Origin of the sequence: Nocardiopsis synnemataformans, from assembly GCF_965343085.1 — a bacterium.
In the GTDB taxonomy this organism is placed as follows: Bacteria; Actinomycetota; Actinomycetes; order Streptosporangiales; family Streptosporangiaceae; genus Nocardiopsis; species Nocardiopsis alborubida.
Genome location: NZ_CBDRFA010000050.1, coordinates 1 through 57,671 on the forward strand (window position 1 = coordinate 1; position 57,671 = coordinate 57,671).

Below are 57,671 nucleotides of genomic sequence, written 5' to 3' on the forward strand. Positions count from 1 at the left end.
TAAGAGGCTGGCCGGGGAGCCGACGCGGGGGGAGAGCCGTCCGCGTCAGACGGATACACCGGATTCACCAGCTGGTCCATGTAGGCCTTGATGGCGGCCATGTTCGCGGAATCGACGTTGACCGCGGGGAAGTTGCTCTCGTCCACACGGAACACCGGGGCACTGCTGCCCCCGAAGGTGGGGAAGTTGGCGGGCAGGTCCACGTCGACGTCCGTCGCGCCGCCGGACCCGCTGTCACCGCCGCGACCGCCCATGCCGTCCACGATGGCCATGCCGCGCCAGGCCATCAGCGGCACGCCGACCACCGCGCCCACGCCGGTGGCGGACAGCGCGGCACCGAGGGCGGTGACGCCGATGTTGAGCACGGCGGTGCCGATCACGTAGCCGGGCCGCTCGCCCCACTCCTCCCAGGGCACCACCGAGTGGGCCAGGTCCTTCCACGCCGAGCCGACGGTGTCCCAGCCCGACCAGCCGTAGCTGTCGGACTCGGCGTCGTACATGCCCACCAGCGAGGCCACGGACTGGATGTTGCTCTCGTGGTACTCGTACAGGGCGTCGCCCCAGGACATGTTGAACCAGCCCTCGGAGCTGTGCATGCCCAGCATCGCGCCGGTGCCCTCGACCGCCCCGACGCCGAAGTCCCACACGGCGTCCCAGCCGTCGACCAACCAGCTCTCGTCGACGGCGGCCCCGCCCATGCCCCACTCGGTGGCCAGGTCCGCCAGGTCCTCCTCGTAGCCGTGGTAGAACACGTCGGGATCGAGGGCGCCGTCCCCGGAGGGCGTCTTCTCGAACGGGGTGCGGTCCGGGACGAACCGGTTGATGGCGTTGGCGCAGGCGAGCTCGGCGTCCGCGTAGTCCTCGATGATGCGGGTGCCCTCGTCGATGAGGCGCTGGTTCTCCTCCACGTCGGGGTGCTCGCCGATCCCGAAGAAACCGGGCACGCCCTCGGCCTTGCGCCAGTCCTCGCCCTTGGCGTCGATGCGGGCCCGGAACTCGAAGGCCTCGGCGCTCAGGCTGGACCAGCGGGACTTGATGTCGCGCAGGTCGGCGGCGAAGGTCTCCAGCGCGCTCGCGGCGTGGCCGAGGTCGGTCGAGACCGTGTCGCCGTCAGCGGCCACCGGGTCGAGCACGGAGTGGAGCTGTTCCGCCTCGGGGGCGTTGTAGTGGGACCTCAGCCCGCCCCAGGCGGACTGGATGTCGTTTCCGGTGTCGCCGACCGACTCCCCCGCGCTGCGCAGGTCGGAGGCCAGAGTCTCGATGTAGTCGGGGGAGGGGGTGGGGACGGGGAAGGTCGCGGGGCTGACCTTGTCATCACTGCCGGTGAGCATCTCGGTCTGTTCGCCGATGGTCAGCGGCGCGCTCGGGGCGATGTCGGGGGTAAGCACGTGGGAGGACTCCGGGGGAGAGGTGACCGGAGGAGGGGGAGGAGAGGGGCGGTCGGGGTCAGACGAGTTCGGCGTTCCCGCCCGGAGCGGGCGGCGGGGGTGGGTCGGGGACCACACCGGCGTTGCGCTGCGCCTCCAGCGCCATCTCCTCGTTGCCCGTGACGTAGGCGGTGGTCGCCTCGCTGGTCTGTGTGACGGCGTTGCCGGTCAGGGAGAGCATGTCGCCCATGAGCCCGAAGTAGTGCTCGGCGAACTCGCCCAGGGCGACCCCGATGGGGGCGCTGTTGATGTGGGTGCTGAGGGTGGTGACGCGTTCCTCGATCGTCGTCATGTCACCGAACAGGCCCTCTGCCCCGCCCTCCTCGCCGAGGTGGGAGAGGGTGTTGACGAGCACGGCGCCGATCTCCGGGGGGTTGATGTCCCAGGCGGTCACGGGGATTCCTCCTGCCGCTGTTCACGGGGCTCCTCGGGGGTGGGACGGGAGCGGAAGGCCTCGGGGCGGAAGGACCCGGTCTCGTTGCCGGAGCCGGAGCCGGAGCCGACGACGGGCTCGGACTCGGCACGGAGCGCCTCGACGGTGTGGAGCATCTGGTTCAGGGCCGAGCGGACCCGGGTGAGGTCGGTATGGGCGCGCAGACGCATGTACTCCGAGGACCGCTGGATCCTGAGCCCCGGGGGCGGGTACGGGTGCGGTGCCGACGGTCCCCCTTCCTGCCCGGGAACCCGCGCCGGGGGCCGCTTCTGCGGTGGGAGTGCTTCCTCGTCCTGGTCAAGGCGCACGATGTCGAATTTCACCGGTCGTTCTCCCCTCTCCGTCGTCTCCCGCGGCCTCCGTACGGACGCGCTCACCACACGGTGTGTACCGACGTACGGAACGTAGGCAATGGTTCCATTGTGGAGTGGTTCACCGACATCCGCCGAGGCGGGTGTGGACGCCCGTCGGGGCGGGGACGTCGACGCGCCACGGAAACGAGGCCAGTTCGGGAGCGGTGCGAGCGGGGCACGGACGTTCCGAAACCGTCCGGATGCGTGCGGTGTCCCGCGTGTGCCTGGCCGGATGCGGCCAGATCCGGCGCACCCGATCGGTGCTCCACGCCCGGACGGCGGGTCCGAGACGCCCCGCACGGCGGGTGGTGGATGGCGGATGGTGAGGATCTCGGCGGACCGCGCGGTCGTCCGGGTGCGAACGGGGCCGCCCGTCCCTCCGGCCGGTATCGCGCAGGCGGGTGGCGGCCGGAACGCGGACCCCCGGAAGGAGACCCCGGAACTCCTCGCACGGCGTTGTCCGCCCTTTGCGAAAAAGGAGATCCGGCCGGTCCTGGAGGGCGGGGACACGGCCGGATCTCCGCTTCACGGACCCGGAGGTCGGCTCATACGGGCTGGCTCGCCGCGGTGGCGTCGTGGACAGGCGCCGACCCGCTGGCCGACATCCTCTTCGGGGTCCTTGGGGGAGTGTGTTGGGCTGGAAACGGCAGAAGGTGAGGGGCCCGGTCCTGGAGGCGCGCAGGTGGGCGCGCAACCTCCGGAAGGCGAACGCGGTGGATCCCTTTTTCTTTTCCCTTTTCCTTGCTCTGCCTGTGCTTTGGTTTTGCCCGGACGTGCGCACCTCGAAACGCCCACTGCTGATTTCGATGTTCGTTTCTCTGTGGCGTTCTTGTTGTGTCCCGATGGGAATTGATGTGTTTTTTTGGCGCGAAAGGAGAAGATGAGGAGATATGCGGATCAGGTGATGTTTTCGGGAGGGTCGCGGTCATGTGACCCGCTTGGTGGTGCTTCGTCGCGCCCGGTGCCCATCCCGCCCCCGTCCTGACATATCCCGCACCCGCCCCGTCCCGCGCCTGGCCCGCACCTCACCCGGGCCCGCTTCCACCCGTGACCACCCCACCCCCACCCCCACCCCGCGACCGCGCTCGCCTCCTCCCATCACCCGGACACACGGGCCCGGGCATGCGAAAGGGGGCGGAGCCGCTCGGCTCCGCCCCCTCGTGCGCCGCGGGTCAGGGGGCGCCGCTCTGGTTCCCGGGGTCACGGGTCACCTGGTCCGGTTGCTCGTCCGGGTCGTCCGGGTCGCCCGGTGTGTCGGCCGACCGGTGCGTCGGCCGCACGGCCTGCCGCTCATCCGGCGTGCTGGTCGCCCGGCGCCTGCCGGTCGTGCCGCTCCCGCCTGGCGTGCTCCGCCTCCGCGTCCATCTCCTGGGCGCGGATCTGGTTCCTGTGGTACTCGTCCTGCTTCACGCTGGGCAGGATGCCCTCGTGCCGCAGGACGGGCTCCTCACCCTGCGCGGGCTCCCTGGGATCCACGGCCTGCGTCTCGTCCCTGGGCTCCGGCTCGGTTTCCCCGACGGGCCTCACGGTCGCCTCGTGCGCCGTGTACGCCGTCCGGCCATCCCTCGGTGTCCGGCTGCTCAGGGTGGAGGCGCGCCCCACGCTCCGCAGCAGGGTGATGATCGCGACGCCCGTGACCAGGTTGATCACGGCCGTGCTGACCTGGCTCGACGTGTCCACGGGTTCGCTGAACGGGGCGACTGCGGCGATCGCCGTGATCAGCCCCAGGATCCACCCGAAGAACTTCATCGCCCGCGGGGCGCTGAGCAGCAGCATGTGCATCAGCCCCGTGGCCAACAGCGCCGCCACGGCGGCCATCAGCGCGTAGACCACCGTGCTCGCGTCGCCCAGGTTCCCCGCGTCCTCCGGTGCGAGCACCGGAACCCCGAACACCCCCCGGAAGACCAGGGCGCCCGCGAAGATCACCAGCGCGGCCACGACGGCGGTGGCCATCCCTCCGTACCACAGCCTCGTGGTGTTGACGGGTCGTTCGCTACCTATCTCGGTCATGCCAGTACCCCCAGATACTGTGCCTCTGGGCCGATCCCCTACCCCGCATCCGTCCATGTACTACGAGTGACCGAGAAAACCCGCGTCGTGCCTGGTCACGCGGGATGCCCTGGGGCGCCGGGAAAAACGGTCACGACCTCCCGGGCGTGTCCGACCCCTCGCCGGGCGTGTTCCGGCGTCGCTCCGCTCCGGTCCCGCGCACGTGGAACACTGGAGTACATGTCTCACTTCGCGCACGCTCGCGTCGACCTCGACGCGATCTCCCACAACGCGCGGGTGCTCCGCGAGTTCGCAGGGGGCACCCCGCTCATGGGTGTGGTCAAGGCCGACGGCTACGGGCACGGCATGCTCCCGTCCGCCCGCGCCCTGATCGCGGGCGGCGCGACCTGGCTGGGCACGGCCTTCATCGGCGAGGCCCTCGAACTGCGCCGCGCCGGACTGACCCTGCCCGTCCTGGCCTGGATCATCCCGCCCGGCGAGCCGGTCGCGGAGGCCGTCGAGGCCGACATCGACCTCGGGGTGAGCGACCGCGCGGTCCTGGACACCGTGATCGCCGAGGCCCGCCGCATCGGCCGCACCGCCCGTGTGCAGCTCAAGGCCGACACCGGCCTCAACCGCGGCGGCGCGGGTCCCGCCGACTGGGACTCCCTGACCGAGGCCGCCGCCCGCGCCGAGGACGAGGGGCACCTGCGCGTCACCGGCGTGTGGTCCCACTTCGCCCGCGCCGACGAGCCGGGCCACCCCTCCGTCGCGCGCCAGCTCTCCCGCTTCCACGAGGCCCTGGAGACCGCGGACAAGGTCGGCCTAGCCCCCGAGGTCCGGCACATCGCCAACTCGGCCGCGCTGCTCACCCTCCCCGAGGCCCGCTTCGACCTCGTCCGCGGCGGGATCGCCGGTTACGGTTTGTCCCCGATCCCCGGCCTCACGGGGACCGGGCTGCGGCCCGCGATGACGCTGCGCTCCCGGCTCGCCCTCACCAAGCGCGTCCCCGAGGGCAGCGGCGTCTCCTACGGCCACCGCTACGTGACCGACAGGGAGACCACCCTGGCCCTGGTACCGCTGGGCTACGCCGACGGGGTCCCCCGCGCCGCCACCAACCGGGGGCCCGTCCTCCTGGGCGGACGCCGCCGCGTCATCGCGGGAACAGTCTGCATGGACCAGTTCGTCGTGGACGTCGGCGACGACGCCGTGGAGGCCGGTGAGTACGCGGTACTCTTCGGGAACCCGGACGACCACCCGGACACCCCGACCGCCGAGGACTGGGCCGAGACCCTGGACACGATCCCGTACGAGATCGTCACCCGGGTGGGGCCCCGGGTCCCGCGCGAGTACGTCGGCGGGCAGGTCCGAGCCGCGGCGGCGGGAGTCTGACCGGTCACCGCGATCCGGTCACAGACCTCCTCCATCCGGCCTAACCTGGGTGAAGGGGGTGCGCTCCGGCGGCCCCGCCCGCACACGCCCTGACCCGGCGCGCCGCGATCCACCATCCACACCAGATCACGAGCAGCGAATCTGATGACAGACGCGACAGCAACCACTCCAGGTGCGGCCACCGTCCGCGAGGTCACCGCGGCCACCGACGACGCCATGCGCACCCTCGGCCGCGACCTTGCCGCCCTCGCCCGACCCGGCGACCTGCTGATCCTGTCCGGGCCGCTCGGCGCGGGAAAGACCACCCTCACCCAGGGCCTGGGCGAGGGCCTGGGCGTGCGCGGATCGGTCACCTCCCCGACCTTCGTCATCTCCCGGATCCACCCCTCCCTGACCGGAGGCCCCGACCTCGTCCACGTGGACGCCTACCGGCTCGGCGGACCCGACGAGATCGACGACATCGACCTGGACATGACCCTCCCCGACTCCGTCACCGTGGTGGAGTGGGGCGAGGGCGTGGCCGAGGGGCTCTCCGACGACCGGTTGGAGATCCGCATCCAACGCCACCCCGACGACACCCGCTCCGTCCACCTGCGCGCCGTCGGCGCCCGGTGGACCGGCGCCGACCTGCCCGGCACCGCCGCCGGGCGCGGATAGGCGGTCACCCGTGCTTCTCCTGGCCTTCGACACCGCCACCCCGGCGGTCACCGCCGCCATCGGCGAGACCGGCGCCGACGGCTCCTTCACGCTGCGCGCCAGCGCGAGCTCCGTGGACGCCCGCCGCCACGGCGAACTGCTCGGCCCCACGATCGCGCGGCTCACCGAGGAGGCCGGGATCGTCCTGGCCGACCTCGACCACGTCGCCGTCGGCGTCGGCCCCGGGCCCTACACCGGACTGCGGGTCGGACTGGCCACCGCGCACGCCCTGGCCGACGCCCTCGGCGTTCCCTGCCACGGCGTCACCACCCTGGACGCGCTGGCCTTCGCCACCGGGCGGTCCGAGCCCTTCGTCGCGATGACCGACGCCCGCCGCAAGGAGGTGTTCTGGGCCCGCTACGACGACCGCCTCACCCGCGTGGGCGAGGTGCGCGTCGACCGCCCCGCCGAGGTGGACACCGGCGGGCTCGCGCTGGTCGGTGACGGCGCCCGCATGTACGCCGACGTGCTCGGCGCCGGTTCCGCCGCGCTGGACCCCCTGCACCCGGACGCCGCCGCCATGGCGGAGCTGGCCCTGCTGCGCCTGGGCCGCGGCGAGGAACTGCCCGCGCCCAGCCCGCTCTACCTGCGCCGTCCGGACGCGGTGGAGCCCGGTGCCCCGAAGAAGGTGCGCCAGTGGGTGAAGTGACGCCGACGCCGGGCCTGACCGGCGTGAGCCTGCGCGCGATGACCCCCGACGACGTTCCGGCCGTCATGGACCTCGAACGCGCCCTGTTCCCCCTCGACGCCTGGAGCGAGGGCATGCTCAAGGACGAACTGGCCGAGCCCACGCGCCACTACCTGGTCGCCGTGTCCGGGGACGCCGTCGTCGGCTACGCCGGGCTGCGCGCCGTCCCGCCCGAGGGCGACGTGCAGACCATGGCCGTGTCCGAGCAGGTCTGGGGCCGGGGCGTGGGCAGCTCGCTGCTCACCGAACTCCTCACCGAGGCCGGGCGGCGCGGCGTCACCCACATGTTCCTGGAGGTGCGCTCGGACAACCCGCGCGCCCAGAGGCTCTACGGCCGGTTCGGCTTCGTGCAGATCGGTGTGCGGCGCGGCTACTACAACGGGGCGGACGCGCTCGTCATGCGGCGCGTCGCCGAGGAGGGGAACCATGAGTGACCTGCCGCTGGTCATGGGGATCGAGACGTCCTGCGACGAGACCGGCGTCGCCCTGGTGCGCGGCTGCGAGCTGCTCGGCGACGCCGTGGCCTCCAGCGTGGACCAGCACGTCCGGTTCGGCGGCGTGGTGCCCGAGGTGGCCAGCCGCGCGCACCTGGAGGCGATGACCCCGACCGTGCACCGGGCGCTGGAGCAGGCCGGGGCCAAGCTGTCGGACGTGGACGCCGTCGCCGTCACCGCCGGTCCGGGCCTGGCGGGCGCCCTGCTCGTGGGCGTGTCCGCGGCCAAGGCGTACGCGATGGCCCTGGGCAAGCCGCTCTACGGCGTGAACCACCTGGTGGGCCACGTGGCCGTGGACCAGTTGGAGCACGGCCCGCTGCCCAAGCCCTCGATCGCCCTGCTGGTGTCGGGCGGCCACACCTCGCTGCTGCTGGTCAACGACCTGGCCACCGAGGTGGTCTCGCTCGGCGACACCGTGGACGACGCCGCCGGTGAGGCCTACGACAAGGTGGCGCGCCTGCTCGACCTGCCCTACCCGGGCGGTCCGCCCATCGACAAGGCGGCGCAGCGGGGCAACCCCAAGGCGATCCGCTTCCCGCGCGGCAAGTGGGGCGACGGCACCCACGACTTCTCGTTCTCGGGCCTGAAGACCGCCGTGGCCCGCCACGTGGAGGACACCGACCGCCGGGGCGAGCCCCTGGTGGTCGCCGACATCGCCGCCGCCTTCCAGGAGTCGGTGGTGGACGTGCTCACCCGCAAGGCCGTGGACGCCTGCGTGGAGCACGGCGTGAGCACGCTGGTCATCAGCGGCGGCGTGGCGGCGAACTCGGCGCTGCGCGCGCTGGCCGAGCAGCGCTGCCGGGAGGCGGGCGTCGAACTGCGCGTCCCGCGCCCGCGCCTGTGCACCGACAACGGCGCGATGATCGCCGCCCTGGGCGCCGAGGTCGTGGCGGCGGGCCTGCCCGCGTCCGCCCTGGACCTGGCCACGGACACGTCCCTGCCGGTGAGCTCCCCGCTGGCGATGTAGCCCACGCGGGACCGCCCCGGCCCGGAACCGGTCCGGGCCGGGGCGGTCCCGCCGGTGTCCCTCATCCGGCCAGCGCCAGGCCCGCGCTGATGGCGGCGGCGATCAGGAACGCGATGGACCCCATGAGGGTCTCCATCACGGTCCAGCTCTTGAGGGTGGTCTTGATGTCGATGTCGAGGTAGCGGTTCATCAGCCAGAAGCCGGAGTCGTTGACGTGCGAGAGCACCGTCCCGCCCGCCGCGATCGCGATGACCACGAGCGCGATCTCGGGCTGCGACATCCCGGCCTCCGCGATGAGCGGGGCCACGATCGGGGCGGTGGTGACGATCGCGACCGTCTTCGACCCCAGGGCCACGCGCATGATCGTGGCGATGATGAACGCCAGGACGATGGCGGGCAGGGCCGTGGCGGACAGGATCCCCGCCACGGCCTCGCCCGCGCCCGTCGCCTCCAGGACCTCGCCGAAGACCCCGCCCGCGCCGGTGACGAGCAGGACCAGGGCGGTCGGGCCCAGCGACGCGGAGGCGGCCTTCTCCACCCGCTCGCGCGTCATGCCCCCGCGCAGGCCCAGCAGCCAGAAGGACAGCAGGGTGGCGATCGTCAGCGCGGTGACGGGGTTGCCGACGAAGAGCAGGGCCTCCAGCACGGGCCCCTCGGGGAGCACCAGCGGGGAGAAGGTGTTGAGCAGGATGAGGGCCACCGGCAGGATGACCACGGCCAGGGTCAGCGACAGCGGGGGCGCGTTCTCGGGGACCTCGCTCAGCTCGTCGCCCTCCTCCTGGAAGGAGGCGGGGACGGGGACGAAGTTGCGGTCGCCCAGCCACTTGCCGAACACGTAGGCGCCCAGGTACCAGGCGGGCAGGCCGCAGACCAGGCCCATGAAGGCGATCCAGCCCAGGTGCCCGCCGAGCAGCTCGGCCGCGGCCACGGGACCGGGGTGGGGCGGCAGGACCGCGTGCATGATGGCCAGGCCGCCCGCCGCGGGCAGCGCGACGCTGATCAGCGACCGGCCCGACCGGGCGGCGACCGCGTACAGCAGCGGGACCATGATGATGAAGCCCACGTCGAAGAAGACGGGGATGCCCAGGAGCAGCGCGGTCAGCCCCATGGCGAGCGGGGCGCGGCCCTCACCGAAGAGGGTGAGCAGGCGCTGTGACAGGAGTTGGGCGGCGCCCGTCTCCTGCATCATGCGGCCCAGCATCGCGCCGAGCGCGACGATGATGGCGATGCCGCCGAGGGTGTCGCCCATCCCGGCTTCGAGCAGCCCCGGAATGCCGCTGAGGGGCAGGCCGGCGGCGAACGCGACGGCCGCGCTCACCAGGAGCAGCGCGATGAAGGCGTGCAGTTTGGCCCGCAGGACCAGCACGAGCAGCAGGACCACGCCGAGGGCGACGGTGAGGATGAGGGCCCACGGCGGGAGGGACCAGGCCGTGGCGGGGGCTTCGCTCGCGGAGAGGAACGCCCCGGAGGCGGAGGGGTGGGTGGTGGAGAGCATGGGAGACCTTGTCTCGGGAGGTGCGGGCGCTCCGACGCGGCGGGACGCCCGGGGGGCCGCGGCACCGGAGGGGGGATCCGGTGGCGGAGGTGGTTCCTGGAGCTGGTTGACGCTCCGGGGAACCCGGGGAGAGCTACCGGCGCGGCAGACGGGCGGCGAGGTCGAGCCCGGCGGCGAGGAGCCGCTCGGCCTCCGCCAGGTGGGCGGGCTCGGGCGCGGACAGCGGGGCTCGGACCGGGCCGACGTCGGCGCCGATCACCGACGCACGCGTTCGGGCGACCGCCTTGACCAGGGACACCGAGTACCCGGGGCCCTGGTCGCGCAGGCGGACCCAGGGGATGAAGAAGCCGTCGAGCAGCGCGTCGGTTCCCGCCGTGTCGCCCGCGCGGAGGGCGTGGAAGAAGGCGGTGGCGATCTCGGGCGCGAAGGCGTGCACGGCCGACGAGTAGGAGGAGACACCGATCGCGGCGTAGGAGCGCGCCTGGAGTTCGGCGGTCGGGGTGCCGTTGAAGAAGAGGAGCTCCTCGGGGGCGGCCCTGACCAGGCGCTGCATGCGGTCGAGGTCGCCGATGCCGTCCTTGAAGCCGATGACGCCGGGGATCCGCGCGATCTCGGCGAGGGTCTCGGGCTCGTAGACGGCCTGGGCGCGCTGGTACACGATGACCGGCAGGCCCGCCGCCTCCGCCACCGACCGGGTGTGCGCCACCAGACCGGCCTGGGTGCCGCCGATCAGGTAGGGCGGCAGCAGCAGGAGGGCGTCGGCCCCCGCCTCGCGGGCGACGCGGGCGAACTCCACGGCCAGTGGGGTGCCGTGGCCCGTACCGGCGACCACGGGCACGGCGCCGTCGGCGCGCCGGACGGCGGCGGCCACCGCGGCCCCGAACTCGTCGAGGCCGAGGCTGAAGAACTCGCCGGTCCCGCAACCCACGAAGACCGCGCCCGGCCCCGCGGCCAGCTGGTGCTCCAGGTGCGCCTCGAAGGCCTTGGGCGCGAAGGAGCCGTCCTCGGCGAACGGGGTGAGGGGGAAGGAGAGCACCGATCGGCGCATGCCTTCGGCGAGTCTCCCGGGGAGTTCGGGATCGGTCCCGACGTCACTCATATCGTCTCCATACGTAGATGGCATCTTCGTCTGTAGCCGAAGGTTATTTTGGGGGACACATCACGTCAACCTGGGACGCGGAGCACAAAAGGTGATGAAGCGGGCAACACTCCTGACAACACGGCGGGTGGCGCCGCGGGAGCGGGCGTGAGGGAGGGCAGGGGCGCAGGCGGCGGGAACTCCTGTGACGGAAGGGTTTCGCCACGTGTTCCGTGGCGCGCGGGACGGTGTCCGGGCGAACGGCGTTCTACACTGAGGACCCCGAGGCGGACGTCCTCGCTCGCCCCCGGCGGGCCGTCCCCGGCCGGGGGCCGACCCGGCCCGCACGCAGCAGGAAGGAGGCGGTCGAGTGTCGGCCGCGGAAGGTCACGGCGGTGTCCGAGAGGTCAAGTCGGCGGCGCGCACCGTCGAACTCCTGGAGATCCTGGCGCGCTACCGGGACCCGGTCACCCTGCGCACCCTCTCGGAGGAGATGGGCATCCCCCGCAGCAGCCTGTACGCGCTGGTGCAGACGCTCGTGAACCGCGGTTGGGTGCGGTCCGACCCCACCGGGGCCCTCTACGCGCTGGGCATCCGCGCGCTCTTCACCGGGACCGGCTACATCGACTCCGACGCCCGCGTGGCCCAGGCGCGCGGCCACCTGGACTCCCTCGCCGAGAAGCTGGGGGAGACGGTCCACCTCGCCCGGCTCGACGGCGGCGACGTCGTCTACCTGGCCACCCAGGAGTCACGCCACTACCTGCGGCCCTTCAGCCGGGTGGGCCGACGGCTGCCCGCGCACAGCACCGCCCTGGGCAAGGCCCTGCTGGCCGAGCGCGAGGACGGGCAGGTGCGCGACCTGCTGCCCGCGAAGCTGGAGGCGCTCACCGCCGAGACGATCACCGACGTGGACGCGCTCCTTGAGGACCTCGCGCGCATCCGCGAGCGGGGCTACTCCACGGACGACGGGGAGAACGTCGTGGGCCTGCGGTGCGTGGCGGTGTCCCTGCGCTACGACAATCCGGCCGTGGACGCCCTGAGCTGCTCGGTCCCGACCCCCCGGTACACCGAGGACGTGGCCGAGGCCGTGCTGGAGGCGCTGATGGAGGCGCGGGCGATCCTGGAGCGCTCCTGGCCCCCGGGTCCGGGCCTGGGGTGAGGTTTGTGGGGGTGGGAAGCCGCGGCCTCCCACCCCCACACGTGGTCGTGGTGCCCGGCCTCAGCCGAAGAGGTCCTCGGGACTGTTCACCTTGGCGGCCTTGCTGGCCCAGCCTTCGAGGGTGTCGAGGTCGTCACAGGATTCGATCCGCTGGCGGATCTCGTCGGAGACCTCGAAGCCCCGGGAGGAGAGGAAGAGGATCACGCTGCGCGCAACGCCCTCCTCGCGGCCCTCCTCGCGGCCCTCCTCGCGGCCAATGTCGACGTACTCGCGGGCGAAGTCGCTCTGCCAGTTGTAGGTTCCCACGGACATCAGGTCCTCCAGGTATTTCCGGGCCTCGTCGGAGCGCCCGGCCAGTACGTAGTCATAGTAGAACGCGCGGTGGTCGGAGGACACGGCGTTCAGTGCCTCCATCACCGCGTCCAGCGTGCGCAGGTCGTGGTCACCATGCGCCTTGGCCGACAGCACCGCCAATTCGGGCATACTCCGCGCCTGCTCCGGGTCAGCGACCACCGGAGTGTTGGACGGCCCCACCACGAGAGGCGTGAGGTGGTCGCCCGGATACCCGGTGTGGATCGGACCGGTGTAGTACCGGGCGAGTGCGTCGGTGGGACACAGCGCCAGCAGCACTGTCGGGCACTTGACCTGGGCCCGGACGGTCGCGTGGTACACCGGCCAGGTCCAGAACTTGTCCTGTTCCTGCTTGTGCTGGCGCTCCACGACCACGGCCAGGACCTTCTTGGTGCCGTTGCGCAGCACCACGGCGCCATCGCTGGTGTAGACGCGCGGTTTGCTGTCGGTGCACTCGGAGGAGGTCATCGAGGCCTCGGTGTACTCGGGCAGTTCGAAGCCGACGGCGTCACGGAGCAGGGGGATGACCACCTCCGGTGCGTTCCGAATGATCTTCAGGGGTATCTCGTGTTCTTCGCTGGGCACGGCGTTCCTTGTCGTTGTCGTAGGGGCGAGGAAGAGGTCACGCGGGTGTGGCCTGGCGCTGCTGGTCTCGCCAGGTGCGGACGAGGGAGGTGAGTTCAGCCCACTCGGAGAACTGGGCGCGGGCGGGCTTGGCGGGTCGGACGACGCCGAAGCGGGGCGCGGGTTCGCCGAACAGGTGACCGTCGGGATCGTTCTTCCACTGCTGGAGCAGGGCGGCGGCGCGTTCCTGGACGAGGGCGAACGCGCGCCGGACCTCGTCCGTCTCGGAAGCGGTTTCGGGTCGGCGGGGCGCGGGGACCCGGATCGTGGACGCGCGTGCGCGCAGACGTTCGTGGGCGGCGAAGTAGGGGCGCACCAGGGCGATGTCCTCGGCCGGAACGGTCTCGCGGGAAGGTGCCAGGCGGGGCGCGGGCGCGGAGACGGGGAGGGGTGCGGGCGCGTAGCGGCGGACGCGGGTGGAGCGGCGACGGCGGCGACCGGCCACCGTGGAGTGGCGTCCGCAGGGAGCGGAGAAGAAGGCGATCAGCGGGCCGAGGGCACGGTTGAGAAGGGCAGCGCTAAACTGGCGCATGCTGGCAGTTCCTTGTGGTTAAAGGGGTTGAAGTTGCTGGCCAAGGCCCCGGGCGGTAGTTGACCGTCGCGGGGTCATTCGTGCTTTCAGTTGTGTGTTCGGGAAAAGGTTAAGGCATCGTGGGAGTGCTTGGCGAAGCTACGGCGAAGTAATGTGCGGGTCACATTCACAGCTCGGCCGTTGCGGCAGATCAGGGGCCTCGCGAGAACCTTTCTCGCCAAAAAGACAAAAGGTTCTATCCGGGCATGGAACGCAAAAAGGCCCCCGTCCCAGAAACGCGGGACGGGGGCCGTTGCGATGCGGTCAGCGGTCGCCCTTGACGGAGGCGAGGAAGCCGGACCATGCGGGGCTCCCGAAGGCGAGGTGGCCGTGGTCGCGGTGCTGGGTGTCGCGGACCAGGGTGCGCTCGGAGCCCTCGGCGACCTCCACGCAGTTCTGGTGCGAGCCACCGCTGTAGCTGCTCTTGTGCCACTGGACGTCACTCATGGCGGAAATCCCTCAATCGTCTCTTCGACCAGCCGCAGCGACTGGCTCGGTGGCATCGCTGCTGCCTGGAGGCGGTGGAACCTCAGTTTGAACTCTCCCACGGCGTCGGGATCGTGGACGAACTGGCCCTTGTAGGCCGACTCCACGTACACGAGTTCCCGTTCCGGCGGGGGATCAAGGACCGTGAACGGTCCGACCAGCCCTGAGTGCAGAGGCTCCTCTGTGATCTGCAAGGTTATCCGCTCGCGCGCGGCGAGAGCGTGGATGTGCTTCAGCTGTTCGCGCATGATGGGTCCGTGATCGATGGGTTCGGTGAGGACCGCGCGGCCGATCACCACCATCATCACCGGGGTGTCCGCGCTCTGGAAGCGCTCACCCCGGGCGATCCTTTCCCGCACGCTCGCCTCGGTCTTGGCCTGTGGCTCCCATGGCGTGACCGCCCGCATGACGGCCGTGGCGTAGTCGGCGGTCTGGAGCAGCGAGGGGACCAGGAAGGGGTGGAACTCCAGGATGGAGGCCGCCTTCTTCTCCAGGTCCTCCATCTGGCCCAGCCAGGGGAATCTGCCCTCCTTGACGAGCTCGTCCCACAGCCGTTCCAGTTCGCCGCCGGTCTCCAGCGCCTCGTCCAGTGACTCCAGCACCTCGCGGGTCGGAGTGGTCCGGCCGCGTTCGAGGTTGGACACCGCCGTGCCCTTCACCCCCAGGGCGCGGCCCAGCCTCTCCTGGGTCATCCCGAGGTCCTCGCGTCGCTGCGCGGCGACGCTGCCCCAGCGTTCCTTGATGTCGGTGCTCACCTTCGGCATGCCTGATATTCGCACATCAGAAATGGACAAAAGGGTACTACCCTGCTTTTCCTTCATGCGATGGAGTTTCGCAGGAACTCCATCCGCGCGAATGGACTTTCGCGGGAACTCCATACGGGGAGGCCAAGACCCTGGGCCGCGGCCAAGCTGTTCGGTGACGGAGAAGCGCAGGTCAGGGGAGCGGCAGTGACGGTGAACGGCAGCGGCGAGGGCTGGAAGCAGTGGCGGGCGGAACTCCCGAAGAGGATTCCGTCCCGAATTCCGGGCGTCCGGATGGTGAGTTGGGGGTCGATGCCGCAGCAGGTGGCCTCCGCGCGGATGTGGTGCTGGAACGGCAGCAAGCTCGACTACCACCGGGCCCATCCCCTCCTGACAGTCCTGTCCGAACTCCACACGAACGCCCTGCGCCACACGGCCTCGGGCAGTGCATGCGGTCGCGTGCGCATGGAGATGGAGGGCTACCGGGGCGTGTTCTGGCTCGCGGTGACCGACGACGGGGCCCTGCCGGGCAGGGCGCCCACCGTCCCGGAAGTGGGCACCGGATTCGGCCTGCGCCTGGTCGACCGCCTGGCCACGGCCTGGGGCTGGTTCGGTCGGCCGGGACACCCGATCACCGTGTGGGCCGTGGTGGACCCGCGCGGGAGCGCGTCCCCGGCGGCTCCCGAGCGGCAGCCGGAGGTTCCGGCCCGTGGTCCAGCGGTGCCCGAGGTGGGGGTCCCCGCCCAGCGCGCCGCCGGGTGATCGACGCGTACCGGGGCGGGCCGCGAGGATTGGCGGTCCGCCCTCTTGCTGCGCGAGGACTCCTCGGTGATCTGACCACATCCGGACAAGGGCGGAACGTCGTCCCTGTTAACAGGGGTTCTGGGTTTCGGGGTGTCTCCCGGCCCCGATATCTTCGGTTTCGGTAATCGGATGAATACCCCTGATACTTCCGGTTCTCCGGAACGTGGCCGTAGGGAAGAGAACGAAGGCAGGTGGAGCTGTGCTTACGGGCCCGGTCGGTGTGAACGTTGACGACGCCTACGCGGGTGGGTCGGCTTCGGCGGAGGCGGCGGCACGGCTGCGGGACCTGCCCACCGACTTCGACGAGGCGATCCAAGCTGCCAAGAGCGCAACCAGCGGTGCCCCTGGCGTGACTGGGTGGAGTGCCTTCGGTTCGGTCGAGGAACAGCACATGATCGATGTCCGCGACCACGCCAGGACGCTCGCGGAGAACATCCAGTCCGGTTCCTATGAGGCAGCTGTGACGGACCTGGAGTCGTCGGAGGAGTACGACATCCCCATCAATGGCGCTCAGCTCTACTGACCCCCTTCCCCCACGAACCCTCCCCAGGAGCCTCAGCTTGTCCGCGCTCAGCTACACCGAATGCGCCATCGAACGCAGCGCCGTCGCCTCCGCCAGAGAGACCTTCGAGGAGCTCTACTCCCTGATCACCGGGCGTTCCGCTGACTACAACACGATCACCACGCCCGTGGGCTTCGAGTTCTCCGACCAGATCGGTGAAGGCCTCAGGACCGCCGCGAATGAGAACCAGTACGCCTGGAGCAGTTCGATGCTGGCCTGTCTCCATGCCTACGGGGTCCTCGACAAGATCAGCACCGACGTCAAGTGGTACGAGGACAGGATCGAGGAGATCAAGGGCGATCTCTCCGCGGCGCTCGCGAACTCGAGCGACCCGGAGAACCTCGCTGTCATGAACTCCATCATCGATGCGCACAACCTCCAGGCTGAGGAGGCGTGGCGGGACCTGGAGACCAGGTGCGACGAGTCCCAGGACATGCTGAAGGAGGGCCCCACCCCGGAGAACATCCGGGCTCTCGGCGACGGGGGCTACTTCGGCAACAACGAGAACATCGGGTTCTACACGACAGAGAACCTCGACTACTACGTCGTGGACGAGGGCCAGGCCGAGGTCATCGCCACCCACCTCGGCCACGCGGTCCTCGACGGCAACGAGGTCAGCATCGAGCTGCTGGAGGACAACCCCGAGTACCTCGCGTTGATCGCCGCCGTGGTGTCGCGCGGTCTGCTGGCCCAGCAGAACGGCGACAGGCTGTTGGGCGGTGAGGTCGAGTTCATGGAGACTCTCTTCGGAGACATCGGTGAGATCAGCGGCGACAATCCGAGCTTCCTCCAGTTCATGGACCAGGTGAACAGCAGCGAGCACATCAGTGACTCGTTGCGTGAGGACATCAACCTCCACCTGGCCAACTCCATGCTCATCCTCTCCGACGAGGACATCGGCGGAGGGGTGGGCAACCTGCCTCAGGACGTGCGAGACGTCCTTGACGTCCCTGATTTCCCCGAAGTCAACGATCTCGGCTACGACGACTCGGAAGCTTACGACTTCACGGCTGCCCACAGTGACTGGGGCGAGCCGTTCACGACGCTGAGCACGTTTCTCGACAGCGCGGGCACCGGTGTCCGGGGTGGGACGGAGTTCTCGACCGCGCTCATGGGCACGGTCGTCGCGACCCTCGACGTTCCCTACTTCCCCACGGGAACGCCCGCTGAAGAGCACTTCCAGAACGTTATCGAGGTCGCCAGTCGGAACGACGAGGCCAACCACATCATCATCACCGGTGAGGACTTCGAGGGGGAGCCCTACCAGCACTACGAGAGCCATGGGGACCTCACCCCGGAGAAGGTCCTGGAGACCTTCTACTCCCACGATTGGGAGGACGACGGCGCCGCAGTGCGCGGCATTACTGACTGGATCGCCAATCACGAGGACCATGGGACCCCGGAACAGCAGGAGCACGCAGGGCGGGCGGCCCACGCGCTCATAGAGATGCTGGCCGATGAAGAGGACGGGAAGAATCCCTTCAAAAACACTGGCGTCAGCATCGAAGGGAACCCGGACGCCTCTGTCGGAGAGTTGAACCCAGAGCTGGCCGACGGTTTCGCTGATATTTATATATCATATATCGATGACTTCACCTTGAACTCCGGTGAGAGTGGGTACGGGCCCATTGGTGACCAACAAGGGGACAGGCTTCTCTTTCATGAAAGCGGTGAGGACGTCCTCACCCTGCCGGCGGAAGTTCGTCAGGACTTCTTGCAGCTGATCGTTGCGAACGAGGACGTCTCGCCTCGTGTCATCGCCGCCACCGAGGCCCAGGAGTGGAGAGTCCTGGAGGAGACCTTCCAAAGGGAGGGTGTCAGCCCCAGGGCCGGAGGCGAGGTCGCCGGAGACCTGCGCGAGATGGTGACCGAGGCGATCCTGCAGGAGTACATCGAGCGCGATCAGAGTGTCACCGCAGCTCGGGAATCGGCTCGGAAGCAGTGGGAGACCGGATACGGCGTGTTCTCAGCGGTGGTTTCGAATGCTGCAGGAGGTCCTGGGGGAGTGCCCGGAGGTATCGCTGCCGGTGTGGTACTGGAGTCCTTGAAGCAGCCGTTCACCGAATTCATCGACGAGCAGATGAAGGAGCGGATACCTGACGTCTACGACCCTCTGGACGAGCAGGGGGAGGGTACTGAAGTCGGTGACTTCGTTCTTCAAGGCAGACAGGAGGCACACCACCATTCGGTCCTTCAGATGGCGAATGTGTTCCTGGAAATGGGGGTTATCGACGCCGCAGATCTGGAGTCGGAGGACCTGCTGGTCGTCTATCCCAACGGTGAGACACGTCTTCCTGTAACGACCGCAGAGTGGGGAGGAACTACGAGCGAGAGGTCCGCCGACCTCCTGGAGATCCTGCGTTCCGCTTCTCTGGAGTACGAGGGGGCCGACGCCGGGGTAGATGTAGATGAGTACATTGATGGTTATGACATTGCCTATGAGCCGGAAAGCCTGGGTAGGTCCGGGGGGAACTAGAGAGTCTCGGAGATGTTCGTTCCTGTGAAGCGTCTATGGATTTTCTTGGCCTCGATGCTGCTGATCGCTGTCCTCCTCGTGGTTGTCGGTGTCAATGTTCTGGGTTCCTTTCCGGGCCGTCATGAGTCGACGGGTGAGGAGCTGCCGTCATCTCTTTCTCTTGCGGCTGTCGCGGAGGTCGAGGAGAGTCTTGAGGAGGATTCGCGCGGCCCGCTGGAAGAACTCCTGACCACCGAACACGGGGTACTGGCGGTCTTTGACGACGGTGTCGCCCTGTTTGGCACCGACCCTGTGATCGAGGTGTGGAGTCTTCGGGACCTGGGCGGGCCTGTGGCAGCTGGAGTTACCGCGGACGGTGGCCAGGTTGTGCTGGCTCAGGAAGGAGCAGGGCCGTTCTCGGGTCGTACGCGCTGGGCCGTCCTGGACGAGGCCACGGGTCAGACCGTCGCCGACCACTGGGCACAAGAGTCGCCGGATGAACTGGTCGCTCACCTGGCCACCGACTCCAGGCTGGTCCTGGCCGAGGGCGGCCGGGTCACCGCTCGCGCACTGGAAGATGACCGGGAGTTGTGGAGCCTGGAGCCTTCGCAGACCTGCGAGGAGCCTGAGGTGAAAGTCGTCGGAGGCACAGTCACCATGGCCTCGCTCTGCGGTGACGAAGTCCGTTTGTCCGGCGTCTCAGCCGAGACGGGAGAGCCGGTGTGGGAACACACCTGGCCCGGTAACGCTCTCCCCGACATGCACATTCTGACTCCGCGTACGGTTCCCGGAGGGCAGGAGGACCCGGTGGAGCGCATCGTGCGCGGTGATCTGGCAGGCGGATACGTCCTGTTCGGTCAGGGTGAGGTGTTCGACCGGGCTCGGGCGCGGGAGTACCTCCCACCGCAGGCGGACCCGGATGAGGCGCTCGCCCACGTGGTGCTGGTGGAGGACCTCCAGGATGCCGACGCGCGCCTGGTTCTCCAGGCAGGGCACGTGTTCCTCGAAGAAGGTTTGGTAGACGAGGAAGAGCTCGACGAGGTCGGACTGCTGGTCGACGGGCAGCTTCCCGTATCGACACAGGAGTGGGACGGTGACCCCCGCATGATGATCGATGACCTGGATGCCCTGCTTGCCGCACAGAACGGAAGCTTGGAGCGGCAGTAGGGCCGTGGTCCTGCGTGAGTGTCCCGGTTCGGAAACTGCCTGCGCGGTTGGCCTGTCTGAGTTGGAGACGCAGGGGAGAAGCAGCCTCTCCGGAGCCGGGGGCGCTGTGGTCGTCTTCGCGGTGGCGGTGATGGGCACGGGATGTGGATACGGCCCGAAAAGTGCGAAGAAGGACTGATGGCAGGCGCAATTGCGGAGGCCAGGGAGCTCTGGAGAAGTGGTGTCCCCCGGTTCTTTCCTCACGGGACGCACTGGCCGACCGTGGTCGCGATTGCGGCGTTGCTCCTGATAAGCGGGTGCGCCACACCGGACACGACGGTGGTCGACGAGGGCGTCGCAGACGGAGCACGAGGGCCGTTCACCATGGCTGAGGTGGACGTGGTCGAGGAGTTCCTGGCGGACGGCTCCCGGGGGCCTGCCCCCGAGCTGGTGCCCACCGCCTCCGGTGTTCTGGCGTTGTTCGAGGACGAGGTGGCTTCGTTTGGCGTGGACCCGGTGGGCGAGGCCTGGCGCTTGGAGACTCCTGGCCCTGTTCGCGACGCGCCCGTCGGGGGTGGGCGAAGAAAGCGTGCTGCTGCGGTACGGAGACGACCTCGGCCCGGTGACACGCGAGCGGACCGTGTTGCTGGATGCGAGAGACGGCCGTGTGACCGAGTCCTCCACGGCCTGGGGCGAGACGCCTTCTGGTGAGACGCACCTGATGCGTGAGGCGCGGGTGGCGGCTGAGCCTGAGGGGACACTGGTTGCTCGGAGCCTTTCCGACGGTGATGTGGCCTGGCAGCGCGATCTGTCGGAGACATGCTCATCGGGCAACGTGGATGACGTTGACGTCGCGTCCGCCGGGATCCAGTTGTTGGTGTCCTACTCGTGTACCGAGGACGGCACGGCTCACACGGTGATGATCGAGGAGAGCAGCGGGAACACCCTCTGGGAGGAGTCGTGGCCGGACGCACCCGTGCCCGGAGCCCCCGACGAGGTCGCCCTCGCCACCGCGACACACCGCCAGACCGGCCACAATGTCGGCGACCGGGTGGAGGTGCACGGATCCAACGGACGGACGCACGGGTTCACCGTCGTCAGCCTGGTCAACGCCGGGATCGACTCCCTGAACTTCCGCGGCGGGCTGTTCTACACACCGGAGACCGCCGTGGAAATGACCGGTCGTGAGGACTTCGTCAAGATCAACATCGTGGGCGCGGACGGGCCCTCGCAGAAGGACATGACCGAGGCTGTCTCGGCGGTCGTCGGGGCGGCCGGGGCCGGGGGCGACGTGGAGTCAACCATAGAGGACTTCCAAGACGGATATGGATCTCACCATGAGAGCCTCAGTGACCTCTTCAGAGCTGCCGAAGAGGTTGCTGAAGAGCGCAAAGAAAACTCCAAGGATTGATGTTGTCGGGCATGTCTATTATTAATTCCGGTTTCTCAAGAAGGAACTATGTATACGCCTCGATTCTCCTCGCTATGGTTCTCCTGATTTCTGGCTCCTTGTATTTAACTTTCTCGTCTGGGGTGGAGTACTCTTCTGGCCCCGATGTCGAAAGTTATGTGCTCTCTTCTGAGGACATGGAACGAGCGAGGGAGGATTTTTCGGAATACGAGGGGGATAAGGTAAACGATATTATTGCGACCGCGGATGGCGCTGTGCTAGTCCTCAGAGACCGTTTGGTTTCAGTTGGCGGACCCGAGTGGCGCGAGATGTGGAGCTATGAGAGAAGGGGGGAAGTCAGGCAGGTATTCGTTTCTCCTTCGGGAAAGAGAATCCATGTCCTCTTCGGGGATGGAATTCTTTCCTGGGGGAGTGGCAGTGTTGTGGGATTGCGTTCATCAAATGGAAGCAGTTTTTATGAGCATTCTGCCGGTTCTCTGATGGGAGGGAGTTCAGGCGAGGAATATTATTTTTCTGATGAATATTTTATGAGGATCTCTCCTGAAGGCGAAGGCATGTCCATGGAATCCTATGAGCTTGATTCTGGAGAGCTATCCTGGAAAGAAAACGTTAGTTCTCTCTGTACAACCGGCCGGTTCGATGCCTCTGTCGGAGTGGACGTGATCCCTGCCCCTGTAGGATTTATTGCTTCTTTGACCTGCCTTATAGAAGATGGTGGAGTACGGCAGGCTCTGGTGCACGTAGAGGAAGACAGGGGAGGTGAACACTGGAGAGAGGAGTGGGATGCAGAGGAGCCCGAGAAAATAGACATGTTCTACCTGTCGGGCGCGACGGTTCCTGGTACAGCGGATGATCTGTTGGGTCAGGCGCTGGCTTCCCGAAACAGTGATATCGAGTACGCACTTGTTGCGGACGGTGCCAGAATGGCTGCGGGCGCAGATTATGTAGTCCCGTCGGTCTTTGATTACCAGCCTCTGCGCGAGGTGTTCCCGGTTCCTCTTGAAGACGACGAGGTCCGCCCCGACTTGGTTGTCTTCGGTATGCCTGCGGAGATCGAACTCCAAGTGGCTGTTCAGGGTGCTTGGCAGCTCATTCAGGACCCGGAGGTCGATGTGGAAATAGAAGACTTCTCTATCTTGGAATTCCGTGAGCAAGGCGAGTCGGTGCATGCCACCAGCTATAGAAACTGGGAGGAGCAGAGTTCTCCGTCTGCTGTAAGGACTTTGATCAACGAGATGCTTCTTTCTTTGAGGGAGGAATAAAGGCCTTCAGGGAGCACCGACGACTCGTCGTTGAGCGACGGTGGGGTTGAGATCGGCGCAGAGTCCCAAAGTCGTTGTTTTAGATTGTTGTCGCTGGTGGGAAATACAAGCTGGTGTGGACAAGCGATCGAGGCCGACTGTCGGGATTGGGAAAATTCCCGGTAGGAAGGTTGGTTGAAGGTGCGCTCGAAACTGACTGGAGCGAAAGCGCTATGCCTGGCGTTCGGCATTTCGATCGCCACGTCGTCCTGCACTGCATACCAAGATGGCGATAGCCATGTCGTCTACGATGACCCGCATACCCTGGACCTCAGGGAGTCCGTTGATCGGGTCGGCTGGCAGTGGCGCCCTCGTGGAGGAGAAGAAGTTATCTCCGTACATCCGCTCCCTGTGGGAGTCGCAGTAATCCTTGGTGATGGAGTGGTGGCATTATCTGGAGAAACTGGAGAAGTTGTATGGGAGTATCGAAATTCAGAAGAAAACTTCACCGGAGGAGTATCGGGCAACGGTGACTACCTTGCATTGGAAGCCCAGGTTCCGGGGGGAGGTGGATACAAAGTTATGCTCTTGGACTCAGAAACGGGTCAGATAGAGCACGACATATTGATTGACGCCGAAGAGGTTGAATCCTATTCATACCTTTTCCGCGAATCTGGAGCGCATATCGCTCTCATGTCAGATCGTGTCCGTATTGTCGGGGTGGGAGAAGGCAACGGGGATGCTGTCAGTCTTTCTGCCTTTTCTCTTTCTGATGGAGAAGAAGTCTGGTCCGGCCCCGAAGCCCTCTCTTGCGATTCGGGGAAGAGACTTCGTCTTTCCGCTGCTTCAAGCGTCCTTGTCGGTGATGTTCTGGTGGCACCCTACACGTGCGCGGAATTTCTGAGCAACGAGGAGATGGAGGAGGCTGAGGGGGCTGTCGGGAACCAGGAAATGTCTGTTGGCTTGCTTGGTGTTGACGTTCAAGATGGAAGAGAGTTGTGGCGTTTGGAGGAAGAGCACATAGGCGTGGTCAATGATTCCTACGACCGAGAGTTCATCCGGCTGAACCAAGGGCATGTTTCTATTCATTCCCAACGCCTGCAAAGCATGGTGGTTGACGTGCGAGATGGTCGTGTGGTTATGGAGGGAGCGAGTGTTCTGGCTGCGGCAGAAGATATGTCGTGGGCTGTACAATCGCAAGGGCGCGGAACCTATGTGCGAATAAATGAGGCGGCGGAGGAGGAGGGTAGGATGGAAGTTGATGGCGAGGATTCTCAGGGTGAAGATTATGGGGTGGCTTTTCTAGAGCAGGCGATCGTAATTTCTGGGGATGTGGGCGCAGAGGAAAGTTCATGGGCTACTGTGCGAGAATGGGGAGGTGGCATCGAAGAGATCAGGGCGGATATGGATTTTTCCGAACATCGTGTCAATGATGTAATTTCAGTGCCGGGTGCTGTTGTTATATTTCATGGCGAGGGAGAGGGCGGACTTGTCGGCTTGCATTAGTCGCGATTCATCAGTGGGCTTCGGTCGCTGGTTGGTTCGGTGATTCGCCCGTTATGTCCCCGGGCGGCGGAGGACAAGTTCTCGCGTCATGCCGCAGGATGTGTCGGCTCCCACGAGCCAGGGAACGCCTGTGTCCTCTTCTCTGGCCCTCGGCGGGTCGGTCCGCTTGTGCGGTGTCGTTCGAAGGCGCCCCGGTCTTGGCCCGGGGAATTGGGGCGAACGCCGGGCGGCGGCCTTGCCTCCGTGTTGACGCGGGGTCGGGCTTCCACCTCGGCGGGCGGGGTAGTCGGGGCCGTATGGACGCGACTCCTCAGCAACACGGTTCACCGGCAGCCCTGCCCACCGTCACCAGCCTGTCCGAACTGGCCGACCTCGTCCGCGGCCACGACCGCCTCTACCTGCGCTACTCGGACGGCCCCGAGCAGGACCGCCACGTCGTGAGCAAGGACTACGAGAGCGAACTCGAACTCCCCGGGCTCTCGGTCACCGTCCTCACCCCCGAGTCCTGGTGGACCCGCCCCCTGGAGGACTGGCTCTCCCGCCAGGTGCGCAAGTACGCCTCACTGGTCGAGGAGGACCCGGACCGGGTGGGGTGGGTGCTCCAGGGCGACACCGTCGCACACGGCCCCGACCACGAACCGCTCCTGAGCCGGGTGCGGCCGGTCGCCTACCTCTCCGAGGCCGTGATGGAGGAGGCGCAGAGCAGGTACCGGCAGCGCTTCGAGGCGGGCAGGAAACCGACGGATCCGTAGCGGCCGGTCCGCTCCCAGGGCGTTTCGGCCCCCGGGGGTGGAATCGGATTCGGTCTCCGTGGTTGGCTTCGGGATATGTTCGCTATCACCGCAGCACGCTTCGCGCCCGACGACCCCGTCTCCGCCCTGGAGGCGGGCGAACGCCCCGACCCCGAACCCCGTGAGGGGTGGACCACCGTCGACGTCAGGGCCGCGTCCCTCAACCACCACGACCTGTGGAGCCTGCGCGGCGTCGGGCTCAGCGAGAAGCGCCTGCCCATGATCCTGGGCTGCGACGCGGCCGGGGTGGACGAGGACGGCAACGAGGTCATCGTGCACGGGGTCGTCGGCGACCCGGCGGCCGGGGGAGGCGACGAGACGCGCGATCCCCGCCGTTCGCTGCTCTCGGAGGTCCACAACGGCACCTTCGCCGAGAAGGTCCTGGTGCCCCGCGGCAACCTGGTGCCCAAACCGGAGGAGCTGTCCTTCGAGGAGGCCGCCTGCCTGCCCACCGCGTGGCTCACCGCCTACAGCATGCTCTTCGGCAAGGCCGACCTGCGGCCGGGCTCCACGGTGCTCGTCCAGGGCGCCGGGGGAGGCGTGGCCGCGGCGCTCATCCGGCTGGCGTCCCAGGTGGGCCACCGGGTCTACGCCACCAGCCGCAGCGAGGAGAAGCGGACCAGGGCCCTCTCCCTGGGCGCGCACGCGGCGCTGCCCACGGGCGAGCGCCTGCCGGAGAAGGCGGACGCCGTCTTCGACTCGGTCGGCCAGGCCACGTGGGCGCACTCGCTGCGCTCCCTGAAGCCGGGCGGCGCCGTCATCACCTGCGGCGCGACCAGCGGCGACGCGCCCCCGGCCGAACTCAACCGGGTGTTCTTCCTCCAGCTGCGGGTCCTGGGCTCCACCATGGGCACCCGTGAGGAGCTGGCCGCCCTGGCCCGGATGTGCGTGCGCACCGGCGTGCGGCCCGAGATCGACCGGGTGCTGCCCCTGTCGCGGGCCGAGGAGGGCTTCCGGGCGATGGCCGGGGGGGAGCAGTTCGGCAAGATCGTCTTCACGGTCTGAGCGGGCCCGGCGGGGAGGTAACGGCCGCAGCGCGCGGGGTCTGACCTGGAATGACCTCGTGCCTACAGCCGGATGCCGGTGCTTCGAACCCGCTGTGAGCGCGGGGCCGCGGCGTACCGCCGCAGCCCCCGGACACACGAAGGCCGGGGCACCTCTTCGGATGCCCCGGCCCCCTCGCCGTCCGCCTGTCCGCGTCCGCCCGGCGGTCACCGGGCGGACGCGAACGGGGACCTCTCGCTACTCGTCGTCCTCGTCCTCGTCGCGGCGGCGCTTCTTCTTGCCGTCCCGGCCCGGGCGCAGCAGCGCCTCGGCCAGGGCGAGCACCGTCTCCTCAAGGGAGGCGAACCGCTTGGTGATGTCGTCGTGCGAGTTCTCGACGGCCTCGGTGACGGTCTCCTCCAGCTCGTGCCGGTCCGGGCGCTGCTTCAGCTCGCGCAGCACCGGCGCCACAGCCGAGGTGACGTGCTCGTCGATCTCGTCCAGCTTGCCGGTGTGGTCCATCTGCGGCCGGTCCACCAGCTCGCTCAGGCGGCGGTGCAGCTCGCTGACCTCCATGGTCTGCGGCAGCTGGTTGAGCCGCTGGTTGAGCGCCTCCAGCCGGTCGTCGAGGGCCTCCATACGGCCGTCCACGCCCTCGAAGTGCCCGCTGACGCCCTCGAACTGGCCCTCGACCCCGTTGACCCGGCCGTCCAGGCCGTCCAGGCGGCCGTTGACGCCGTCCATGCGGCCGTCGATGCGGTCGAGCTTGCCCTCGACCCCCTCGAAGCTTCCCTCGAAGTGCCCCTCGAAGGTGTCGAAGCGGTCGGTGAGGCGGCCCAGTTCGTGGTCCACCTTGCCGGTGATCTGCGCCAGGTGGGTGTCGACCTTGCCGGTCAGGGCCTCGCGCTGGCGCTCCAGCCTCTCGTCCAGCGCCGTCCGGTGCGCCTCCACCTGCTCGGTGAGCGACTCGGTCAGCGTCCGCGAGCGCTCCTCGGACTCGGTGGCGAGGCGGTCGCCGCTCTCCTGGACGAACGTCCGCAGTTCGGCGAAGTCGGAGGTGACGCGCTCGGTGTCCTCGGCGATCCGGGTGCCCAGGGCGTCGGTGCGCTCGGTCACCGCCTCGCGCAGGCGGTCGGAGGCGGCCTCGGCCTGCTCCCGGGTCTCGGTGCGGCCCAGCTCCATCTGCTCGTTGAGCTCGGCCAGGCGCTGGCGCAGGTGGGTGCGCATCTCGGTGAGCGACGACTCGTGGTCCTCGCGGAGCTTGGCGAGCGCGCCGGTGACGTCGGCGACCGCGGCGGTGGTCTCGGCGTTGTTCTCCTCGGCCTGGGTGCTGAGGTAGCCGACGTTCTCGGCCAGCTTGGCGGCGAGGGACTCGTGGCGCTCGGCGGAGGAGGTGGACAGCGCGCCCAGCTCCTCGGCCAGGGCGGCGGTGCGCTCGCCCAGTTCGCCGGTGTTCTCCTGAAGGCGTGACAGCAGCGCCTCGTGCTGCTCGGCGGTGCGCTCCTCCATCGAGGTGCGCAGCCGCTCGGTGCGCTCCTCCACGAGCGTGCGCAGCTCGCCGTTGGCCTGCTCCGCCTTGGCGGCGGCCTCCTCGGCCTTGGCCGCGACGGTCTCGCCCAGCTGGGCGTCGGCGGCGGCCAGGGCCTCACGGCTCTCGCTGACGGCGGTGGTGAGGCTCTCGCGGCTCGCGGCCACGGCCTCGGCCAGCTCGGTGCGGCCCTCGGCCAGGGCCTCGGAGATCTCGGTCCGCCCGCTGGTGACGACCTCGACCAGTTCGGTGCGGCTCTCGCCGACCGCGGCGGTGAGGGCCTCGTGGCGGCTCTCCGCGGACTCCGAGAGCGCGGACAGCGACGCCTGCACGGCCTCGGTCTTGGCCGTCAGGGAGGCCAGGGCGGTGTCGAGGGCGTCCAGACGGGCGCCGAACGTCTCACTCAGCCCGTCCAGGCGGGTGCCGAGGGTCTCACCGAGTCCGTTCAGACGGGTGTCGAGGGTCTCGTCCAGCCCGTTCAGGCGCTCGCCGAGCTCGTTGACCTGCTCGGAGGTGCGGTTGCCCGTCTCCGCCATCCGCTGGAGGCGGGTGAGCGCGGTGTCCAGGTGACCGGCGATGCGGTGGGTGTCCGCGCGCAGGGAGGGCAGGTCCGACAGGGGCTTGACCTGCTGGCCGACGACCTCGATGTGCTCGGCGAGGGTCTCCGCCCACTCCGGCGGCCGGGCGAGGAACTCGTCGACGCGGCCGTTGACCGTGGCGACCGACTCGGTGAGGGCGGTGAGCTCGCGCTCGCGCAGCTCGCGGAGCAGCCACTCCATGCCCTCCAGGCGCTGACGCATCTCCTCGCTGACGGCGCCCTGCGACTTCTGCTCGGAGACGTGCTCCTGGGCGGCCTGGGAGAGCAGGTCGCGCATCCGGTCGGAGATCCCCGCCTGACCTCCTCCGTTGAGGAAGTTGTGATTGGTCTGTTCCACCGAGGTGCTCCTTATTTTTCTGGCGCTCCCGTATCCGTCCGGGAGGAGTGGACGGTGGGTTCCGGACGGCTCGGGTTCTCGATGGTCCCCGGGCGGGCGGCGCTCCCGCATCAGTACGGCCTCATCGTGACTGGAGTGTTACTGAGCGTATACACGTGAGGCAAGGTCCGTGCTTTGGCTGAACCGCGGGGGGCGGGTCAACGATCACGGCCTTCCGGGTGAATCCATGAGAAGGGAAAGAATTCGCGCCGCCAGTTTAACGACACGTACCCCTGCTCCCCCAGGAGACCGCCAAAGATCTGGGTGGGGAAGGTAACGATCTGGCCCGATGTCGTGATCCGCGACCCCAGAGTGCACTCCAGCCACCTCGTCCACGGTTGTGCGCCTCCTCCGACTTCGGTCCCGCTCCGGCTCCGCCGCCAGCCCCGGGGCCTCCGCCGAACCGGGGCCTAACCCCGGGCCGGGTCGCCGACCTCGCGGCACAGCAGGCAGAAGGGCCGCTCGCCGATCCGCGTGAGCACGACCGTCACCGACTCCGGACCGGACGCGCGCAGGTCCCGGCGCAGTTTCTCGGTGTCCACCGCCGACCCCCGCTTCTTGACGGTCACCGTCCCCGCCCCGAGGGCGCGCACCGCCGAGCGCAGCCGCTTCAGCGAGAACGGCAGCACCTCCACCACCTCCAGCACCCGCCACAGCGGCGAGAGCACCGCGGTGTCCGCGGTGAAGTACGCGATCCGCCCGTCCAGCAGGGCGCCGTCCACCCGGGCCGCGGCCTCCGCCACCAGGTGTGAGCGCACCACGGCCGGGTCCGGGTCGTACAGGTAGCGCCGGGCCGCCGCCACCGGGGCCGGGCCGAGGCCGGGTTCGGCGTCCAGGTGCGCCACCGCGCCCTCGCGGGCGAGCAGCCCCTCGCGCTCGTGCAGCACCGTCGCCCGGCGCCGCGGCCCGTCGGCCAGCGCGCCGAACCACAGGGCGGTCTCCTTCAGCTCCCCGTCCACCGAGATCCACTCGGCCGCCGCCTCGGGCAGCGCCTCGTGCGGAATGCCCGGCGCGGCCTTGAGGCAGGCCGCCTCCGCCCCCGCTGCCAGGTCCACGGCCACGTCCCACGGCGGGGAGTAGGCCGAGGGGTCGAACACCCGGCCGCGCCCGCCCCGCCTGGCGGGGTCGCAGAACAGCAGCGGGTACCGGCCGGGCTTGGTCGCGGAGGCGTCGCCCTCGCGGACCCGGGCCAGTCCGGACAGGCCCAGGGCCTCGATGTTGGCGCGGGCCACCGCGACCGTGAGGGGGTCGGCGTCCACGCCCTCCACCGGAACGCCGCGCGCGGCCAGGGCCAGCAGGTCCGCGCCGACCCCGCAGCACAGGTCGCCCGCGGTGACGCCGTCCAGCCCCCACCCCGAGGAGCCGACGGCGCGAGCCACCCCGGCCGTGCGTTCCGCGCGGTAGTCGGCCACCACGCGCCGGGTGGACTGCTCCAGCCCGTTGGGGGTGAAGAACATCCGCTCCGCGAGTTCGCCGAACTTGGCCCGCCCGCGCTCGCGCAGGGAGACCTGGGTCAGGACGGCGTTTACCAGCTCGGAGACGGGTAGACCGGGGTCGAGGGCGGCCACGCGCGGATCACCGCGCAGCAGCGAGGCCGCGGCGAGCTGGTCCCTGGCGGCGGCCTGCGGGTCAACCCCGGCCAGGACCTCCCGGCCCGCGTCGGTGAGCAGGGCCTCGAAGGCGGGCGCGCGCATGGGTTCCCCCCGGGCGTCGAAGGAGCGGTGTGCGGGAGCGACCGAGCCCCGCCCCGGCCGGGAGGGGAGTCCCCCTGACGGAGGTCCCTGACCGGGGGTCACGGTCACATTTCCATTCTGGCACTCTCGGGGGTAGAGTGCTAACCGCGACGAGGCCGGTCTGGCACCCGCGACGACAGGCCGCCGCGGTCGCCCCTTTTTCGCAGTCGGTCCGTGCACCAGCGCGGGCCGAGATCAGTACACCGAAACTTTGAAGGGGGAGGTCACACCGTGTCGACCGCCACCAAGACCGTGCTGAAGCCGCTCGAGGACCGCGTCGTGGTCCGGACGCTGGAGGCCGAGCAGACCACCGCTTCCGGTCTGGTCATCCCGGACACCGCCAAGGAGAAGCCCCAGGAGGGCGAGGTCCTGGCCGTGGGCCCGGGCCGCTGGGACGACGAGGGTGACAAGCGCATCCCGCTGGACGTGAAGGTCGGCGACGTCGTTCTCTACAGCAAGTACGGCGGCACCGAGGTCAAGTACGACGGCGAGGAGTACCTGGTGCTCTCCGCCCGCGACCTTCTCGCTGTCGTCGAGAAGTAGGTCTCTACGGGGCCCGCTCCGTCGGGCCCGGAGCCAATCGCATCCCGCACCGGTCGGCGCACAGCCGGGCGGGCGGGATGCCCGCTTTCGACCAGCCTGAAGAGGAAGCACCCACATGCCGAAGATCCTGGAGTTCGAGGACGACGCCCGTCGCGCCCTCGAACGGGGCGTCGACCGCCTCGCCAACGCCGTCAAGGTGACGCTCGGCCCGCGTGGTCGCAACGTCGTCATCGACAAGAAGTTCGGCGCCCCCACCATCACGAACGACGGCGTGACCGTCGCCCGTGAGGTCGAGCTGGACGACCCCTACGAGAACCTGGGCGCCCAGCTGGTCAAGGAGGTCGCCACCAAGACCAACGACGCCGCCGGTGACGGCACCACCACCGCGACCGTCCTGGCCCAGGCCCTCGTCCACGGGGGTCTGCGCAGCGTGGCCGCCGGCGCCTCCCCGATGTCCCTGAAGAAGGGCATCGACGCCGCCGCCGCCAAGGTGTCGGAGATCCTCCTGGAGCGCGCCCGTCCCGTCGAGGAGCGCGCGGACATCGCCTACGTCGCCACCAACTCCGCCCAGGACGCCCAGATCGGCGACCTGATCGCCGAGGCGTTCGACAAGGTCGGCAAGGACGGCGTCATCACGGTGGAGGAGGCCCCGACCTTCGGTCTGGACCTGGACTTCACCGAGGGCATGCAGTTCGACAAGGGCTACGTCTCGCCCTACTTCGTCACCGACGGCGACCGCCAGGAGGCGGTGCTGGAGGACGCGCTGATCCTGATCAACCAGGGCAAGATCAGCAGCCTCAACGACCTGCTGCCCGTGCTGGAGAAGGTCGTCCAGAGCAAGAAGCCCCTGCTCATCATCGCCGAGGACATCGACGGTGACGCCCTGGGCGCCCTGGTGCTCAACAAGATCCGCGGCACCCTCAACGTCGCCGCGGTCAAGGCGCCCGGCTTCGGCGAGCGCCGCAAGGCCATGCTCCAGGACATCGCGGTCCTCACCGGCGGCCAGGTCGTCGCCGAGGAGGTCGGCCTGACCCTGGAGAACGTGGACCTCGACGCGCTGGGCGGCGCCCGCCGCGTCACGATCACCAAGGACGCCACCACCATCGTGGACGGCGCCGGTGAGAAGTCCGAGGTCGAGGACCGCGTCCGCCAGATCCGCAAGGAGATCGAGGCGAGCGACTCCGACTGGGACCGCGAGAAGCTCCAGGAGCGCCTGGCCAAGCTCGCGGGCGGTGTCTCCGTCCTGCGCGTGGGCGCCGCCACCGAGGTGGAGCTCAAGGAGAAGAAGCACCGCCTGGAGGACGCCATCTCGGCGACCCGCGCGGCCATCGAGGAGGGCATCGTCGCCGGTGGCGGCGCCTCCCTGGTGCACGCTTCCAGGGCCCTGAGCGCGGAGGACCTCGGCCTGACGGGCGACGAGGCCACCGGTGTGGCGATCGTGCGCCGCGCCCTGATCGAGCCCGCCCGGTGGATCGCGGAGAACGCGGGCGCCGAGGGCTACGTGGTCACCCACCGCCTGTTTGAGCTGGAGGACGGCCACGGCTACAACGCCGCGACCGGCACCTACGGCGACCTGACCTCGCAGGGCATCCTCGACCCGGTCAAGGTGTCCCGCTCCGCCGTGCAGAACGCCGCCTCCATCGCGGGCATGCTGCTGACCACCGAGGTGCTGGTGGCGGACAAGCCCGAGGACGACGAGGACGACGGGCACGGTCACAGCCACTAGGCACGGTCGCCGGGCCTCCGGGCCTCCGGGCCTCCGGGCTTTCGAGCCCTGGGGCGCGGGCCCGGCCGCCGGGGCGCGGCCAGCTGGGCCGGGCCCCGGCGGCACGGTCGCAACACGCGGCCGCCGGGGTGTGTCCGGTCGACATACCCCGGCGCTGACGGGGGCGGAGCGGTCGCTCCGCCCCCGCGCACTATCACGCACGTCACAGGTTTCCCTCGGCGGCACAGACGTTTTCGGGTGATTTTCCCGAAACGTGACCATTCTGTAGTTGCCGATCCGAGTGGTTGAGTCCCGCGATGGGGGCATCATTCCTAGCGTGACGGTGACGGATGCAGGCGCCCGGGGGCAGCGGGACCACACGGGGTTGAACCATCTGGGGTCGCTCGCGGTCCGGGGGGACGACGGGGCGATGGACTCGCTGCTGCGCGAGGTCCGCCCCATGGTGGTCAGGTACTGCCGTGCCCGCCTGGCCCGTGTCTCGGGGCTGGCCCACTACTCCGACGACGTGGCCCAGGAGGTGTGTATCGCCCTGCTCTCGGCGATACCGCGCTACCAGGACCGCGGCCGCCCCTTCGCGGCCTTCGTGTTCGGCATAGCGGCCCACAAGGTGGCCGACACCCTGCGCGGCGCGGGCAGGGCCGAGACGGTTTCCACCGACTCCGTGCCCGAGCGCCCCGACGAGGGCCCCGGGCCCGAGGAGTCGGCGGTGCGGGTGATCGAGGCCCAGCGAGCCCGGGAGCTTCTCGACGAGCTGCCGGAACAACAGCGCAAACTGCTGGTCATGAGGGTGATCGCAGGACTTACGGCGGATGAGACGGGACATGTTCTTGGAATGTCGGCGGGAGCGGTACGGGTTGCCCAGCACCGAGCTATTGCTCGGCTTCGGCAGGTGGCCGTGGCGAACCGCCTCGTCCCCTGAGCACGCCGGACGCCCCCGGCCCGGCCGCCGCCGGTGCCCCGACCGCCCCCGGGTGCGCGGGTACTGCCGCGCCCTCGGGGCGTCGGGCTACCTCCGCCCCTAGATCTCCCGGTTTCCCCGAGGCACGGGTCGCGGATCGGGTCATGGGTTGATCCCCTCATCCGACCAGACGTGGGGCCACTGCCGAGGGGCCGCGGTGCCGGTCCGGAAGGGCCCCGATCACCGACCACTGGCCACCGGCCCTCGTCTCCGGTGGGCGGCAGGAGCGGGGAGCCCCGAACCCCTGAGCCGCGGGAGGATCCGCGTGCTGGTCGGAAGCGGGGGGAGTGCCGCGCAAACCGTGAGGCTGGTCACTTTCGGCCCGGGGTGACGGGTCAAACACCTCGTTCCACCGGGGGCGCACGGGACCACGACCTAGGATGAGACGACACGCGAGGGCGAGACCGCGCAGGTGTGCCGGGAAAGCGGAGGTTGTGTCATGGGCCAGAGCCAGGAGTACAGCGACTACGGGGACAAACTCCTTCCCCCCGGGTTGACCTACGACGACGTCCTTCTGATCCCGGCCTACTCCGATCTCCAGCCGGGCGAGGTCGACACCACCAGCCGCATGTCCCGCAACCTCACGCTGCGGATCCCGCTGCTCTCCGCGGCGATGGACACCGTGACCGAGGCCCGCATGGCCGTGGCGATGGCCCGCCAGGGCGGCGCGGGCGTCCTGCACCGCAACCTCTCCGTCGAGGACCAGGCCAGCCAGGTCGACCTGGTCAAGCGCTCCGAGGCGGGCATGGTCACCGACCCGGTCACCTGTCAGCCCGAGGACACCCTCGCCGAGGTCGAGCGCCTGTGCGCCCACTACCGGATCTCCGGGGTGCCCGTCACCGACGCCACCGGAACCCTGGTCGGCATCGTCACCAACCGGGACATGCGCTTCGAGAGCGACCGCGACCGCCTGGTCCGCGACGTCATGACCACGGAGAACCTGGTCACCGCTCCCGTGGGCGTCAGCCGCGAGCAGGCCTTCGACCTGCTGCGCAGGCACAAGATCGAGAAGCTGCCGCTGGTCGACGGCCAGAACCGGCTGCGCGGCCTGATCACCGTCAAGGACTTCATCAAGAGCGAGCAGTACCCCGACGCCACCAAGGACGCCGACGGGCGACTCGTCGTCGGCGGCGCCGTGGGAGTGGGCACCGAGGCGGAGGAGCGCGCCAAGCGGCTGGTGGAGGCCGGTGTCGACTTCATCGTCGTGGACACCGCCCACGGCCACTCCTCGGGGCTCGCGGACATGATCGCCAAGCTCAAGGCCAACTCGCGCGCCGACATCGTCGCGGGCAACATCGCCACCCGGGCCGGGGCGCAGCTGCTCATCGACGCCGGAGCCGACGCCGTCAAGGTCGGCGTGGGCCCGGGCTCCATCTGCACCACGCGGGTCGTGGCCGGTGTGGGCGCCCCGCAGCTCACCGCCATCCTGGAGGCCGCCAAGGCGTGCGGCCCGGCGGGCGTCCCGCTCATCGCCGACGGCGGGCTCCAGTACTCCGGTGAGATCGCCAAGGCCATCGCGGCCGGTGCCAGCACCGTGATGCTCGGCAGCCTGCTCGCGGGCGTGGAGGAGAGCCCCGGCGAGCTGATCTTCATCAACGGCAAGCAGTTCAAGGCCTACCGGGGCATGGGGTCGCTCGGCGCCATGCGCGGCCGCTCCTTCTCCAAGGACCGCTACGCGCAGGCCGACGTGGCGACCGAGGACAAGCTGGTCCCCGAGGGCATCGAGGGCCAGGTGCCCTTCCGCGGCCCGCTCCAGGCGGTCGCCCACCAGCTCGTCGGTGGTCTGCACCAGTCCATGTGGTACGCCGGAACCCGTACGGTGCCCGAGCTGCGCGAGCGCGGCCAACTGATGCGCATCACCAGTGCCGGGCTGCGCGAGAGCCACCCGCACGACATCAAGATGACGGTCGAGGCGCCCAACTACAACGCCCGCTGACGCGGTGGCCGGGCGGCCCGGCGCCGACCGTCTTCGGGGTCGATAGACTCACGGCGGCAGGAAACGCGCCGGTAGACCGTCCGGCAAGGCACGTCAGAGGGGATCGAAACGTTGGCTCAGGTGGAGATCGGGCTGGGCAAGAACGGACGCCGGGCCTATGAGCTCGACGAGATCGGGATCGTGCCTGCCCGGCGGACGCGGGACCCGGAGGAGGTGTCCATCGCCTGGCAGATCGACGCCTACCGGTTCGAGACCCCGCTGGTGGTCAGCCCCATGGACAGCGTGGCCTCGCCCCGGACCGTCGTGGCCGTGGGCGAGCAGGGCGGCCTGGGCGTGCTCGACCTCGAAGGGCTCTGGACCCGCTACGAGGACCCGGAGCCGCTGCTCCAGGAGATCCGCGAGCTCGACGACGTCGCCGCCACCCAGCGGCTCCAGGAGATCTACGCGGCGCCCATCCAGGAGGAGCTGATCGGTCGCCGGATCGAGGAGATCCGCGACGCGGGCCTGGTCACCGCCGCCCGGCTGTCGCCGCAGCGCACCGCCCAGTACCACAAGGCGGTCGTCGACGCGGGCGTGGACATCTTCGTGATCCGCGGCACCACGGTGTCGGCCGAGCACGTGTCCGGCCGCGCCGAGCCGCTCAACCTCAAGCAGTTCATCCACGAGCTGGACGTGCCGGTCGTGGTCGGCGGCTGCGCCACCTACACCGCGGCGCTGCACCTGATGCGCACCGGCGCCGCGGGCGTGCTGGTCGGCTTCGGCGGCGGCTCGGGCCACACCACCCGCTCCGTGCTGGGCGTGGCCGTGCCGATGGCCAGCGCCGTCGGCGACGTGGCCGCGGCCCGCCGCGACTACCTGGACGAGTCCGGCGGCCGGTACGTGCACGTCATCGCCGACGGCGGCATGACGGGCAGCGGCGACATCGCCAAGGCCCTGGCCTGCGGCGCCGACGCCGTCATGGTGGGCTCCCCGCTCGCGCGCGCCACCGAGGCGCCCGGCGGCGGCTACCACTGGGGCAGCGAGGCGCACCACAACGAGCTGCCGCGCGGTGAGCGCGTGCGCGTCGGCACGATCGGCGACCTGAAGTCGATCCTGCACGGCCCGGCCTCCACCAGCGACGGCTCCATGAACCTCATGGGTGCTCTTCGTCGCACGATGGCCACCTCCGGCTACACCGACCTCAAGGAGTTCCAGCGGGTCGAGGTCGTGGTCAACCCGCACCACTAGGGGTGTGTCCGCCCAGGACACGGACCTGGAAAGGGCCGCGCCGGTCTCCGTCGGCGCGGCCCTTCGCGTGTGCGTCCCCGCGGCGCGACGGCTCCCGAGCCCGAGGGCACCGGCCACGAGGCGTCGCCGGTCGCGTACTTTGGTTCCGGCGTGATGTGGAATTGACGTTTCCTTGACGATGTGGAGTGCCCATGGGTGAACGACGCGCGTCCGGGGCCGAGGGGCGCCGGAGTCGTGGCCCGCTGGTCGCCGTCTGCGTGACGCTGACGGCGTGCCTGCTGCTGACCGGTGGAGTGGTCGTCCTGGTCAACCGGATCTCCGACGCGTTCAACGAGTGGTCGCCGCCCAGTGCCTCGGGCGTCGAGCCGCCGGTGGGCACGATCCAGACCCCGCCCCACGACGAGCTCACCGGTCCGCCGGAGCCCGCTGACGTGGCCCCGGCGGAGGGGGACCCCGCACCCGAGGAGGCGGGCGCCGACGAGCGCCAGACCCCCGCCGCCCCGGAGTCGCGACCCAGCGCCGAGTGGCTCGACCAGGTGTCGGAGACGACCGGCATTCCGCGCCGGGCCCTGGAGGGGTACGCGGGCGCGCAGCTGGTGGTCGCCCAGGACCAGCCCTCGTGCCAGCTGTCCTGGCCCACCCTGGCCGGGATCGGGTACATCGAGTCGCACCACGGCACCTACGCCGGGGGCGAGATCGGCGACGACGGGAGCACGACCGTCGACATCATCGGCATCCCGCTGGACGGCACCAACCGGACCCGGGCCATCCCGGACACCGACGGCGGCCGGTACGACGGCGACACCGAGTGGGACCGGGCGATCGGCCCGATGCAGTTCATCCCGCGCACCTGGGAGCGCTGGGGCGACTCCCCGTCCGGCAGCGACCCCGACCCGCACAACATCGACGACGCCGCGCTCTCCGCGGCCCGGTACCTGTGCGCGGAGGGCCGCGACCTGACCGTCGCCGCCGACTGGGAGTCCGCGCTCCTGGAGTACAACAGCTCCGACGAGTACGTCGCCGACGTCCTGGCCTACGCGCACGCCTACGCCGACGCGGCCTGACCGGACGGCCGGTCCTCGCGGGCGGGCCGTCTCCGACCCGCCGCGGGGGCGCTCCGCCGCCCGGGGAGTTGTCCACAGGCGGCACGACGGGCTGTGCGCGGGGGCGGTCGCCGTGGTCTCCTGGAATTCGGGGGGACCCGCCGTCCGCCCCGGTCAGCCGTGCGCGCGAGCCTCCTGGCGCGTGGGGGCCTTCTCCCTGGCCAGGGCGCTCTCCGGGGCGAGCCGGGCGAGCAGGGTCCGGCCGATGTCGAGCAGCTGCGCCTGCTGCTGCGGGCTGAGCACGTCGAACAGGTTGTCCCGCATGCTCCGCACGTGCCGCGCACCCGCCTCGTCGAGCATCCGCTGTCCCGCGTCGGTGAGCACGGCGAACCAGCTGCGGCGGTCCTGTTCGCAGTGCACGCGCTCCACCAGGCCGGCCTCGGAGAGTTTCCTGACCGCGTGCGAGACGCGGCTGGGCCGGGTGTGGGTGAGTTCGGCCAGGTCACTCATCCGCAGCGACCGGTGGTCGGCCTTGGACAGGAGCACGAGCAGCTCGTAGTAGGTCAGCGGCAGGTCGACCTCCTCCTGGAGGTCCTGTTCCACGCGCTGGTCCAGCAGCCGGAAGGCCAGCGTGGCGGCGTCCCAGGTGTGCTCCTCCGCGGTGTCGAGGCACTCGTGTTCGCTCATGCGCAGATATTACCACGCTGGAATGTTGCGCGCTGAAGTATTCTGACTTACTCTCGTGCTGAACATTTCAGTGCTGAACTAAATCTCGGCCCCATGGAGAGAGCGAACCCATGTCCTCCACCGACCCAGCCGCTCCACGAACCGCGCCCGAGCCCACCGACCCCCGGGTCACACCCGCGGCACCGCCCCCCTCCGCCGCGCTCCCACCGCTCGGCGGCCGCGGCCTGCTGGCACTCGCCCTCCTGGCGACGGCCCACTTCGCACTCTCGGTCGACTTCAACATCGTCTACATCGCCCTGCCCGAGATCGGCGCCGCGCTCGGCTTCACCCCGTCCTCGCTCCAGTGGGTCGTCAACGCCTTCGCCCTCGGCTACGGCGGCTTCCTGCTCCTCGGCGGCAGGGCCGTGGACCGCCTCGGCGCCCGCCGCGTGCTCGTCGCCGGGGCCGTGCTCATGGGCGTCGCCTCCGTCGTCGGCGCCCTCGCCTGGAGCCCCGCGGCGCTGATCGCCGCCCGCGCGGCCCAGGGCCTCGGCGCCGCCGCGCTCTTCCCCGCCACCCTCGCCCTGGTCGGCTCCGTCTTCCCCGCCGGACCCGAACGCACCCGCGCCATGGCCGTGTGGGGAACCGCCGGTGCCTTCGGCGCCCTCGCGGGCGGTGCCGTCGGCGGCGTCCTCACCAGCGCCTTCGGCTGGTCCTCGGTGTTCTGGGCGCTCGTCCCGCTCCTGCTCGCCGTCACGCTTCTGGCGCCCCGCGCCCTGCCCGCCGACGGCCGCCGTCCCAGCCTGACCGGGTTCGACGCCCCCGGCGCGGCGATGGTCACCGCCGGATCGCTCCTACTGGTCCTCGGCATCTCCCAGGGGCAGAGCGTCGGCTGGGCCTCGTGGCAGAGCACCGGGGCCGTCCTGCTCGGCCTCCTGGCCCTGGGCGCGCTGCTCCTGACCGAACGCCGCTCGGCCGACCCGCTGCTGCCTCCCCGCCTGCTCACCAACAGGTCCCTGCTGGTCACCATGGCGTTGATCTTCGTGCTCATGGGCGCGGTCAACACGCTGCACTACGTCTACACCACCCACGTCCAGACCACCCTGGGCCTGAGCCCGCTCGCGGCCGGGCTCGGCTTCCTGCCCCAAGGCGTCGCGGCCATGCTCGGCTCCGCGCTGCTGCTGCCTCCGCTGCTCAACCGCTGGGGGGTGCGCCGCGCCCTGTTCGCGGGCACCGCCGGGGTCGGCCTCACCGCCGTGCTCTTCGCCGCCGCCGTCGCGGCCGACTCCTACTGGGCGATGCTCCCGGCCGTCGTCCTGCTCGGCGTCACCGCCGGGACCACCTACCCGGTCGTGTTCGCCGCCGCGGGGTCGGCCGTCGACGACGCCGAACAGGGCGTGGGCTCGTCCGCGGTGTCCACCTCCCAGCAGATCGGCGGAGCGGTCGGGCTGGCCGCGCTGGTCGCGGTCGGCGACGCCGCGTCCGGGGCCGGTGCCGCCGGGCTGGGCGCCGCCGCCCTGGTCGGAGGCCTGGTCACCGCGGCCGCCGCCCTCCTCGCCCTGGCCCTGCCGAGGAAATAAACCGGCTCCCGCCCCCGGTCCGCCCCGACCCGAACTCCCCGTGACACGCCGGTGCCGGACGTCCGGTGTGATCACCGCCCCCGGTTAGCCTGGGGCCCTCTCGGATGGACACGGGCCCGGGGCGGGTATGCGCCTGGGAGGAAACCCATCGAGACGGAGGAGACGGATGACTACCACCTGGCTGGGACCGAAGGGGCGCACCGAGGCGCTCGCGTCGATGGCCGACGAGGAACTCGACGTCCTCGTGGTCGGGGGAGGCATCGTCGGGGCGGGCATCGCCCTGGACGCGGTCTCGCGCGGACTGTCCACGGCACTGGTCGAGGCGCGCGACTTCGCGTCGGGTACCTCCAGCCGGTCCAGCAAGCTCATCCACGGCGGCCTGCGCTACCTGGAGCAGTTCGACTTCGAGCTCGTCCGCGAGGCGCTCCACGAACGCGGACTGCTCCTCACCACCATCGCCCCGCACCTGGTCCGCCCGGTGCCGTTCCTGTTCCCCTTCGCCCACCACTGGGAGCGCGCCTACATCGGCGCGGGCGTCACCCTCTACGACGTCCTCGCCATGAGCTCGCGCAACAACCGCGGACTGCCCACGCACCGCCACCTGACCAGGTCCGGGGCGCTGCGGGTCTTCCCCGCGCTCAAGCGCAGCGCCCTCGCCGGGGCCATCCAGTACTGGGACTGCCAGGTGGACGACGCCCGCCTGGTCACCAGCGTGCTGCGCACCGCCGCCGGCCTGGGGGCCAAGATCGCCTCCCGCGCCCAGGCGGTCGGGTTCCTGCGCGAGGGGGAGCACGTCGTCGGCGCCACCGTCGCCGACCTGGAGGGCGGCGGGGAGCGGCGCGTCCGCGCCCGCCAGGTGGTCAACGCCGCGGGGGTGTGGACCGACGACATCCAGGAGATGGTCGGCGGCCGGGGCCAGATCCACGTCAGCGCGTCCAAGGGCATCCACCTCGTGGTGCCGCGCGACCGCATCCAGGCCTCCTCCGGGATGATCCTGCGGACCGAGAAGAGCGTCCTGTTCGTCATCCCGTGGGGCCGCCACTGGATCATCGGCACCACCGACACCGCCTGGGACCTGGACAAGGAGAACCCCGCGGCCAGCCGGGCCGACATCGACTACGTCCTCGACCACGTCAACCAGGTCCTGCGCACGCCCCTGGGCCGGGACGACGTGGAGGGCGTGTACGCGGGCCTGCGCCCACTGCTGACGGGGGAGTCGGAGGAGACCTCCAAGCTCTCCCGCGAGCACACGGTGGCCCACCCCGTGCCCGGCCTGGTCCTCATCGCCGGGGGCAAGTACACCACCTACCGCGTGATGGCCAAGGACGCGGTGGACGCGGTCGCGCACGGCCTGGGCAACGGGATCCCGGCTTCGGTCACCGACCGGTTGCCCCTGGTGGGCGCGGACGGCTACTGGGCGCTGTACAACCAGCGCCACCGGCTGGCCCGGAACTCGGGGCTGCACGTCTCCCGCGTCACCCACCTGCTGCGCCGCTACGGCTCCTCGGTCCACGACCTGCTCGACCTGGTCCGGGAGCGCCCCGACCTCGGCCGACCGCTCGCGCACGCCGAGGACTACCTGCGCGCCGAGATCGTCTACGCGGCCGAGGCCGAGGGGGCCCGCCACCTGGAGGACGTCCTGTCCCGGCGCACCCGGATCTCCTTCGAGACCTGGGACCGGGGCATCGCCACCGCCGAGGAGGCCGCCGAACTGCTCGCCGGTCCCCTGGAGTGGAGCGAGGAGCAGGTCGGGCGCGAGGTCGAGTACTACCGCAAGGGGATCGAGGCCGAGCGCGCGGCGCAGGAGCAGGACACCGACCAGGAGGCGGACGCGATCCAGCACGGTGCTCCGGAGATCGTCCCGGAGGCCAGCATCACGCGCCCCTGAGCACGGGACGCGGACGGGGCGCCTGGCGGAACGCCGCCGGGAACCGTCCGCGTTCGCCGCGCTGTGGCGCAGCGGCCCCGCCGCCGGGCACGGGACCACCGGGGGCCGGTCACCCGCCGCTCTCAGGAGAGCTGCCTGATGACCGGCTCCAGTTCGCCCCTGAGCCAGCCCAGCCCGATGGGCGCCGGGGAGTTCAGGGCGTTGGCGAAGGCCAGGTCGGCGTAGTACACGGTCGAGGCCCGGACCGCGGGCAGCTCCTGGAAGAGGGGGTCCCCGGCCAGCCTGTCGCGGTCCTCCCCGGTCGGTGCCCACACCATGAGCACGTCGGCGTCGAGTTCCTCGGTGCGCTCCAGGGGCAGTGGATCGCCCGTCTGCGTGTTGTCCTGGTTGTCCGCGGGCCGGAGGCCGAACAGCTCGAGCACCGAGCCGTTGCCGAAGGCGTACTGCCCCGGATCGGCGCGCACCCACTGGTAGGTCCTGGACCCGATGTCGGGCACCGGTGCGCCGACCTCGGCGAACGCCGCGCTGATGTCGGTGATCAGCTCCTCGGCCTCCTCCTCCCTGCGCAGTGCCTGGGCGGTGGTGCGCAGGCGCGTGTCCCAGTCCACGTTGGCGGCCTCGGAGTCCGGGGCGACCGTCGGGGCGATGGCGTTGAGCCGCTCGAACGTGGTCGCGTCCGGAACCTGGTAGGTCTCGGCCAGGATCAGGTCGGGCCCCACCGAGGCGATGGCTTCGAGGTTGGGTCCGCCGTCGGCCGAGACCAGGCCGGGGACGGCGATCCCGGCCAGTTCCTCGGCCAGCCAGGGGGTGGAGGTCTCCAGGGTCTCGGGGTCGGCGGCGACGGCGACCGGCGTCACCCCCAGGGAGATGGCCTCGTCTGCCGCGGCGAAGCCCAGGGCCAGAACCCGGCTCGGGCTCTCCTCGACCGTGACCTCGCCGTGCCGCGTCTGGACGGTCACGGGATAGCCGTCGGCGCCGGAGGAGGACCGCTGATCGGTCTCCCCGGCCCCGGCCCCGCATCCGGTCACGGCGACGGCCAGCGCGATCGCCGCGGCGGCGCGGCGCCTCCTGCGGCCGACCGCCGCGCGGCCTCGTGGAATCCTCACGTACGCACACCTCTCACTCGGTGCGAAGCGCTGCTCCGCGCCGCCCGGCGGACGCGGGGCGCCGGACGGGGCCCACGTCCACCAGACGGTTAAGGGAAGGCTTACCTTAATAGTCGCCGGTGGGGGAGCGCCACCCCGCCTTCCCCCGAACGGCGCCCGGGCACGGGGCGGGGACATCCCGGGCACGGGACGGGGGACGCCCCGGAGACCGGCGTTCCGCGTTCCCGGCCAGGTCGCCGCGCGGGCCGGTCGCCCCAAGGGCCTGAGGGCCCGCTACGCTCGGTCGCATGTGGCGATTCGTACGCAAACCAGCCAGGGTGCCGCGTCGGGGCGCCGACATCGGGGCGCACCTGGTACCGGAGGCCTTCGGAGTCGACCCCGTCCTGAGATCGGCGTGCGAGGCCGTCCGCGAGGGCGACCTCGAAGCCGGTACGTCCCTGCTCGTGGAGAGCCGCGAGGACCCCGAGACCCGGGTGCTGCGGGTCGAGGCGCTGGCCAGGGCCGCCGCTGACCTGCCCGAGGAGGTCGTCGGCCTCTTGGGGGCCGGTGCCGACCGGGCCGACACCATGCTCTGGCTGGGCCACACGCTGTTGGCACGCGCCCTGGTCCGGCCCTCCGGGAGGACCCGGGCCGACGAGAAGGCCGCCTCCGCCGCCCTGCACGAGGCGGGGGAGGCCCTGGAGGCCGCCGCGCGGCTGCGTCCCGACGACGCGGCGCCCTGGGCGGGGCTCCAGACCGCCGCGATGGGCCTGGGCGCGGACCGGAAGGAGAAGGACCGGGTCTGGGGCGAGATCACCGCTCGCGCTCCCCACCTGTTCCCCGCCCACACGGTCCGCACGCGCACCCTGTCGGCCGCCCGGGGCGGCAGCGCCGAGGAGATGTTCGCGTTCGCGGGAGCCGCCGCCGACACCGCGCCCGCGGGCAGCCCGCTGCCGTCCGTGCTCGCCCTCGCCCACGCCGAGCACGTGCGCACGGAGCAGAAGCGCCTGCTCGCCGAGGGCAGCGCCCCCTACATCGTGGACATGGCCCTGGGCCGCCTGCACGGGGAGTCGGTCCAGGAGCTGTTCGCGCTCGCACGGGCGTGGGTCGCCGAGGCGGTGCCGCACCCGCGCGACGCCCAGGCCCACCACCTGTTCGGATGGGCCTTCCACCGGGCCGGGATGGCGGAGGCGGCGCACTGGCACCTGAGCGCCGCGGGAACCGTCCGGTGCGACATGCCCTGGTCCTTCTTCGGCTCCGCCCACACCGAACTGATCCGCGCGATGGCCGAACTCGGGGTCGACCCGGGCCGGGGAGGCCGGGGCCCGGCGGCGACCTGAGTACCGCTACTCAGGTGCGGGCGGCGCGCACCGGGCAGTCTGGGGGACATGAACCACCGATCTCCCGCCCCCGCCCCGCGCACGGTCCTCCTCGCCGTGGCCGCGGCCCTCGCCGCCACGGCCCTGGCCCACCTCGTCGGGTGGGGCGTCGCCCACGCCATGGACGCGGCCCACACGGCGCCCGACGCCAACATCGGCGCGGGAATGGCCCTGCTTCTCCTGCCCTTCCCCCTCGCCCCGGTCATGGCCTGGCCGCTGGTGTGGGCCGTCCGCCTGCCCCGGCCGGGGATCACGGCGCTGGTCTGCGCCCCCGTGTACCTCGTGCTGGCCGTCGGGGTGTGGACCCTGTGGCCCGGCGCGGTCGACCGCGTGCCGCAGACCTCGTTCCTGCACCCCGTGCTGGAGTCCACGTGGAGCCTGGTCGCCGCCAACGCGGTCATCCTCGCGATCGCGCTGGCCACCGCGGCGCTCATCGTCCGCGGCCGGTCCGCCCGCGCCGTCCGCTCCTGAGGGCACACGTGCCCCGGCGTCCGAAAAACCCTCGCCACGGCGGCGGGGGCTCGGCGACAATGCACGGGTGCTACTGACGATCACGACCACGGCGAGCCCGGCGACGGACCTCGGTTTCCTGCTGCACAAGCACCCCGACAGGGCGCAGAGCTTCGAGCAGTCCTTCGGCACCGCCCACGTCTTCTACCCCGAGGCCACCGAGCAGCGCTGCACCGCGGCGCTGATGCTCGACGTCGACGCGCAGGCGCTGCTGCGCACGCGCACGTCGGTGAGCACACCCGACTTCGCACTGGCCCAGTACGTCAACGACCGCCCGTACGCGACGTCGTCGCTGTTCACGGTGGCGCTGGGACGGGTGATGCGCTCCGCGCTCCGGGGGGACTGCAAGCAGCGCCCCGAGCTGGCGCGCACGCCGATCCCGCTGGAGCTGCGCATGCCCGCGGTGCCCTGCCGGGGCGGCGCCGAGCGCGTCCGCGCGCTGTTCGAGCCCCTGGGATGGGCGGTGGAGGCCGAACCGGTCCCGCTCGACCCGGGACTGCCCGGATGGGGCGACTCGCACTACCTGTCGCTCACCCTCACCGGCACCGTCCGGCTGTCCGAGGCGCTCAGCCACCTGTACGTGCTGCTGCCGGTCCTGGACGGCAACAAGCACTACTGGGTGGACCGGAGCGAGGTGGACAAGCTGCTGCGGGCCGGTGGACCGGCTGCCGGGACCAGCGGTGACCCCGGGCCCGACGAGAGCGACGGGCCCGCTGAGACCGGCTGGCTCGCCGGACACCCCGAACGCTCCTGGATCGTCCGCCGCTACCTCAACCGCCGCGACGGCTACGTGCGGACCGCGCTGGCCCGCCTGGCCGAGGCCGACGACCTGACCGGGGACGAGGAGGGCGACGACCCCGGCGTCGAGGAGGCCTCCGCGGCGCCGCCCCTGGAGGAGCGCGCCCCCAGCCTGGCCGAACAGCGGGCCGGGGCGGTCATGGCGGTGCTGGGCGCCGAGAACGCCACCAGCGTCATCGACCTGGGCTGCGGCGCGGGGCAGCTGCTCACCCGCCTGGTCCGCGACCACTCCCTGGAACGCGTCACCGGCGTGGACGTCAGCGTCGTCAGCCTCGAACGCGCCCACCGCAGGGTGTGCAAGGGCTGTGACCCGGGCGGACGCGGCCGCCACCGGCCCCTGTTCACCGACACCGTCACGGCCCGCGACCGCGGGGACGCGCGGCAGAGGCCGGAACTGCTCGTCGGCTCGGTCGTCTACCGCGACAAGCGGTTCGAGGGCTACGACGCCGCCGTCCTCATGGAGGTGGTCGAGCACCTCGACCCCTCGCGGCTGCCCGCGATGGAGGAGAGCGTGTTCGGCTCCGCCCGGCCCCGCGTCGTCGTGGTCACCACGCCCAACGCCGAGTACAACACCCACTACGAGGGGCTGGAGGGCGGCGCCTTCCGGCACAGCGACCACCGCTTCGAGTGGACGCGCGCCGAGTTCACCCTGTGGGCGGACGGGGTCGCCGAGAAGCACGGCTACCGCGTCCGCTACCTGCCGGTCGGGCCCGAACACCCCGACACCGGCGCACCGACCCAGATGGGAGTCTTCAGCAGATGAGTACGACCGAGAGGGCCGGGGCCGCCGAGCCGCGCGTGCTCGGCGTGCCCGAGATGGGGCTCGTCGTGCTGGTCGGGGTGTCCGGTTCCGGCAAGTCCACCTTCGCCGCCCGGCACTTCGCGCCCACGCAGGTGATCAGCTCCGACCACTGCCGCGGCATGGTCAGCGACGACGAGAACGACCAGGCCGCCACCGCCGACGCGTTCGCGCTCCTGCACACCGTCGTGGACATCCGGCTGCGCCGGGGTCTGCTCGCCGTGGTCGACGCCACCAACGTGCAGAGCAGGGCGCGCCAGGAACTCGTGCGCATCGCCAAGGACAACAACGTGCTGTCCACGGCCATCGTGCTCGACGTCCCCGAGGCCCTGGCCCGGGAGCGCAACCGGGACCGGCCCGACCGCGACTTCGGCGACCACGTCATCCGCCGCCAGCGGCGCGACCTGCGCCAGAGCCTGCGGCACCTGCGCCGGGAGGGCTTCCGCAAGGTGCACGTGCTCCAGGGGCAGGAGGAGGTCGACGCCGCCGCCATCGAGCTGGAGCGCGCCTGGCCCGACCGCAGGGAGCTCACCGGTCCCTTCGACATCGTCGGCGACGTGCACGGCTGCCGCGAGGAGCTGGAGGAGCTGCTGGGCGCGCTCGGCTACGAGCTGGCCCGCGACGACCTGGGGCGCCCGGTCGGCGCCCGCCACCCGCGGGGCCGCACGGCGGTGTTCGTCGGCGACCTCGTGGACCGGGGCCCCGACAGCCCCGGCGTCCTGCGCCTGGCCATGGGCATGGTCGCCGACGGCGACGCCCTCTGCGTGCCCGGGAACCACGAGAACAAGCTCGTCCGGGTGCTCAAGGGAGGCAAGGCCCAGCTCACGCACGGCCTCGCCGAGACCATGGAACAGCTGGGACGCGAGAGCGAGGAGTTTCGCAAGCGGGTGCTGGACTTCTGCGACGGACTGGTCAGCCACCTCGTCCTGGACGGTGGCGCGCTGGTCGTCGCGCACGCCGGACTCAAGGAGGAGTACCACGGGCGGGCCTCCGGCCGGGTGCGCTCCTTCGCCCTGTACGGCCAGACCACCGGCGAGACCGACGAGTACGGCCTCCCGGTGCGGCTGCCGTGGGCGCGCGAGTACCGCGGCCGGGCCGCCGTGGTCTACGGGCACACGCCCATGGTCAAGGCCGAGTGGGTCAACAACACCCTCTGCCTGGACACCGGCTGCGTGTTCGGCGGCAGGCTCACCGCGCTGCGCTACCCCGAGCGCGAGATCGTCGACGTGGAGGCGCACCGCACCTGGTACGAGCCCACCCGGCCGCTGACGGACACGGCGGCCGAGGAGGCCGCCACACGCCCCGACGCCGCCGTGGACGTCACCGACATCGGCGTCGGCGACACCCGCACGGGCATGTTCGTGGAGACCGGGCACGGCCTGGTGCGCGCCGACGGCGGCAGCACACTGGCCGCGCTGGAGGTCATGAGCCGGTTCGCGGTGGACCCGCGCTGGCTGCTCTACCTCCCGCCGACCATGGCGCCCGCGCCGACCTCGGCCGAGCCCGGTCTGCTGGAGCACCCGAACGAGGCCTTCGCCTCCTTCCGGGGCTCGGGGATCGGCGAGGTCGTGTGCGAGGAGAAGCACATGGGATCGCGGGCCGTGGCCGTGCTGTGCCGGGACGGCGCCGCCGCCGAGCGGCGGTTCGTGCCCGGGGAGCTGGGCACCGTGTACACCCGGACCGGGCGGCCCTTCTTCTCCGACCCGGCCCTCCAGGCGCAGGTCGTGGACCAGCTGCGGCAGGCGGCCACCGACGCCGGGCTGTGGGACCGGTTGGGCACCGACTGGGTCGCCCTGGACGGGGAGATGCTGCCGTGGTCGGCCAAGGCCCGGTCGCTGATCCGCGAACAGTACGCGTCGGTGGGCGCCGCCGCCCGCGCGGCCCTGCCCGCCGCCGGGATCGCGCTCGCCGCAGCGGCCGGGCGCGGTGTGCCCGTGGACGGGCTGATCGACGGGGTCGCGCGCCGGACGGAGCAGATGGAGGAGTTCAGCCGGGTCTACCGGCGCTACTCCTGGGACACCGACGGCACCGCCGGACTCCGGTACGCGCCGTTCATGGTGCTGGCCTCCGAGGGGCGCGAGTACGGGGACGCCGACCACCTGTGGCACATGGCGGTCGCCGAACGGCTCGCCGAGGCCAGCGGACTGGTCCAGCCCACCCGCTACCGGGTCGTGGACACCACCGACCCGCAGGCGTGCGCCTCGGCCGCCGACTGGTGGACCGACATGGTCTCCACCGGCGGCGAGGGGATGGTGGTCAAACCCGTCCTGGGCGCCCGCGCCACGGGCCGCAAGGGCCTGGCGCAGCCCGGGCTGAAGGTGCGCGGGCCCGAGTACCTGCGCATCATCTACGGGCCCGACTACACCGACCCCGAGCGGATGGCGGTCCTGAAGGAGCGCAACGTGGGCCGCAAGAGCGGGCTGGCCATGCGCGAGCACAAGCTGGGCCTGGAGGCGCTGGCCCGCCACGCCCGGCGCGAGCCGCTGTGGCGCGTGCACGAGCCGGTGTTCGCGGTGCTGGCCCTGGAGTCGGTTCCGGTCGACCCCCGGCTGTAGGGGGGAGGGGGCGGTCGCCGCCGCCCCCTCCGCCGTGATCTTGTACCTATAGCGAGGTTCGAGCGCCGAGATCGGCTACAAGTACAGGATCATCCCAGTTCAGGGCCCCGTGTGCCACATCAGCACCACTTCCGGCCAACCGGGGCCGGGCGCGGCGGAGCGGGGAACTGGGAGGTTCCCACGAGGCGGAGGCGTCGCCGGACCGGTCCGATCCCACCAACGGCGTTCCGATTCGTCTCCTTTTCACGCCTTCTCTTTCGGTCGGACATCCACAGGGGCCATGATGTGCACGCCCGTCAACCCCCAGTCCCCTCCGGAGAAGATGTGTCCCCCAACCGACCCGGACGCCTGGTCGCGTCCACGTCCGCCGCGGCGGCGGTGCTCCTGGGCCTCGGGCTCACGTCCGCGCCGACCGCCCTCGCCGACACCGCCGCCCCGGTGGTCAGCGAGGTCTACGGCGGAGGCGGCAACAGCGGCGCGGACCTGCGCCACGACTTCGTCGAACTGGGCAACCCCACCGGCGAGCCGTTCTCCCTCGACGGCTGGAGCGTGCAGTACCTGCCCGCCAGCCCCAGGCCCACCACCCAGGTGCAGGTCACGGCCCTGAACGGCGAGATCGGCGTGGACGGGCACTACCTCGTGCGCCACGCGGCGGGCGCCGGGGGCAGTGTCGACCTCCCCGACCCCGACGCCACCGGCGGCACCAACATGTCCGCCACCTCCGGCACGGTCCTGCTCGTGCGGGGCACCGACCCCGTCACCTGCCGGACCGCCGCGGAGTGCGTCGCGGACGAGTCCGTCGCCGACCTCGTCGGCTACGGGGACGCCGTCATCCACGAGGGCGCGCCCGCGCCCCGGCTGAGCAACACCACCTCCGCCTCGCGCGACGACGTCCTCACCGACACCGGCGACAACGCGGCGGACTTCACGTCCGCGGCCCCCACGCCCACCAACACCGCGGGTCAGACACCCGGCGGGGGCGGGACCGACCCCGAGGAGCCCGTCGAGCCCGGCGACCTGCGCGTCCACGACGTCCAGGGCACCACCCGCACCTCTCCCTACGCCGGACAGCAGGTCACGGGCCTGCCCGGCGTGGTCACGGCGGTCAACTCCTTCGGTAGCGCGCAGGGCTTCTGGTTCCAGGACACCGAGGGCGACGGCGACCCGCGCACCAGCGAGGGGCTGTTCGTCTTCACCGGATCCACCACACCCGACGTGGCCGTCGGCGACGAGGTCCTGGCCGCCGGACGGGTCAGCGAGTACCGGCCCGCCTCCGGGGCGCAGACCATCACCCAACTGGACGGGGCCCGCTGGACCGTCCTGTCCTCGGGCCACGCCACACCCGACCCGGTCCTGCTCGACGAGGACGCCGTCCCCGAGGCGTACGCGCCCGAACCCGGCGGGGACGTCTCCGCGCTCGACCTGGAGCCCGGAGAGTACGCCCTGGACTTCTGGGCCGCGCACGAGCACATGCTCGTCCGCGTGCGGGACGCGCCCGTCGTTGGCGCCACCGACGACTACTCCGCGCTCTGGGTGACCACCAAGCCCGGACAGAACCCCACCGTCAACGGCGGCGCCCGCTACGGCTCCTACGACGGCCCCAACTCCGGACGGATCAAGATCGAGTCGCTGCTCGACCGCGACCGGCACCCGTTCCCCGAGGCCGACGTGGGCGACACCCTCGCCGGGGTCACCGAGGGGCCCGTCTACTACAGCCGGTTCGGCGGCTACCTCATCCGCGCCACCACCCTGGGCGAGCACGTCCGGGGCGACCTGGAGCGCACCGCCGTCCGCGACGCGCGACGCCACGAGGTCAGCGTGGCCACCTACAACGTCGAGAACCTCGGCGGGCAGGACGACCAGGCCAAGTACGACGCGCTGGCCGCCGGGATCGTCGAGTCCCTGAACTCGCCCGACATCATCGGCCTGGAGGAGATCCAGGACAACACCGGCCCGACCGACGACGGCGTCGTGGACGCCGACGTCACCCTGGACCGGCTGGTGGATGCCGTGGCGGCGCACGGCGGCCCCGCCTACGAGTGGCGGCAGATCAGCCCCGAGGACAAGCAGGACGGCGGCCAGCCCGGCGGCAACATCCGCAACGCGTTCCTGTTCGACCCCGAGCGCGTGCGCTTCGTCGACCGCGAGGGCGGCGACGCCACCACCGCCGTGGAGGTCGTGGAGGGCGAGCGCGGCGCCGAGCTGTCGGTGTCCCCGGGCCGGATCAGCCCGCGGGACGAGGCCTGGGACTCCAGCCGCAAGCCGCTGGTCGGCCACTTCCGCGCCCTGAACCGGGACATCTACGTGGTCACCAACCACTTCAACTCCAAGGGCGGGGACGAGTCCCTGCACGGCGTCCACCAGCCGCCGCGGCGCACCAGCGAGACCCAGCGCCACGCCCAGGCCGGGCTCGTGCGCGACTTCGCCGAGGAGCTGCTGGCCGTGGACCCCGAGGCCAACCTGGTGGTCATGGGCGACCTGAACGACTTCCAGTTCTCCCGGACCCTGGAGATCCTCACTGCCGACGGGCCGCTGCACAACCCGATGACGGACCTGCCCGAGGAGGAGCGCTACAACTACGTCTTCGACGGCAACTCCCAGGCGCTGGACCACATCCTGGTCAACCAGGCGCTCGCGGGCCGGGTCGACTACGGGATCGCGCGGATCAACTCCGAGTTCTCCGACCAGGTCAGCGACCACGACCCCCAGGTGCTGTGGCTGGACACCCGCAGCGGCACCCCGCCCGGGCGCCCCTGAGCCCGCCCGGCTCCCGGCGGGACCCCCGCGCCGGGAGCCGGGACGTTCGTGCCGCGAAGGCGACCGTCCCCCGGTCGCCTTCGCGTTTTCTCCGGGACGAACCCTCAGCGCACGTCCCTGCGGCTCAGCACCGCCGCGGAGAGCACCCACAGGGCGAGGGTGGTCACCGCGGCCGCGAGCACGACGGAGAACGCCGTCGGCAGGTCGAGGGACCCCGCGCCGGAGACGGCCGTGCTGCCCAGGCTGAGCGACGTGGTGACCAGCGACTGGGGCAGGAGGTAGGAGACCACTCCGCCCTCCCCGGAGTAGAGGAGGCCGACCCCGGCGACGCAGCCCAGGAGGCCCAGGGCGACGGGCGCGGCGAAGGAGCGGACCAGCATCGACAGCAGGGACTGCAACGCGGCGACCGGCAGCGCGGCGACGACGCCCAGCAGGGCCGCGGCCGCGTTGTGCCAGGGCAGCCAGCCGTCCAGGCCCAGGACGAGCTTCCCGCTCAGGAACACCAGCCCGAGCAGCACGAGCTGCATCACCACGACCACCAGGGCGAGCGAGACGAGCTTGGCGCCGACGACCGAGAACGCCCGCGTGGGGGTGGCCATCAACAGGTTCCAGTTGTGGCCCCGGTGCTCCATGCGCCACGCGGCCGACGCCGCCACCGCGATCCCCATCGACATGAACACCATGCCGTAGAAGATCACCACCTGGGACCAGTAGGACGCCCACCCGGACGAGAGCGCCTCCACGTTGCCCGCGTAGTTCACCGTCCCCGTGATGACCGCGAGCAGCGGCAGCACCACGGCCACGATCCACAGGGCCGAGCGGCGCAGCTTGGCGAGTTCGGCGAGGACCATCCCCATCACGCCTCCGTCCGGTCGAAGCGGTGGCTGGCCACGGCGAACAGAACCGCCACGAGCACCAGGAACGCGGCCAGCCAGCCGTATCCGGGCGTGATCGCGACGAAGCCGTCCTCGCCCATCCCCAGCGGGGAGACGACCGCGTAGTAGCCCCAGGGCAGCGCGTACGCCAACGCCGGGGGCATCAGCAGGGTGAACACCCCGCAGAACGAGCCGAGCAGCCCGAGCGCCAGGCCGACGAGCTGGTTCTCCACCCGGGCGGCCAGCAGCACGTGCAGGCACAGCATCGCCAGGTCCACCAGGAGCAGGCCGAAGGCGTACCAGACCCACATCCCGACGCGCGGCTCCACGGTGATCCCCGCGACCAGGCCCGCCGTGAAGACCAGGGTGGTCTGGACGGCCACCGCTACCGCCAGCAGCAGACCCAGCACCGCGACCTTGGCGCGGCACAGCCGTCCCGGGCCGAACCCGGCCACCTGCGACAGCGTCCAGCCCCGGCCCTGGTGCTCGATGTCGACCTGCCTGCTGGCCAGCACCGAGACCAGGAGGGGTGAGGTCATGGCCGCGATCATGACGTAGCTCATGAACAGGCTCTCCCACGGCTGGGCGGCCGGATCGCCGAAGCCCTCCCGCGCGGAGTCCGACATCAGGTTCATGCAGGACAGGCCCACGACGGCGGCCACCATGACCGCGCAGACCACCACGACCCGGAGCCTGCGCGCCTTGCGCAGTTCGAGTTTCACCGCCGTCAGGGTCACAGCAGCCCCTCACGGCCGGTGAGGTCCATGAAGACCTCCTCCAGGGACTGCTGGACGCGCCGCACCCCGTGGATCGGCACGTCGCCCTCGACGAGGCGCCGCACGAGCGCGGCGGTGTCCTCGTCGCCCAACCCGGACAGGCGCACGCCCCGTTCCGTGCGCACGGCGGGGATACCCAGGGCCAGGGCCCGGCCGGGTTCGGGGGTGTCCACGAGCAGGTCGGGCACGCTGCGGTGGAACAGTTCGGTCCGGGTGCCCTGGAAGACCAGCTTTCCGCGGCCCAGGATGCCCAGCACCGAGGCCATCCTGTCGATCTCGTCGAGCAGGTGGCTGGAGACCATGACCGTGACGCCCTCCCCGGCCAGCGTCACCAGCAGCTCGCGGATCTCCTCGATGCCCGCGGGGTCCAGGCCGTTGGTGGGCTCGTCGAGGACGAGCAGGCGCGGCTCCCGCGCCAGGGCCATCGCGATGCCCAGGCGCTGCTTCATCCCCAGCGAGTACGCGCGGACGAGCTTGCCCATGTGCTCCTGGAGGCGCACGGTGGCGACCGCCCGGGAGACCTGCCGGTCGCTGAGACCGAGCATCCGCTGGACGATCGCCATGTTCTCGCGCCCGGTCAGGTGGAGGTATCCGGGAGGCGCCTCGATGAGGGAGCCGATCTCCCGCAGCAGGGCGGGGCGCGTGTCCCGGTTCATCGGACGTCCGAAGACGGTGATCTCGCCCCGGGTGGGCCGGGCCAGTGACAGCAGCATCTTCATGGTGGTGGACTTGCCCGAGCCGTTGGGGCCCAGGAAGCCGTAGACGCAGCCCGGCGGCACCCGCAGGTCGAGGTCGTCGACGACGGTGCGCGCACCGTAGGCCTTCGTCAGGTGGTGGGTGGTGATGATGTGGTCCATGGAACTCCTTCCGCCAAGGAGCTTCCGCCGCAGGACCCGAGGAGGGCATCGTGCCGGGGGAGGGGAAACGCGCTCGTACCGCGGTAGGAGGGGCGCGGGGTGTCGTGGTGCCGGATCGGGGCCGGACGCGCGGGGTCGGGCGGGGGCGCGATGACGGGATCCGGGAGACCGGGCGCGGAGCCGGGCGGGGGATGCGGTGCCGGGGACCGGGGCCGGGGCGTGGGAGGCGCCCGCTCACGCCTCCCGGAGCAGGTCCTCGCGGTCCACCAGCCCGGCGCGGAACGCGAACAGCACGGCCTGCACCCGGTCGCGGGAGCCGGTCTTGGCCAGGACGTGGCCGACGTGGGTCTTGACCGTGGGCATGGACAGCACGAGGCGTTCGCAGATCTCCGTGTTCGTGTACCCCAGCGCCACGGCGACGAGGACCTCCTGCTCGCGCGGGGTCAGCGCGGCGGCGGCGCGGCGGGTGTCCCTGTCGATCGGGGCCGGACGGGAGGACGGGCCGCCGAGCAGCGGGCGCACGTGCCCCAGGAGCCTGCGCGTGGAGCTGGCGGAGATGACGGAGTCGCCGCGGTGCACGGTCCGCACGGCCTCCAGCAGCTCCTCGGGCGGGGTGTTCTTGAGCAGGAAGCCCGCGGCCCCGGCCTCGACGCCCTCGACCACGTACTCGTCGGTGTCGAAGGTGGTGAGGATGACGATGCGGCAGCCCGCCCCGGAGGAGACGAGGGAGCGCGTGGCGCTCAGCCCGTCCGTGCCGGGCATCTGGACGTCCATGAGCAGGACGTCGACGGGGTCGCAGCGCTGGCGGGTGAGGGCCTGTGCCCCGTCGCCCGCCTCCCAGGCCACGGTCAGGTCCGGCTGGGAGTCGATGACCATCGCCATGCCCGCCGTGAACAGCACCTGGTCGTCGGCCAGCCCCACGCGGATCACGCGTCCTCCCAGGGGACCACCGCGCGCACCCGCCAGGTGCCGGTCGCGTCGTCGACACCGACCTTCAGGGTGCCGCCGTGCATGCCGACGCGCTCGCGCATGCCGACCAGGCCGTGGCCGGGGCCCCGCCGACCGCCGTCCGGGGTTGCCCCGGGGGCGGAGGGATCCGCAGGTATCGAGGGGCTTGAGCGGCCGGTGGGTATGGAGAGGCCTGCGGGCGCCAGGAGGGCCGCGCGCGCAGAGGGGGCCGTGTGCACGGCCTCGCGGACGGAGTTGGCCACGACGGCCTCGACCCGTCCGGGCGACCACGTGAGCTCGACCCGCACGGCGGCGGGTCCCCCGTGCTTCAGCGCGTTGGCGAGGGACTCCTGGACGACGCGGTAGACCGTCAGGGACGCGGTCGTCGGCAGGGTCTCCGGGGCGCCCGTGTCCGTCCGGCCGCCGCGCGGGGCGGCCGGGGACCCGTGCTGGACCAGGCGGATCCGCAGACCGGCGCGGCGGTACTCCTCGACGAGGCCGGACAGGTCGCCGACCCCGGGGGCCGGGGCGGCCCCGCGTTCCTCGCCGTCGCGCAGGACGCCCAGGAGCTGGTGCAGTTCCGCCGCCGACTCGCGTCCCACCTGGGCGATGGTGGCCAGGGCGGTCACCGCGCGCTCCGGGGCGGCGTTCGCGGCGTAGCGGCCGCCGTCGGCCTGGGCGACGATGACGTTCAGCGAGTGCGCGAGGATGTCGTGCATCTCCCGGGCGATGCGGGTCCGCTCGTCGAGCGCGGCCAGGCGCACCTCCTGTTCCCGCTGGGTCTCCAGCAGCCGGGCGTGCTCCACGACGCGGGCGAACTCCTCGCGGTTGCGCCTGCGGAACGCTCCGAGCAGGGAGAACAGCGCGACCGCCGTCCACGCCGAGAAGACGCTGTTGAGGCGCAGCTCCGGGTCCGTCGAGAGCGCCTCGGCCGGAACGTCGAGAACCCCCCACGCCGCTCCGGCCAGGAGCAGGACGAACCCGACCACCCGCCACGGGCGGGCGAGTTCGGCCTGCACCGTGTAGGCGGCGATCAGGGCGCTGACCAACGTCGTCGTGGTGAGGTGCTCCAGCCACAGGATGTGGCACGCCAGCAGCACCGCCAGGGCCGCCAGGGCCGGGAGCGGGCGCAGGCGGCGCAGGGCCAGGGCGGTGCAGCACCCGGCGGTCATACCGAGGTAGGCCCACGACTCGGGGGTGTGGAACTCGGACACCGGCAGGGACGCCACCGACAGCCCGAACCAGACCGCCGCCCAGAGCGCGTCCACGGCGAGCACGTGGCCGCGGGCCCAGAGCGCGGCGCGGTCCAGGAGGGAGTGTGGGGACAGGTCGGCCATTCCTCCACGATAGGAACGCGCGGGCCGTGGAGCCTCATGCCCCGGCATGAGACCGCGGTGTCCGAAAGGCGGTCCCGGAGCCCGGAGACGCCGACGAAGGGCAGGTCGGGGGGTGTGGCGTGTCCACGGGACGCCGCCCTGAGGACGCCTATCCTGGGGAGCGCCCGCGATGCGGCGGGCGCACTCCACCCAGGGAAATGAGACATGAACGTACTGCTCACCGGTGGTGCCGGATACATCGGCTCCCACACGGCGGTCGAACTCCTCGAAGCCGGGCACGAGGTCGTGGTCGTGGACCTCCTCTCCAACAGCCACGAGGAGGCCCTGCGCCGCGTCGAGCGCATCACCGGACGCACCGTCGCCTTCCACCGGGCCGACTGCGCCGACCCCGAGGCGATGCGCCGGGTCTTCGCCGAGCACCGCGTCGACGCCGTCATCCACATGGCCGGGCTCAAGGCCGTGGGGGAGTCGGTGGAGCAGCCGCTGCGCTACTACCGCAACAACATGGACGCCCTGTTCACGCTCATCGAGGTGATGGACGAGCACGGCGTGCGCGACCTGGTGTTCAGCTCCTCGGCCACCGTCTACGGCGACCCCGAGCGGGTGCCGATCACCGAGGACAGCGCCCTGTCCGCCACCAACCCCTACGGCGCGACCAAGCTGTTCGCCGAGCGCGTCCTCCAGGACACGGCCGCCGCCGACCCGCGCTGGCGGATCACCGCCCTGCGCTACTTCAACCCCATCGGCGCCCACCCCAGCGGCCTGATCGGCGAGGACCCCCAGGGCGTTCCCAACAACCTCTTCCCCTACGTCGCGCAGGTCGCCGCGGGCCGCCGCGGGCGGCTGAACGTGTTCGGCGACGACTACGACACCCCCGACGGCACCGGCGTGCGCGACTACCTGCACGTGGTGGACCTGGCCCAGGGGCACATGGCCGCCGTGGAGCACCTCGCCGACGCGTCCGGGTACCGCGTGTACAACCTGGGCACCGGGCAGGGCACCTCCGTCCTGGAGGGCCTGCACGCCTTCGAGCGCGCCACCGGCGCGGCCGTTCCGTACGCGGTGGTCGACCGCCGCCCCGGCGACATCGCCGTGTGCTTCGCCGACCCCTCGGCCGCCGCCCGCGACCTGGGCTGGAAGGCCGTGCGCACGGTGGACGACGCCTGCCGCGACGCCTGGCGCTGGCAGTCGGCCAACCCCGCGGGCTTCACGGCCTGAGCCCCGAGGGGCGCCCCCGGGCGGCCCGGCGGCGCGTGCTGAGCCGGACCGCACACGCGCGCGGGGCCCTCCGGGCGTGTGCAACGCCCTAGACTGGGCGGACATCCCTGTACTTCCTGCGGAAGGTCC

Annotated in this window: 47 protein-coding genes and 1 pseudogene; 29 read left to right on the plus strand and 19 right to left on the minus strand. The window is 70.8% G+C overall.

Translation table 11 applies throughout. From position 1 onward, the window contains the following. The 4 genes and pseudogenes from ACSIH6_RS25355 to ACSIH6_RS25370 all read right to left on the minus strand — a co-directional run. Nucleotides 1–1,388 (minus strand): annotated as a pseudogene (locus tag ACSIH6_RS25355) (hypothetical protein); the annotation flags it as partial. A gap of 58 nt (nt 1,389–1,446) precedes the next feature. Continuing rightward, nucleotides 1,447–1,821, minus strand: a complete 375-nt coding sequence (locus tag ACSIH6_RS25360; RefSeq protein WP_435110821.1) for a DUF6507 family protein — start codon at nt 1,819–1,821, stop codon at nt 1,447–1,449. After that, the gene (locus ACSIH6_RS25365) at nt 1,818–2,183 is read right to left on the minus strand and encodes a hypothetical protein (protein WP_435110822.1); all 366 of its coding nucleotides are present in this window, start codon (nt 2,181–2,183) and stop codon (nt 1,818–1,820) included. Before ACSIH6_RS25365 ends, ACSIH6_RS25360 begins: the two co-directional genes overlap by 4 nt. A gap of 1,320 nt (nt 2,184–3,503) precedes the next feature. Further along, entirely contained in the window at nt 3,504–4,223 is a 720-nt protein-coding gene (locus tag ACSIH6_RS25370) for a DUF6069 family protein (protein ID WP_435110823.1), read from the minus strand. Nucleotides 4,224–4,442: 219 nt separating this feature from the next. Between ACSIH6_RS25370 and alr the strand changes: the two genes are divergently transcribed. The 5 genes from alr to tsaD all read left to right on the plus strand — a co-directional run bounded on the left by alr (nt 4,443) and on the right by tsaD (nt 8,439). Further along, nucleotides 4,443–5,594 carry an alanine racemase gene (alr, locus tag ACSIH6_RS25375; protein WP_435110824.1) on the plus strand — a complete coding sequence of 384 codons (1,152 nt, stop codon included), beginning with the start codon at nt 4,443–4,445 and terminating at the stop codon, nt 5,592–5,594. A 144-nt stretch (nt 5,595–5,738) separates the two neighbouring features. Further along, the gene (gene tsaE, locus ACSIH6_RS25380) at nt 5,739–6,251 is read left to right on the plus strand and encodes a tRNA (adenosine(37)-N6)-threonylcarbamoyltransferase complex ATPase subunit type 1 TsaE (protein ID WP_435110825.1); all 513 of its coding nucleotides are present in this window, start codon (nt 5,739–5,741) and stop codon (nt 6,249–6,251) included. A gap of 10 nt (nt 6,252–6,261) precedes the next feature. Continuing rightward, the gene (gene tsaB, locus ACSIH6_RS25385; protein WP_435110826.1) at nt 6,262–6,939 is read left to right on the plus strand and encodes a tRNA (adenosine(37)-N6)-threonylcarbamoyltransferase complex dimerization subunit type 1 TsaB; all 678 of its coding nucleotides are present in this window, start codon (nt 6,262–6,264) and stop codon (nt 6,937–6,939) included. Further along, nucleotides 6,936–7,412, plus strand: a complete 477-nt coding sequence (gene rimI, locus ACSIH6_RS25390) for a ribosomal protein S18-alanine N-acetyltransferase (RefSeq protein WP_435110866.1) — start codon at nt 6,936–6,938, stop codon at nt 7,410–7,412. Before tsaB ends, rimI begins: the two co-directional genes overlap by 4 nt. Next, nucleotides 7,405–8,439 carry a tRNA (adenosine(37)-N6)-threonylcarbamoyltransferase complex transferase subunit TsaD gene (gene tsaD, locus ACSIH6_RS25395; protein ID WP_435110827.1) on the plus strand — a complete coding sequence of 345 codons (1,035 nt, stop codon included), beginning with the start codon at nt 7,405–7,407 and terminating at the stop codon, nt 8,437–8,439. The genes rimI and tsaD overlap by 8 nt, the downstream gene beginning before the upstream one ends. 61 nt (nt 8,440–8,500) lie before the next feature. Here the strand turns inward: tsaD and ACSIH6_RS25400 are convergent, their stop codons facing one another. Together ACSIH6_RS25400 and ACSIH6_RS25405 are read right to left on the minus strand one after the other, a co-directional pair. After that, a complete protein-coding gene (locus tag ACSIH6_RS25400) occupies nt 8,501–9,934 on the minus strand; it encodes a GntP family permease (protein ID WP_435110828.1) in 1,434 nt (477 codons plus the stop codon). A gap of 133 nt (nt 9,935–10,067) precedes the next feature. Then, complete coding sequence (locus ACSIH6_RS25405) at nt 10,068–11,033, minus strand: 5-dehydro-4-deoxyglucarate dehydratase (RefSeq protein ID WP_435110829.1); 966 nt, start codon at nt 11,031–11,033, stop codon at nt 10,068–10,070. Between the two features lie 349 nt (nt 11,034–11,382). Here ACSIH6_RS25405 and ACSIH6_RS25410 point away from each other — a divergent pair, with 349 nt between their 5' ends. Continuing rightward, nucleotides 11,383–12,171: an IclR family transcriptional regulator gene (locus ACSIH6_RS25410; protein ID WP_435110830.1), complete on the plus strand. Its 789-nt coding sequence runs from the start codon at nt 11,383–11,385 to the stop codon at nt 12,169–12,171. Nucleotides 12,172–12,231: 60 nt separating this feature from the next. On the opposite strand, the gene ACSIH6_RS25415 is transcribed toward ACSIH6_RS25410, so the two are convergent. The 4 genes from ACSIH6_RS25415 to ACSIH6_RS25430 form a co-directional block, all read right to left on the minus strand. Further along, nucleotides 12,232–13,107, minus strand: coding sequence for a hypothetical protein (locus tag ACSIH6_RS25415; RefSeq protein ID WP_435110831.1), 876 nt, complete (start codon nt 13,105–13,107; stop codon nt 12,232–12,234). Between the two features lie 37 nt (nt 13,108–13,144). Beyond that, on the minus strand, nt 13,145–13,678 hold the full coding sequence (locus ACSIH6_RS25420) for a hypothetical protein (RefSeq protein ID WP_435110832.1): 534 nt from the start codon (nt 13,676–13,678) through the stop codon (nt 13,145–13,147). A gap of 303 nt (nt 13,679–13,981) precedes the next feature. Next, nucleotides 13,982–14,164 carry a DUF397 domain-containing protein gene (locus ACSIH6_RS25425; RefSeq protein WP_435110833.1) on the minus strand — a complete coding sequence of 61 codons (183 nt, stop codon included), beginning with the start codon at nt 14,162–14,164 and terminating at the stop codon, nt 13,982–13,984. Next, entirely contained in the window at nt 14,161–14,967 is an 807-nt protein-coding gene (locus tag ACSIH6_RS25430) for a helix-turn-helix domain-containing protein (protein WP_435110834.1), read from the minus strand. Before ACSIH6_RS25430 ends, ACSIH6_RS25425 begins: the two co-directional genes overlap by 4 nt. Before the next feature lie 291 nt (nt 14,968–15,258). Between ACSIH6_RS25430 and ACSIH6_RS25435 the strand changes: the two genes are divergently transcribed. The 9 genes from ACSIH6_RS25435 (at nt 15,259) to ACSIH6_RS25475 (ending at nt 25,867) form a co-directional block, all read left to right on the plus strand. Beyond that, nucleotides 15,259–15,708, plus strand: coding sequence for an ATP-binding protein (locus ACSIH6_RS25435; RefSeq protein ID WP_435110835.1), 450 nt, complete (start codon nt 15,259–15,261; stop codon nt 15,706–15,708). Nucleotides 15,709–15,949: 241 nt separating this feature from the next. Next, complete coding sequence (locus tag ACSIH6_RS25440) at nt 15,950–16,273, plus strand: hypothetical protein (RefSeq protein WP_435110836.1); 324 nt, start codon at nt 15,950–15,952, stop codon at nt 16,271–16,273. A 37-nt stretch (nt 16,274–16,310) separates the two neighbouring features. After that, nucleotides 16,311–18,788, plus strand: a complete 2,478-nt coding sequence (locus ACSIH6_RS25445) for a TPR repeat domain-containing protein (RefSeq protein WP_435110837.1) — start codon at nt 16,311–16,313, stop codon at nt 18,786–18,788. A gap of 12 nt (nt 18,789–18,800) precedes the next feature. Beyond that, on the plus strand, nt 18,801–19,934 hold the full coding sequence (locus tag ACSIH6_RS25450; RefSeq protein WP_435110838.1) for a PQQ-binding-like beta-propeller repeat protein: 1,134 nt from the start codon (nt 18,801–18,803) through the stop codon (nt 19,932–19,934). Nucleotides 19,935–20,502: 568 nt separating this feature from the next. Further along, complete coding sequence (locus ACSIH6_RS25455; RefSeq protein ID WP_435110839.1) at nt 20,503–21,324, plus strand: PQQ-binding-like beta-propeller repeat protein; 822 nt, start codon at nt 20,503–20,505, stop codon at nt 21,322–21,324. 11 nt (nt 21,325–21,335) lie between these two features. Then, complete coding sequence (locus tag ACSIH6_RS25460) at nt 21,336–22,586, plus strand: hypothetical protein (RefSeq protein WP_435110840.1); 1,251 nt, start codon at nt 21,336–21,338, stop codon at nt 22,584–22,586. Nucleotides 22,587–22,766: 180 nt separating this feature from the next. Further along, nucleotides 22,767–24,071, plus strand: a complete 1,305-nt coding sequence (locus ACSIH6_RS25465) for an outer membrane protein assembly factor BamB family protein (RefSeq protein WP_435110841.1) — start codon at nt 22,767–22,769, stop codon at nt 24,069–24,071. Between the two features lie 296 nt (nt 24,072–24,367). Further along, a complete protein-coding gene (locus ACSIH6_RS25470; RefSeq protein ID WP_435110842.1) occupies nt 24,368–24,823 on the plus strand; it encodes a DUF6098 family protein in 456 nt (151 codons plus the stop codon). A gap of 75 nt (nt 24,824–24,898) precedes the next feature. Further along, entirely contained in the window at nt 24,899–25,867 is a 969-nt protein-coding gene (locus tag ACSIH6_RS25475) for a zinc-binding dehydrogenase (RefSeq protein ID WP_435110843.1), read from the plus strand. A gap of 237 nt (nt 25,868–26,104) precedes the next feature. Here ACSIH6_RS25475 and ACSIH6_RS25480 read toward each other — a convergent pair whose 3' ends face one another. After that, nucleotides 26,105–28,309, minus strand: a complete 2,205-nt coding sequence (locus ACSIH6_RS25480; RefSeq protein WP_435110845.1) for a coiled-coil domain-containing protein — start codon at nt 28,307–28,309, stop codon at nt 26,105–26,107. 449 nt (nt 28,310–28,758) lie between these two features. Next, entirely contained in the window at nt 28,759–30,042 is a 1,284-nt protein-coding gene (locus ACSIH6_RS25485; RefSeq protein ID WP_435110846.1) for a THUMP-like domain-containing protein, read from the minus strand. A gap of 270 nt (nt 30,043–30,312) precedes the next feature. Between ACSIH6_RS25485 and groES the strand changes: the two genes are divergently transcribed. The 6 genes from groES to ACSIH6_RS25515 all read left to right on the plus strand — a co-directional run bounded on the left by groES (nt 30,313) and on the right by ACSIH6_RS25515 (nt 37,535). Continuing rightward, nucleotides 30,313–30,624, plus strand: a complete 312-nt coding sequence (groES, locus tag ACSIH6_RS25490; RefSeq protein WP_061079917.1) for a co-chaperone GroES — start codon at nt 30,313–30,315, stop codon at nt 30,622–30,624. A 115-nt stretch (nt 30,625–30,739) separates the two neighbouring features. Then, nucleotides 30,740–32,350: a chaperonin GroEL gene (groL, locus tag ACSIH6_RS25495; protein ID WP_435110847.1), complete on the plus strand. Its 1,611-nt coding sequence runs from the start codon at nt 30,740–30,742 to the stop codon at nt 32,348–32,350. Between the two features lie 322 nt (nt 32,351–32,672). Further along, nucleotides 32,673–33,269, plus strand: a complete 597-nt coding sequence (locus ACSIH6_RS25500) for a sigma-70 family RNA polymerase sigma factor (protein ID WP_082768295.1) — start codon at nt 32,673–32,675, stop codon at nt 33,267–33,269. Between the two features lie 478 nt (nt 33,270–33,747). After that, entirely contained in the window at nt 33,748–35,244 is a 1,497-nt protein-coding gene (gene guaB, locus ACSIH6_RS25505; protein WP_435110848.1) for an IMP dehydrogenase, read from the plus strand. Between the two features lie 120 nt (nt 35,245–35,364). After that, nucleotides 35,365–36,471, plus strand: a complete 1,107-nt coding sequence (locus tag ACSIH6_RS25510; protein ID WP_435110867.1) for a GuaB3 family IMP dehydrogenase-related protein — start codon at nt 35,365–35,367, stop codon at nt 36,469–36,471. A 191-nt stretch (nt 36,472–36,662) separates the two neighbouring features. Next, nucleotides 36,663–37,535, plus strand: coding sequence for a lytic transglycosylase domain-containing protein (locus ACSIH6_RS25515; RefSeq protein ID WP_435110849.1), 873 nt, complete (start codon nt 36,663–36,665; stop codon nt 37,533–37,535). Between the two features lie 153 nt (nt 37,536–37,688). On the opposite strand, the gene ACSIH6_RS25520 is transcribed toward ACSIH6_RS25515, so the two are convergent. After that, a complete protein-coding gene (locus ACSIH6_RS25520) occupies nt 37,689–38,201 on the minus strand; it encodes a MarR family winged helix-turn-helix transcriptional regulator (protein ID WP_435110850.1) in 513 nt (170 codons plus the stop codon). 110 nt (nt 38,202–38,311) lie between these two features. Here ACSIH6_RS25520 and ACSIH6_RS25525 point away from each other — a divergent pair, with 110 nt between their 5' ends. Next, nucleotides 38,312–39,760, plus strand: a complete 1,449-nt coding sequence (locus ACSIH6_RS25525; RefSeq protein ID WP_435110851.1) for an MFS transporter — start codon at nt 38,312–38,314, stop codon at nt 39,758–39,760. Between the two features lie 166 nt (nt 39,761–39,926). Then, a complete protein-coding gene (glpD, locus tag ACSIH6_RS25530; RefSeq protein ID WP_435110852.1) occupies nt 39,927–41,648 on the plus strand; it encodes a glycerol-3-phosphate dehydrogenase in 1,722 nt (573 codons plus the stop codon). A gap of 122 nt (nt 41,649–41,770) precedes the next feature. On the opposite strand, the gene ACSIH6_RS25535 is transcribed toward glpD, so the two are convergent. Then, the gene (locus ACSIH6_RS25535) at nt 41,771–42,754 is read right to left on the minus strand and encodes an ABC transporter substrate-binding protein (RefSeq protein ID WP_435110853.1); all 984 of its coding nucleotides are present in this window, start codon (nt 42,752–42,754) and stop codon (nt 41,771–41,773) included. A gap of 287 nt (nt 42,755–43,041) precedes the next feature. Between ACSIH6_RS25535 and ACSIH6_RS25540 the strand changes: the two genes are divergently transcribed. The 5 genes from ACSIH6_RS25540 to ACSIH6_RS25560 all read left to right on the plus strand — a co-directional run bounded on the left by ACSIH6_RS25540 (nt 43,042) and on the right by ACSIH6_RS25560 (nt 51,531). Continuing rightward, on the plus strand, nt 43,042–44,073 hold the full coding sequence (locus ACSIH6_RS25540) for a hypothetical protein (RefSeq protein WP_435110854.1): 1,032 nt from the start codon (nt 43,042–43,044) through the stop codon (nt 44,071–44,073). A 48-nt stretch (nt 44,074–44,121) separates the two neighbouring features. Further along, nucleotides 44,122–44,583 (plus strand): transporter, encoded by a 462-nt coding sequence (locus tag ACSIH6_RS25545; RefSeq protein ID WP_435110855.1) that lies wholly within the window; start codon nt 44,122–44,124, stop codon nt 44,581–44,583. 67 nt (nt 44,584–44,650) lie between these two features. Next, complete coding sequence (locus tag ACSIH6_RS25550) at nt 44,651–46,183, plus strand: 3' terminal RNA ribose 2'-O-methyltransferase Hen1 (protein ID WP_435110856.1); 1,533 nt, start codon at nt 44,651–44,653, stop codon at nt 46,181–46,183. Continuing rightward, nucleotides 46,180–48,774: a polynucleotide kinase-phosphatase gene (locus tag ACSIH6_RS25555; protein WP_435110857.1), complete on the plus strand. Its 2,595-nt coding sequence runs from the start codon at nt 46,180–46,182 to the stop codon at nt 48,772–48,774. The genes ACSIH6_RS25550 and ACSIH6_RS25555 overlap by 4 nt, the downstream gene beginning before the upstream one ends. A 324-nt stretch (nt 48,775–49,098) precedes the next feature. After that, nucleotides 49,099–51,531 (plus strand): DUF8508 domain-containing protein, encoded by a 2,433-nt coding sequence (locus tag ACSIH6_RS25560; RefSeq protein WP_435110858.1) that lies wholly within the window; start codon nt 49,099–49,101, stop codon nt 51,529–51,531. Between the two features lie 104 nt (nt 51,532–51,635). On the opposite strand, the gene ACSIH6_RS25565 is transcribed toward ACSIH6_RS25560, so the two are convergent. From ACSIH6_RS25565 to ACSIH6_RS25585, 5 genes are all read right to left on the minus strand, one after another. Continuing rightward, the gene (locus ACSIH6_RS25565; RefSeq protein WP_435110859.1) at nt 51,636–52,388 is read right to left on the minus strand and encodes an ABC transporter permease; all 753 of its coding nucleotides are present in this window, start codon (nt 52,386–52,388) and stop codon (nt 51,636–51,638) included. Then, the gene (locus ACSIH6_RS25570; RefSeq protein WP_435110860.1) at nt 52,388–53,143 is read right to left on the minus strand and encodes an ABC transporter permease; all 756 of its coding nucleotides are present in this window, start codon (nt 53,141–53,143) and stop codon (nt 52,388–52,390) included. The genes ACSIH6_RS25565 and ACSIH6_RS25570 overlap by 1 nt, the downstream gene beginning before the upstream one ends. After that, nucleotides 53,140–54,039, minus strand: coding sequence for an ABC transporter ATP-binding protein (locus tag ACSIH6_RS25575; RefSeq protein WP_435110861.1), 900 nt, complete (start codon nt 54,037–54,039; stop codon nt 53,140–53,142). The genes ACSIH6_RS25570 and ACSIH6_RS25575 overlap by 4 nt, the downstream gene beginning before the upstream one ends. Before the next feature lie 234 nt (nt 54,040–54,273). Then, nucleotides 54,274–54,969, minus strand: coding sequence for a response regulator (locus ACSIH6_RS25580; RefSeq protein ID WP_435110862.1), 696 nt, complete (start codon nt 54,967–54,969; stop codon nt 54,274–54,276). After that, nucleotides 54,966–56,324, minus strand: coding sequence for a sensor histidine kinase (locus ACSIH6_RS25585; RefSeq protein ID WP_435110863.1), 1,359 nt, complete (start codon nt 56,322–56,324; stop codon nt 54,966–54,968). The genes ACSIH6_RS25580 and ACSIH6_RS25585 overlap by 4 nt, the downstream gene beginning before the upstream one ends. Nucleotides 56,325–56,528: 204 nt before the next feature. Here ACSIH6_RS25585 and galE point away from each other — a divergent pair, with 204 nt between their 5' ends. Then, the gene (galE, locus tag ACSIH6_RS25590) at nt 56,529–57,542 is read left to right on the plus strand and encodes a UDP-glucose 4-epimerase GalE (RefSeq protein ID WP_435110864.1); all 1,014 of its coding nucleotides are present in this window, start codon (nt 56,529–56,531) and stop codon (nt 57,540–57,542) included. Nucleotides 57,543–57,671 lie beyond the last annotated feature (129 nt).

Coding starts and splice junctions, on each gene's coding strand:
- ACSIH6_RS25520 (WP_435110850.1), bottom strand. CDS start 38,201: ATGAGCGAACACGAGTGCCTCGACACCGCGGAGGAGCACACCTGGGAC.
- tsaD (WP_435110827.1), top strand. CDS start 7,405: ATGAGTGACCTGCCGCTGGTCATGGGGATCGAGACGTCCTGCGACGAG.
- ACSIH6_RS25555 (WP_435110857.1), top strand. CDS start 46,180: ATGAGTACGACCGAGAGGGCCGGGGCCGCCGAGCCGCGCGTGCTCGGC.
- ACSIH6_RS25525 (WP_435110851.1), top strand. CDS start 38,312: ATGTCCTCCACCGACCCAGCCGCTCCACGAACCGCGCCCGAGCCCACC.
- groL (WP_435110847.1), top strand. CDS start 30,740: ATGCCGAAGATCCTGGAGTTCGAGGACGACGCCCGTCGCGCCCTCGAA.
- ACSIH6_RS25575 (WP_435110861.1), bottom strand. CDS start 54,039: ATGGACCACATCATCACCACCCACCACCTGACGAAGGCCTACGGTGCG.
- ACSIH6_RS25400 (WP_435110828.1), bottom strand. CDS start 9,934: ATGCTCTCCACCACCCACCCCTCCGCCTCCGGGGCGTTCCTCTCCGCG.
- guaB (WP_435110848.1), top strand. CDS start 33,748: ATGGGCCAGAGCCAGGAGTACAGCGACTACGGGGACAAACTCCTTCCC.
- ACSIH6_RS25420 (WP_435110832.1), bottom strand. CDS start 13,678: ATGCGCCAGTTTAGCGCTGCCCTTCTCAACCGTGCCCTCGGCCCGCTG.
- ACSIH6_RS25485 (WP_435110846.1), bottom strand. CDS start 30,042: ATGCGCGCGCCCGCCTTCGAGGCCCTGCTCACCGACGCGGGCCGGGAG.
- ACSIH6_RS25370 (WP_435110823.1), bottom strand. CDS start 4,223: ATGACCGAGATAGGTAGCGAACGACCCGTCAACACCACGAGGCTGTGG.
- ACSIH6_RS25545 (WP_435110855.1), top strand. CDS start 44,122: ATGAACCACCGATCTCCCGCCCCCGCCCCGCGCACGGTCCTCCTCGCC.
- ACSIH6_RS25470 (WP_435110842.1), top strand. CDS start 24,368: ATGGACGCGACTCCTCAGCAACACGGTTCACCGGCAGCCCTGCCCACC.
- ACSIH6_RS25565 (WP_435110859.1), bottom strand. CDS start 52,388: ATGGGGATGGTCCTCGCCGAACTCGCCAAGCTGCGCCGCTCGGCCCTG.
- glpD (WP_435110852.1), top strand. CDS start 39,927: ATGACTACCACCTGGCTGGGACCGAAGGGGCGCACCGAGGCGCTCGCG.
- ACSIH6_RS25405 (WP_435110829.1), bottom strand. CDS start 11,033: ATGAGTGACGTCGGGACCGATCCCGAACTCCCCGGGAGACTCGCCGAA.
- ACSIH6_RS25515 (WP_435110849.1), top strand. CDS start 36,663: ATGGGTGAACGACGCGCGTCCGGGGCCGAGGGGCGCCGGAGTCGTGGC.
- galE (WP_435110864.1), top strand. CDS start 56,529: ATGAACGTACTGCTCACCGGTGGTGCCGGATACATCGGCTCCCACACG.
- ACSIH6_RS25475 (WP_435110843.1), top strand. CDS start 24,899: ATGTTCGCTATCACCGCAGCACGCTTCGCGCCCGACGACCCCGTCTCC.
- ACSIH6_RS25450 (WP_435110838.1), top strand. CDS start 18,801: ATGTTCGTTCCTGTGAAGCGTCTATGGATTTTCTTGGCCTCGATGCTG.
- ACSIH6_RS25430 (WP_435110834.1), bottom strand. CDS start 14,967: ATGCCGAAGGTGAGCACCGACATCAAGGAACGCTGGGGCAGCGTCGCC.
- ACSIH6_RS25460 (WP_435110840.1), top strand. CDS start 21,336: ATGTCTATTATTAATTCCGGTTTCTCAAGAAGGAACTATGTATACGCC.
- ACSIH6_RS25540 (WP_435110854.1), top strand. CDS start 43,042: ATGTGGCGATTCGTACGCAAACCAGCCAGGGTGCCGCGTCGGGGCGCC.
- ACSIH6_RS25585 (WP_435110863.1), bottom strand. CDS start 56,324: ATGGCCGACCTGTCCCCACACTCCCTCCTGGACCGCGCCGCGCTCTGG.
- ACSIH6_RS25435 (WP_435110835.1), top strand. CDS start 15,259: ATGCCGCAGCAGGTGGCCTCCGCGCGGATGTGGTGCTGGAACGGCAGC.
- tsaE (WP_435110825.1), top strand. CDS start 5,739: ATGACAGACGCGACAGCAACCACTCCAGGTGCGGCCACCGTCCGCGAG.
- alr (WP_435110824.1), top strand. CDS start 4,443: ATGTCTCACTTCGCGCACGCTCGCGTCGACCTCGACGCGATCTCCCAC.
- ACSIH6_RS25425 (WP_435110833.1), bottom strand. CDS start 14,164: ATGAGTGACGTCCAGTGGCACAAGAGCAGCTACAGCGGTGGCTCGCAC.